The following is a 56354-nucleotide window of genomic DNA, read 5'->3' as shown; positions in this document are numbered from 1 at the left end:
AGCGGCGCGGCGTGGTTTCTCCACCGCGACGGATCTGGCCGACTACCTGGTACGCAAAGGCGTGGCCTTCCGTGATGCCCATGAAATCGTTGGTCAGTCGGTGGCCTATGGCCTCAAGACTGAAAAAGATCTCTCCGAGATGAGCCTTGATGAGCTTAAGCAGTTCTCCGCTACCATCGAGCAGGATGTGTTCGAGGTGTTAACCCTGGAAGGCTCAGTGGCCGCCCGTAACCATATTGGCGGCACGGCGCCAAATCAGGTGCGGGCTGCTGCCCAGCGAGCGCGTGAGGCGATGGCTGCGCTCAAGGCGGGCGCATGAAAGCGCTGGCAATCTTGACCCTTGCCGCCCTGCTATTAACCGGATTGGCAGGCTGTGGACAGAAAGGGCCGCTTTATCTGCCGGAAGATGCACCCGCCGATGAGCAGCCGTCTGAATAGACAGGCGTAGGAGAAGGGGAGAGCCATATGGATCATTTTAATTACCGCGATGGCGTGCTTTACGCCGAGGATGTGCCGCTGTCGCGGATTGCCGACGAGCACGGCACACCTTGCTACGTTTACTCAAAAGCCACTTTTGAGCGTCACTTTCGTGCCTATACCGAAGCGCTGGGCGGCCACCCGCATCTGATTTGTTACGCGGTGAAGGCCAACTCCAATCTGGCGGTGCTAGGCCTTCTGGCCAAGCTGGGCGCGGGATTTGATATTGTCTCGATCGGTGAGCTTGAGCGGGTGCTTAAAGCAGGCGGCGACCCGGCTAAAGTGGTGTTTTCAGGCGTTGCCAAGCAGGCTCACGAAATGGCTCGTGCGCTAGAAGTGGGCATTAAGTGCTTTAACGTTGAGTCGCGCCCAGAGCTCGAGCGCTTGAATCGCGTCGCCGGTAAGCTAGGCAAAATCGCGCCGGTATCGCTGCGGGTTAACCCGGATGTGGACGCAGGAACCCACCCGTATATCTCCACCGGTTTAAAGGATAACAAGTTCGGTATTCCGGTGGATGAAGCGCTGGATGTCTATGAACTAGCGGCTAGCCTGCCCAATCTGCAGGTTAAAGGCTTGGACTGCCACATTGGTTCACAGCTCACCGAAACAGCGCCCTTCCTGGACGCGCTTGATCGCTTGCTAATGCTGATGGAGCGCCTGCGTGAACGGGGCATCGAAATTGAACATCTAGATTTAGGCGGCGGTTTGGGCGTGCCTTACCGGGATGAGAAGCCGCCTCAGCCGTTTGACTACGCCAGCCAACTGCTGGCGCGTCTTTCCCGCTGGGAAGGCGGCGAGGCGCTTACGCTACTGTTTGAGCCAGGCCGTTCGATTGCCGCCAATGCTGGCGTTATGCTCACTCGGGTGGAGTTTCTCAAACCGGGAGAGACCAAGAATTTTGCGATTGTCGATGCGGCCATGAATGACCTGATTCGCCCGGCGCTGTACCAAGCCTGGCAGGCGATTGTGCCCGTCGATACACGCGAAGTGCGTGAAAGCGCCCTCTACGATGTGGTCGGCCCGGTGTGTGAAACCGGTGATTTTCTGGGCAAAGAGCGTGAGCTGGCAATTGCCGAAGGCGATCTGCTGGCAGTGCGTTCAGCGGGGGCTTACGGCTTTGTCATGGCGTCGAACTACAACAGCCGCCCGCGTGCCGCCGAGTTAATGGTCGATGGTGATAGCTGCCACGTGGTGCGCGCGCGCGAAACCGTTGCCAGTCTCTGGGCGGGTGAAGCGCTGCTGCCCGAAGGGGGGCACTGATGCTGTTACACTTCACCAAAATGCATGGCCTGGGCAATGACTTTGTCATGGTGGATCTGGTCACTCAGCGCGCCCGGTTGGACGAGGCCCAGATCCGCGCGCTGGCAGACCGGCGTTTCGGCATTGGCTTTGACCAACTGTTGGTTGTCGAGCCTCCTCGGGATCCCGAGATGGATTTTCGCTACCGCATTTATAACGCCGACGGCAGCGAAGTGGAAAACTGCGGTAACGGCGCACGCTGTTTTGCCCGCTTCGTGCGTGATCAACGTTTGACCCATAAACATGAAATCCATGTGGAGACCGCTGGCGGCCCGTTGGTATTGACCGTGCAGCACGATGGTATGGTGCGGGTGGATATGGGGCGCCCGCGGTTTAGTCCCTTAGCACTGCCGTTTGAAGCGCCTGGCGATCAACCGCTGCATCAGCTTGAAGTGGGCGATGAAACGCTGCAGATCGGTGTGGTCTCCATGGGTAATCCTCACGCGGTGATTCAGGTCGACAGTGTGGACTCAGCGCCGGTGGAACGGTTGGGGCCGTTGGTAGAGGCGCATCCCCGCTTTCCCAAGCGTGTTAACGTGGGCTTTATGCAGGTACTCTCACCCAGCGAAATACGCTTGCGCGTGTATGAACGCGGCAGCGGCGAAACGCTTGCTTGCGGCACGGGTGCCTGTGCGGCGGTAGCCAGCGGTATTCGCCAGGGGCTGTTAAAAAGCCCCGTGAAAGTTCATTTGCCCGGTGGAGAACTCAGCATTGAGTGGCCTGACCCAGAAGGGGCGCTGACGATGGTGGGACCGGCTACGCGTGTCTTTGATGGCCGCGTAGCACTTAATTAATTCGAGGAGAACGGCGATGTCACAAGCCCCCGAACCCCGCAAAACGCTCGATCCTGATCAAGTGGCGTTCTGGCTGGCGCGTCATCCCGATTTTTTCGTCGGTCGCGAAGGACTGCTGCAACAGCTGCAGGTGCCGCACCCCAACATCGACGGGGCGGTATCGCTGTTGGAGCGCTTGGTCTTTGACCTGCGTAAGCGTGCTGAAACCGCTGAAGGTCGATTAGAGCATCTGCTGGAAACCGCTCGCCATAACGAGTCTCAATACCGTCGGCTACGCGAAACGTTGATTGCGCTGGTCGAGGCGCAAGATCGTGATGCGCTGGCGCAAGCGTTGGCAACCCAACTGAGCGAGCGCTTTGAAACCCCCGCCATGGCGCTGTGGTGCCCGGCTACGCTAAGCGATAGTGAGCCAACGCCGCCCCAGCCACCGCGCCATGTGCTGGATCAACACGCCAGCGCACGCCTAGCCGCGCTGTTGGATGGCCGTACCAGCCGCTGCGTGAAACTTAGTGTCAGCGACTGGAAGTGCCTGCTGCCCCATGTCAAAGCGCCGCGTAAAGCGGGCTCCTGCGCTATTTCGCGACTCTCGGCGGGTGATCCGTTGGGTTATCTAGTGCTAGCCAGCCCCAGCCCCGACGCCTACCGGGCCAGCATGGACACGTTATTCACCGAGTATCTTGGGGATATCGTCGCCCGGCTGCTGGTACGTCTGGGCGATCATGGCTAAATCTCTTCTGGATAAGCCACCGATAGACCAGCATGTCGAGGCGTTTCTGGCCGCACTGGCGAGTCATGCAAGCCCTGCCACCGTGGAGGCCTATCGGCATGATCTGGCCGCGCTGTGTAAATTTACCCAGCGCCGCGATGTGACAGACCCTGCAGCGTTAGATACCGCCTTGCTGCGGGCGTTTTTGGGCTCGGAACGCAGCCGAGGCTTGGCGCCTAGAAGCCTTGCCCGGCGCCGGGCAGCGCTTTCCCAGTTTGCTGACTATCTGGTTAAGCAGGGCGTGCTGGTCGATAACCCAGTGGGTTTATTGCGTACGCCTAAACAACCCAGCCACCTTCCACGCCCGGTGGATGTCGACGCTTTAGCACGTTTTCTTGATACGCCTCACGACGGCTCGCCCTTAGGGGTTCGCGATCAAGCCATTCTTGAGCTGTTTTACTCCAGCGGCCTGCGTTTGGCCGAGCTGGCAGCGCTGGATCTTGGTGACCTGCAAAACAGTCGGGTAAGAGTCATTGGTAAAGGCGGCAAGCCGCGTCAGGTGCCGGTTGGACGCCGCGCTCAGCAGGCGCTGGCCGAGTGGCTGGGTTGCCGTTCAGCGCTTGCCCCCGTTGAGGAGGCGGCGCTGTTTGTAGGGCAGCGCGGTACCCGCTTGGGCCACCGGGCCATTCAGAAGCGCTTAGCGCAGCTGTCGCTCGCCCGAGGCTTGCCCGAACATCTGCACCCCCACCGTTTGCGCCACTCCTTTGCCAGCCACCTGTTGGAGTCGAGCCAGGATCTACGCGCGGTGCAGGAGCTGCTGGGCCACGCCAATCTCTCGACCACGCAAATTTATACCCGGCTAGATTGGCAGCATCTGGCGACTAGCTACGATGCCGCGCACCCCCGTGCCAGACGTGGACCCAGTCCCAAAAGCGATCCTAAAAGCGATTTTAAAAATAGACCTTCTGAGAGCAAGCCATGACGATGCTGAAGGCGATTACCTTCGATCTTGACGATACGTTGTGGGATAACCATGGCGTGATGGCGCGCACCGAAGAGGGGCACTACCGCTGGCTGCTGGAAGCGCTTGAAGCATGGCGCGCGGCACGCCAGGAGCCTGACTTGGCGCTAACCCAAGAAGCGGGTGGGCTGGATTACCTTCAGCGTCGCCAACAGTTAGCCAAACAGGTGCCTGAGCGGCGTGGTGATTTTACTTGGCTGCGCTTGCGTGCCCTTGAAGCCCAGTTAGAAGCCGCGGGGTTGCCCCGCAGTGCAGCGCTGCTTTGGGCGGCAGCGGCGATGAATGAGTTTCATCGCTTGCGCGTCCAGGTAACGCCACACCCTGAAGCGGCAGGTCTGCTGGCTGCTCTGACTGAGCGCTATCAGTTGGCCGCTATCACCAACGGCAATATTCACTTGGCGCGACAGCCGCTGGCCGCCTACTTTCCGGTCGCCATTGCCGCAGGGGAATTGTTAGCGCCTAAGCCTGACCCCACGCCGTTTCTTACCGCGCTTTCGCGTTTAAACGTGACCCCCGAATGCGCGATGCACGTGGGAGATTCGTGGCAGGAGGATGTGTTGCCCGCGCAGCAGTTAGGCATGCACGCTGTATGGATTTCTCAAACAGGGGATCAAGCGCTACCCCCACGTGTACATCGTATCGCCCATATTAAAGAGCTGCCCAGCGTGCTTGAAATGCTAGAAAGCCAGGGCTTAGAGAGGCATCATTCAGGGGGCGTATAAAGCCACTGATTGAGCTTCTGGGACAGCGTATCGACGCCATCGCGCTTGAGCGAAGAGAACAACTGGACAGAGACCAGGTCTTCCCACTCCTTCAAGCGCGAGCGCACTTTTTGCAAAGAAGCGCTGGCGGGCCCTTTTTTAAGCTTGTCAGCTTTGGTCAGCAGAATATGCACCGGCATCCCGCGCTGGTCGGCATAATCGAGCATCATTTGGTCGAACTCGGTGAGCGGGTGGCGAACGTCCATTAGCAGTACTAAACCGCGCAGACTAAAGCGGTTGCGAAGATACTCTGCTAAGTGCCTCTGCCACTCTAATTTGACCGATTCCGGTACCTTGGCGTAGCCGTAGCCGGGTAAGTCAACCAAGCGTCGTGTATCGTCATTCATAACGCTAAAAAAGTTGATCAACTGGGTGCGGCCCGGTGTGCGCGAGGTGCGTGCCAACCCATTTTGTTGCGTCAAGGCATTGATAGCGCTGGATTTTCCCGCGTTAGAGCGCCCGGCAAAAGCGACTTCAGCGCCGGTATCGTCCGGGCACAGGGCCAGGGTAGGGGCGCTGATAATAAAACTTGCCGTCGGGTAGTTCAGCCGAGGGACTGGGCTATCATGGGGGGTAGACATGGACTTAATCCTGAAAAACGAACATAAAAGCGGCCTGCTCAGCGCACTAACACACCATTAATACTTCATCATCGCGTAAAGTGAACCGCATGATAGCGACGTATAATAGAGAATTGAGAGCAGTACCGCGACGAATTACCCCTAAAGCAGACCAGGACTTGCATTCCCGCCGCTGGGGTGATTCGTTATAATGCAAGCGGTTTATATCTGCGACCTGGGGCGCTAGTGTACCATCGCCCTTAAGCTGACAGCGACCAACGCGATACGTTGTTCGTATCGGCGGAGCTAACCCTGGTAATTTGTGGAGCCTGGGAAGCGCCCAGGGTGCGTACCAGTCAAACATAAAACGGCATAGTGGAATAGCAATGAGAAAGTTACTGGCAAGCCTGGCAATTACCATGGGCGCCGTTGGCACCGCCCACGCTCAAACGGATCTTCAAGCCGATGCTGATGCATCTGCGGGACAAGAATTGTCGCAACCCTGTGCCGCCTGCCATGGCCAGCAGGGTATTAGCCCATCGGGTGCTTTCCCTAATCTGGCAGGGCAGCAAATGTCCTATCTGGCCAAGCAGATTATGGATATTCGCGATGGAAACCGCGTGGTTCCTCAAATGGCCGGTCAGGTAGATGATTTCTCTGACCAAGACGCCTGGGATGCCGCGGCACACTTTGCGCGCCAAGACGCCAATTTAGGGCAGACCAATGACGAAGACGCTGAATTACTGGCGCGTGGTGAAGAGATTTACCGTGCGGGCGATATGTCGAAAGGTATTCCCGCCTGCTCCGCCTGCCACACGCCAACTGGTGTCGGTATCGGCAGCGCCGTCTATCCTGGTCTTTCTGGTCAGCACGCTGAATATACGGTGTCTACGCTGCAGGCATTTGCGTCAGGTGACCGGGCCAACAGTCCTAACAACGTGATGGGCGATATCGCTTCAAAAATGAGCGATAGCGATATGGAAGCAGTGGCTAACTATTTGTTAGGCCTGAACTAGGTTTGTAAGAATTAGGTTTGTAAGAACTAGTCTTTCAGGAACTAGGCTTTTAAGAACTAGGTTTGCAAGAACTGAGCTTGCGAACGCACTGGGTTGAGAGTGCCTAAGCGCTCCTTGAGCTGAATGCGGGGTCTCATTTGGCGATGTTCGCTGTCTGAGGGAACCCGCTCATTCATACACGGTCTTAGTCCTCGCTTACCCATGGAGAATTGATACAATGTTTAAAACGCTAATGGTCGCGATGGCCGGTCTAGGATTTTCTGCGCTCGTGAGTGCCCAGGACGTGGTTGAAGGCCAGCACTATGAGCTACTTGAATCGCCGGTAGAGACACACGTCGAAGACGGTCAAATTGGCGTCACTGAAGTATTTTGGTTTGGCTGCCCACACTGTTACCGGCTGCAAACACCGGTCAATGAGTGGTATGAAACGTTGGAAGACGACGTAAGCATTGAGCATATGCCTGCCACTATGGGTGGTGATTGGAATACCCATGCAACTGCATTTTATGCCGCTGAATCGCTGGGTATCGAAGACGAGTTACACGCTGATTTCTTTAATGCTATTCACCAGGAAAAGCAATCTCTGACCGAGCCTGATGAGATCGCTGCATTCTTCGCCAATTACGGTGTTAGTGAAGAAGAAGCCAAGCAAGCGTTGACGGCTTTTAATGTACGTAGCGAAGTAAACGAAGCCAACAACCGCATGCGTGAAATGAAGCTAATGGGCGTGCCAGCGCTAGTTATCGATGGACGCTATGTTGTTACCCCTAGCTCTGCCGGCAGCCTGGAAAACATGCCGAAAATTGCTGAAGCGCTGGTCGAACAGGTGCGTGCAGAGCGCGCAGAATAACCGTGTTGCGTGAAGCGAGAGAGCATGATGAGGCAGCCGCCAGCGGAAAGCGTCCGCTGCTGTTGGAAGATGGCCATCTGCGGCTGCTGACGTTTAATCTGCAGGTAGGTATTCAGACGTCAGCGTACCATCACTATCTCACGCGGAGTTGGCAGCACCTATTGCCGCATCCGCGCCGCCAGCATCGGCTCGATATCATGGGTGAAGTGCTGAGCCGGTTCGATGTAGTAGGGCTGCAAGAAGTGGATGGCGGCAGTTTTCGCTCAAGCCGCGTCAACCAGGTGGAGTATCTCGCTACTAAAGCGGGGTTTCCCCACCATGTTCAGCAGCTAAACCGCAACCTGGGCCGTTTGGCTCAGCACAGCAATGGTTTGCTGTCGCGCCTAGTCCCTAGCCAAATAGAAGAGCACCGTTTGCCGGGCGCAATGCCTGGCCGCGGTGCGATTCACGCCCGCTTTGGTGACGGCCCGGATGCACTGCACGTGTTTGTTGCCCACTTGGCGCTAAGCCATCGTGGCCGTGTGCGCCAGCTCAACTATTTAAGCGAGATTATTCAGCCACTGCGCCATGTCGTGGTAATGGGCGACCTCAACTGCACGCCGGATCAACTGCATGCTCACGAGCGTTTCAGCACGTCGCTTCCGCTGCACCCTGTTAAACCCCTCTTCAGCTATCCCTCTTGGCAGCCACGCCGCGCGCTGGACCATATCCTGTTGTCGCAATCGCTAGAGGCGGCGGAAGTGCGCGTGCTGGATCACCTTTTCTCTGATCACCTGCCAATCGCGGTCGATCTCCCCCTGCCAGAGGCTTGTTTAGCGGCTATTCGTTCGAGCGTTTAAGAATTAACCTTTCTTGCCGGGTAAGGGCGCTGCATTGTCCGCGTATATGCGCTATTGTCTGGGGCGCTGACCCCCCTTAGTCGTTTTACGCGAGACACTTCCATGTCGGACACAACACAACTACCTGCGTTTATTGGTGCGCTGGACCGCGCTTCTGAGTGGTTCGGGCGTACCCTTGCGTGGCTGATCATCATTATGATGTTGATTCAGTTCGCGATTGTACTGCTTCGTTATGCTTTCAGTGTGAACAGCATTTTCATGCAAGAGCTCGTCATGTATATGCACGCGAGTGTCTTTATGCTTGCGGCTGCCTATACCTTCCGCCACGACGGTCACGTGCGGGTCGACATCTTCTATCGGGGGATGACACCGCGCCGCCAGGCTTTAATCAATGTGGTGGGTATTATTACCCTGTTGATTCCCGTCATGGTCTTCATCATTGCTTCCAGCTTGGGCTATGTTTACAACTCCTGGCGTATCTTGGAAACCTCCTCCGATTACGGTGGTATTCCGGCTGTTTATGCACTGAAAACCTTAATACCGCTGTTTGCCGTGCTGATGATTGTGCAAGGCGTGATTGAGATTGTGCGCAATGGCTACGTGATGGCAGGGCGAATAGTGCCTTCTGCCACGGGTGGAAACCATCTTGAGGAGCGTGTTTGATGCTGGAATTTATGCCGCTTATTCTGTTTGCCGCCATCTGTGGTGTTTTGATGTTCGGTTTTCCTGTGGCGCTTTCGCTGGCGGGAACGGCGCTGCTGTTTGCCGGTATGGGGCTAGGCCTGGAAGCCATGGGTATCGACGCCAACTTTGATAGTGGCTATCTCGCTGCCTTGCCTAACCGGCTTTACGGCATTATGACCAACCAGACGCTGTTGGCGGTGCCGCTGTTTGTATTAATGGGCGTCTTGCTGGAAAAATCCAAAGTGGCGGAAACGCTATTGGATGCCATGGCGCTGCTATTTGGTTCAATGCGCGGTGGTTTGGGCATTTCGGTGACGTTAGTCGGTATGTTGATGGCGGCCTCAACCGGTATTGTTGGGGCCACAGTGGTCACCATGGGGTTGATGTCACTGCCCACCATGCTAAAGCGTGGCTACAGCACGTCGCTGGCGACCGGCACTATCTGTGCCACCGGTACGTTAGGTCAGATTATTCCGCCTTCCATCGCGTTGGTATTGCTGGGTGACGTGCTGTCATCGGCGTATCAACAAGCGCAGCTGGATATGGGAATTTTTAGCCCTAAAACGGTCTCCGTGGGCGATCTGTTTATGGGCGCTCTGGTGCCGGGGCTGCTGTTGGTCGTGATGTATATGGTTTACGTGGGCGTGGTGGCGTGGTTGCGCCCGCATATGGCACCTGCTGCTGACCGCGAAGAGTTAATGGCTGAACTGGGCCACACCTCCGGAATTGGCATGCTGTTGCTCAAAGGTCTGGTGCCGCCCGTTGTGCTGATTGTGGCGGTACTGGGTTCGATTCTAAGCGGCTTTGCAACGCCGACCGAAGCTTCCGCGGTCGGTGCCTTCGGTGCATTGGTGTTGGCGCTGGCTTATCGTCAGCTCGATTGGGCGACGTTGAAAGATGTGCTGCGCTCGACGACTCACGTCACCACCATGGTGTTTATGATCCTGATTGGTGCGGCGCTGTTTTCGCTGGTGTTTCGTGCTTACGGTGGCGAACACATGGTGACCGATCTATTTGAAAGTATGCCCGGCGGCGTAGTAGGCGCGACGATCATCGTTATGCTGGTTATCTTCCTGCTTGGCTTTATTCTCGATTTTATCGAGATTACCTTCGTAGTGGTGCCGATTGTCGGCCCGATTCTACTCGCCATGGGTTTAGACCCTATTTGGCTGGGTATTATGATCGCCATTAACCTACAAACGTCTTTCTTAACGCCACCATTTGGTTTTGCGCTGTTTTATCTGCGCGGTGTCGCGCCGCCTTCAGTGTCCACGTCGGCCATCTATCGCGGTGTCATTCCGTTCATCCTCATGCAGCTAAGCATGCTGCTATTGCTGACCTTTTTCCCCCAGTTGGCAACGTGGCTGCCAGAGCAGTTTTAACGCAGGAGTGATCTGTTGAATAACATCGCTGTTATCAACGCAAAGAAGTGGCAACCTAACTAAAAGCAATTAAGCTGCTTATCTATGGCTTGTAACAAACCGTCTAGCGCACTGCGCTAGACGGCGTTTTCCCTACCCATAATAGTAATAATAGAAAGTAAGAGGGTTATCGTATGAAAGCCAAAGCACTCCCTGTCGCCATCGCCATGACGACCGTTCTTTCAGCTAGCTTGCTGGTGGTATCAAGCTTTGAGAATCACGCCCAGGCTCAAGAGGACGAGTTCCGCTGGAAAATGGTGACGTCCTGGCCGAAAAACTTCCCCGGTGTTGGCCAAGGGCCTGAACGTCTTTCCCAGTTAGTGGATGAAATGTCGGATGGTCGCCTGACCATCGAAGTCTTCGGTGCCGGACAGCTGGTGCCGGGATTCGAGGTGTTTGACGCCGTTTCCGACGGTACCGCTGAACTTGGCCACTCCGCTTCCTACTACTGGAAAGGCAAAGCCCCCGCTGCCCAGTTCTTTGCCGCTGTGCCTTTTGGCATGAACGCTCAGGAGATGAACGCGTGGTTAAGCTTCGGCGGCGGTATGGAGCTTTGGAACGAGCTTTACGATGATTTCGGCGTAGACGTGCTGGTCGCGGGCGCCTCCGGCGTACAGATGGCCGGCTGGTATAACAAAGAGATCAATTCGGTTGCGGATCTTGAAGGCTTGAAAATGCGCATGCCAGGCCTGGGTGGCGAAGTGATGAGCCGCATGGGCGTTGCCATTGTTAACATGCCTGGCGGAGAAATCTTTACCTCGCTACAGTCGGGGGCGATTGACGCGACGGAGTGGATTGGTCCTTACAACGACCTAGCATTTGGCCTGCATCAAGCTGCCGATTATTACTACTACCCAGGCTGGCACGAGCCGACGGTCATGTTCGAAGCGATTGTTAACGAAGAGGCTTGGGCCGAGCTGCCAGCGGATCTACAGGCGATTCTGCGGACGGCTATTAGTGACGTTAACCAAAGCGTATTGGACGAATACACGGCGCGTAATAACGATGCGCTGGAAACCTTGGTGAACGAGCACGATGTTGAGCTGCGCCGAATCCCTGACGACGTACTTGCCCAAGCCCGCGAGTATTCGGCTGAGGTTGTGGGTGAGCTGGCGGCGTCAAGCGAATTGGCAACGCGAATCTATGACTCTTATAGCGCTTTCCAGGATAAGGTCGAGGATTACCACGCGATCTCTGAGCAGGCGTACTATAACGCCCGAAACCCAGAAGGCGACACGGCCGAGTAGTCTGTCGTATTGGATGCAGTAAGCCGCCTTCGGGCGGCTTTTTTGTATCAGACCAGGCATGTTTTAAGCAGCACAAGGCGCACAGCTTGGGTATCCTAGGGGGATGTGATGTTTTTGCCTTAAAGGAGCCCCATGTCTACCGATTCTCGCCTTCGCAATGTGCTTACCATCGCTGGCTCCGACCCATCCGGCGGTGCCGGTCTGCAGGGTGATTTGAAAACCTTTTCGGCGCTGGGTGTGTATGGCACCAATGTGATTACCGCCGTGATCGCCCAGAACACCTGTGGTGTGGCGTCGGTGTATCCGGTACCAGCCCAAGCGATTCGTGGGCAGTTAGAGCATCTACTCGATGACGTCACGCTGGACGCAGTCAAAATTGGCATGGTGGCCAGCCGCGAGGTGGCTGAGGTGATTGCCGACGTATTGGGTCAGCGTCGTCCACGTTGGATTGTGCTCGACCCGGTGATGGTCGCTAAGAGCGGCGATATATTGGTTGATGATGCTGGTATCCGCGCCGTGCGGGATATTTTGGTGCCGCTCGCCGATGTGATTACCCCCAACCTGCCGGAGGCCGCGGTACTGCTGGATTCGCCATCGCCCACTAGCCTGGACGAGATGGAAGCGATGCTTCCAGGGCTGACGCAGTTGGGCGCCCCCTATGTGGTATTGAAAGGCGGACATCTACGCGGAGCAACCTGTCCGGATCTGCTGGCGACTCCCAGCGGCCACGAATGGCTGCCCGCTTCGCGCATCGCGACCGACAATTTGCATGGCACAGGCTGTGCGCTCTCTTCAGCCATTGCCGCTTGCCTAGCGAAACTACCACAGGATATCAGCACGGACGCACCGGTAACGGCTATTAGTGAGGCCAAACAATGGCTTCACCAAGCCTTAGAGGCGAGCGTGCGTTTAAATGTCGGTAAAGGGCGCGGTCCAGTGCACCATTTTCATGCCTGGTGGTAAGCCCAAACACTATTGGGCTATAGCAGAGCATCTAGTTGCTTGCGAGAAGTCGCATTGCACACCATGCTGAAGAGTGTTTGCTTAATGGCTTGTAAGGCTGAGCTGCTCAGCCGAGGAGCTTTTTGCTATGCCTCGTACACTTCTGTTTGCCACTGATCTCTCAGCCGACAATCGTGCCGCCTTTGCACGTGCGCTGCGTTTAGCCTACACCCAAGGCGTTCAGTTAGACGTACTCCATGTGTTGGACCCATATCTTCCACGGCGTGTCCTGCTGGATGTAGAGAGCGCGGTAGTAGAAGACATCACCACCACGTTGACCGATCTGCGCGAAGACTACGCGCTAGAGGCGCCGAAAACACTGATCCAAACAGTGACCGGTTCGCCCCATGTCGAGATCGTTCGCGAAGCTCACGAACGCAACGCCGAGCTGATAGTGCTGGGTATGCACCGCAAGCGTGGGCAAAAAGACCTGCTGGCGGGCACGACGGTGATGCGAGTACTCCGAAGCGCCCCTTGCCCGGTGGTAGTAGCTTCCTACCAGCCTACGCAACCGTGGGAGCATATTTTGGTGCCGATCGACTTTTCGCTCACTGCGCGACACACCTTAAAAGAGGCGCTGATTCGCTTTCCTGAAGCGACACTCACTCTGCTACACGCCTGGACGCTACCCGGCGAGCGTGAGTTAGGGTCGCAGGCAAATTATGCCCATTGGCGTGATCATGAAGTTCAGCGCCTGCGCGAACAACTGACCAGCGAAGTCGATAACCTAATGCGCGAGCTAGACGGCGTGCCCGATGTTGAGCTAGTGGTCGAGCAGGGCGCCCCCTGCGATGTATTGCGGGCGTATATGAAGCGCCACTCGCCGGATCTCGTGATGATTGGCAGTCGCGGGCAGCCCCATCACACCAGCCAGCTAACCGAGATGCTGCTGTGTGAGCCGCACTGCGATTTAATGCTCTGCCGCGCCTGGTAGGCACTCAATCATTAAAGCGCTTTGCGAAGACGCTATATATTGTACGAAACCTTTATTGGGTGTATTGCTATGTATAGTAATGCTGCCCGGAGGAGGTTTTATGTCCATGCCAATCAACGTCTACATGCCGCGTGTTCAGCGCGTCGTTCCAACGGCTTTACTGTTGGTGGGGTTACTGCTGTCCCCTTGGGTGATAGCTAGTAGCGTGTCAGAAAAGGGCGAGTCGTTTAGACAGGTTGTAGAAGAAGACGGTCAGCGCTATGTATTGATGGGCAGTGGCGTGTTCCGCTATATGATCTGGACGGCCTACGCAGGCGCGTATTATCAGTTGGAAGGTGAAACGCAGCCACAGCCCTTGAGCAATGTTTCACGACGCTTGGAGCTTGCCTATTTTCATGCTATTGAAGCCAGCGACTTTGCTGAAGCCACTGAGAAAACGCTCAAAGATACCCTTACGCTGTATGAATTCAATCAGATTGAAGAACCGCTTGCGCGCCTGAATCAGCGCTATCGCGATGTCGTACCTGGCGACCGTTACCTGCTTAGCTGGAACGGCGAGCAGCTGCGCCTAGCCCTCAATGGTGAGGTGTTGTTTGAAGAGGAGAGTGCCGAGTTTGCCAGCGCAATGTTTAGTATTTGGCTCGGCGAGCGCCCGTTGGGTGAAGATTTCCGCGATGCACTATTAGGAAGAAATTAACCCAGTAAGAAAAATTAACTCACGATGGTTACAATAACCGTTGGTTAGTTAAGGAGACGTGGTGTGAAGGCACTCATTCAGCGCGTAAAGCGTGCCAGCGTAGAAGTGGAAGGTGATGTTATAGGAAGTATCGATCACGGGCTGCTGGCGCTGGTAGGGGTAGAGAAACACGATGATGAGGCAGCGGTGGAAAAACTGCTGCATAAGCTGCTTCACTACCGGGTATTCAGCGATGCTGAAGGCAAAATGAATCACAACCTGCAGCAGGTGAACGGCGGCTTGCTGCTCGTCTCCCAGTTCACTCTGGCGGCAGATACCCGCAAGGGGCTGCGGCCGAGTTTCTCCAGCGCCGCTCCACCAGCCCAGGGCGAAGAACTGTTTAACGTGCTGGTGGCGCGGGCTCGCACGGCTTGGCCAAACGTGGCCACCGGGGAATTTGGCGCCGATATGCAGGTGGCGCTGATCAACGATGGCCCGGTAACGTTTTTGCTGGAAAGCTAGCTCGGTTTTGAAGACTAACTTTCCACGCCTTCGCTGGCGAGCAGCTCGGCTTCCATTGTCTCCAATGCCTCTTCAGCGCTGAGCCACTGCCGTTCTGACTCATCCAGGCGCGCTTTAATTTCAGCCTGCTGGCTCAGCGTCTTGGTGAGTTCGGCTTTACGAGCGCTGTCGGTATAGAGTTCTGGGTCTGCCAGCACTTGTTCTACCTGATCAAGTTCCTGCTGGGCCTTTTCCATGGCTTTTTCTGCCTGGTCACGCTGCTTTTTCAGCGGGCGCAGCTTCTCGCGCAGTTCGGCGGCCGCTTTGCGCGATGCTTTACGCGCTTCGCGGCTATCGCCGCTGGGTTGTTGGTTCTGGCGCTCGGCTTTTTCGCCGCGGGAGTCCCGGCGGCTCTCTTCCAAACGCGCTTTGAGCCAAACCCGGTAGTCTTCCAAATCGCCATCGAAGGGCTCGACGCGGTTATCCGCCACTTTCCAGAATTCATCAACTGTGGCGCGTAGCAAGTGACGGTCGTGTGAGACCAGGATAACCGTGCCCTCGAAACTGGCCAGCGCCTGGGTCAGCGCCTCGCGCATCTCTAAGTCCAGGTGGTTAGTGGGCTCATCAAGCAGTAGCAGGTTGGGTTTTTGCCAAGCCACCAGCGCCAGTGCCAGGCGGGCTTTTTCGCCACCAGAGTAGTTGGCCACTGTGCCGAAGGCGTCATCGCCCTTAAAACCAAAGCCGCCCAGAAAGTTACGGATATCCTGATCGCTGGCGGTGGGAGAAAGGCGTTGCACGTGCACAAAGGGCGTCGAAGAAACGTCCAAGCCTTCTAACTGATGCTGAGCGAAGTAACCAATCGCCAAATGTTCGCCGGGTACGCGCTTACCATTCAGTAGCTCAAGCTCACCGGTCAGCGATTTGATCAGCGTCGATTTACCCGCGCCGTTGGGGCCCAACAGGCCAATGCGGCTGCCAGGCAGCAGAGTCACGTTGACCTTGTCTAACTGGACGTTGTCGTCACTTCCATCGCCCGTTTTACCGCGATAGCCTAACTGCGCCTGGTCCAGCACTAGTAGCGGACGCGAGGTCTTATCGGCGGCGGGCAGGGTGAAGTGGAAGGGGGAGTCCACGTGAGCAACGGCAATATCTTCCATACGCTCGAGCATTTTTACCCGGCTTTGCGCCTGCTTCGCTTTGGTTGCCTGAGCCTTGAAGCGGGCGATAAAACGCTCTATCTCTTCCCGGCGCGCTTGCTGCTTGGCGGCTTCAGCCTGCTGCAGGGCGAGCTTTTCGGCCCGGGTGCGCTCAAACTGGGAGTAATTGCCGCGGTAAAGCTCCAGTGTCTGGTGATGCATATGCACAATGTGGTCGCATACCGCATCCAAAAAGTCACGGTCGTGGGAAATCAGCAGCAGCGTGCCGGGGTAGCGGGTCAGCCACTGCTCCAGCCACAGCAGGGCGTCCAAATCCAAGTGGTTGGTCGGCTCATCCAGCAGCAGCAGGTCGGAAGGCATAAACAGCGTACGGGCGAGGTTGACCCGCATCCGCCAGCCGCCGGAAAACGCCGAGAGTGGGCGGCTGAGGTCGGTCTGCACAAAGCCCAGCCCAACCAGCAGTTGCGCTGCCCGTGACTCGGCGCGGTAGCCATCCAGCGTTTCGATTAACCCATGCAGCTCGGCTTCACGATGGGCTTCACCCGCTTCGCGGGCAGCCAGTAAGTCGGCTTCTGCCTGGCGTAGCGCTACATCGCCATCAAGTACATACTCAATAATAGGACGATCAAGGGCGTCGACTTCCTGGGCCATATGCGCGATGCGCTGGCCGCCGCTCATCTCGACATCCCCCTGATCGGGACCAAGCTCACCCAGCAGTAGTTTGAACAAACTCGATTTACCGGCGCCGTTTGCCCCGATAATGCCGGCCTTGACCCCGTTGTTAAGGGTCACATCCGCATTGTCGAGTAGCGTTTGCGTGCCGCGTTGCAGGGCGACTTGGCGCAGTGCGATCATGCTTTCTCCCGGAAAAAGTGGGTCATACGATGCTAAAGACGATTGCGCTTGATTCTACCCGATTGCAGCGCTTACAGCAGACACCGTTATGGGATTTTGCCATAGCGCTCTATGCCAAGCCCGGCGTTGAAGAGGCTTGCCTGTCGCTTCAGGAGGAGGCCGGGCTGGACGTTTGCGAGGTGCTGTTTCATTGCTGGCTTTATGCCAGCGGCCTGGAAGCTACTCCCTCAGCACTCGCTCACCAGCGTGAACAACGCCGCCTTTGGCAGTGCCAAGTGACGGAGGTATTGCGCGGGTTGCGCCGCGATTTGAAAGCCACAGCTACCTCTAACGACTCCGTGAAGGCGTTGCGCGAGACGATAAAGCAGGCGGAGCTAATGGCCGAGCGTGAGAATCTTCAACGTTGGCAAACGTGGGCTTGCGAAGCGCAAAACCATGAGCAGCGTGTAGCTAACATCGCCGATATGCCGCAAGATGTGGCTAAATGGCTGCTAAATCAGCTGCTTTTTAGCCAAAGTGCTGATCCCGGTAGCGGCGGTTCAAATGAGCAAAATGGCTGCTTCCATTCGCTACAAACGCTTACTTACCAGCTTGACCCTCAACAAGGAGCGCGCTAGCCTGAATTTAAGCTGATTTTGAAATACCTAGCGTTATTCGACTGCTAGCAGACAATAAAAGCAGCGCCATTGTCGGTTAGCGAACAGCGATTAGCGAATAACAGTGTCGTGTTGAGATACGCGTGGATTATCTAGGTTCTTGCGCACTTCTATAGCGCGCTTACCACTGCAAGGGGAACACCGTATGAAGGCAAGCAAACCCGTATTTAATCGTTCTGTCACCACCAAATTAGTCACATCGGCAAGCGTGGGTGCACTGTTGATGGGCATGACAGCTGTCGCGCAAGCGGACAACTGGCGTTACGCTCATGAAGAGTATGAAGGCGACGTACAGGATGTCTTTGCCTATGCTTTTAAAGAGCATATCGAAGAGAACTCCGATCACACGGTTCAGGTCTACCGCTTTGGTGAGCTGGGCGAGTCTGACGATATTATGGAGCAGACGCAGAACGGTATTCTGCAGTTTGTGAACCAGTCGCCCGGCTTTACCGGTGCACTGATTCCTGAAGCACAAATTTTCTTCATTCCTTACCTGCTGCCGACCGACGAAGAGACCGTACTGACGTTCTTCGAAGAAAGCGAAGCCATCAACGAGATGTTCCCAGAGCTTTATGCCGAACAAGGCCTTGAGCTACTGAAGATGTACCCGGAAGGCGAAATGGTCATCACAACCGACGAGCCGATCAGCTCGCCGGAAGATATGGATAATAAGAAAATCCGTACCATGACCAACCCGCTTCTGTCAGAAACCTACGACGCCTTTGGTGCGACACCAACGCCGCTACCGTGGGGTGAAGTATATGGTGGTCTGCAGACCGGTATCATTGATGGTCAAGAGAACCCGATTTTCTGGATCGAGTCCGGTGGTTTGTATGAGGTGTCTCCGCACCTAACGTTTACTGGCCACGGCTGGTTCACTACCGCGATGATGGCCAACCAGGATTTCTATTCAGGCCTGTCTGAAGAAGATCAAACTCTGGTGCAAGAAGCTTCACAAGCGGCTTATGACCACACCATTGAACACATCCAAGGTTTGGCTGAAGAGTCGCTAGCTAAAATTCAGGAAGCGTCTGATGAAGTGACCGTTACACGTCTGGATGAAGAGCAAATCCAAGCGTTCCGTGATCGCGCGCCACAGGTTGAAGAAGCGTTCTTGGAAATGACTGGCGACAAGGGCCAAGAGCTGCTTGAACAGTTCAAAGCCGATCTTGAAGCTGTTAGCAACGAGTAATCAACCGCATACCGCATCGGTAAGATGGGCGATTAACCCGAAGGGGCAGCAAAGGCTGCCCCTTTTTTATGTTGTTGCGGTAAGGTGCAGGTTATCTAGCTGGGTTTTATCAACATTACCGTTGGTTACGTACATCTAGCGTTGAATCACCCACGGCGTCATGCCGTTACGCTAGTGATAATTCCTCGCTAAATAGGCAGAGTGGGACTGGAATAACGCTGTGTTAATTGTGCCAGCGGCACTGAACTGATGCCGTTAAAGCCGTTAGAAAGGAGTCCGGCCATGACCGACGAAGAGATGGAAAAGAATTACCACTCCGGTTTGCCGGGGATATTAGGTGTGATCGACACTGCAATTAGCAAAATGGAAGCCGTGATTCTTGCGATGGGCGTTTTGCTAATGGCGCTGAATACGGTCACCAACGTCGTTGCCCGCTTTGTGTTTGGCAACAGCATTATGTTTTCCGGTGAGTTAAACCGGATTTTGATTATTATGATCACCTTTGCGGGTATTGGTTACGCTGCCCGCCACGGTCGCCATATTCGCATGTCAGCTATCTACGATGCCCTGCCGGTAGGTGGGCGCAGAGTGCTAATGATCTGCATTGCACTGTTCACATCGCTCGTGATGTTTTTCCTGCTCTACTATTCGATTGTTTATATTCTGGATCTGTATAGCAAAGGTCGTGTACTGCCTTCCATGGGCTTGCCGATCTGGATTATCTACCTTTGGGTGCCGATGGGTTTTTTGATTACTGGTATTCAATACCTGCTGACCGCCGTTAAAAACTTCACCTCTCACGATGTCTATCTCTCGACGGGTGTGGTGGATGGTTACAAAGACACCGAAACTGAAGTTTGACGCACAGCACTGCACTCTAGGGGAATAGCTATGACGACAATAATGGTCTCCACTATGATTGCCCTGCTGTTGCTGGGCTTTCCTATGATGATCCCGCTGATTACCGCTGCGGTAATTGGCTTCTATATGATGTTTAACGGCTTCGGTCAGATGGATACGCTAATCCAGCAAATGATGGCAGGGATACGACCCGCTTCACTGATTGCCGTGCCGATGTTTATTCTTGCTGCCGACATCATGACCCGCGGGCAATCCGCGAACCGCTTAATTGATATGGTGATGTCGTTTATCGGTCATATCAAAGGTGGTTTGGCGGTGAGCACCGCAGCCTCATGCACGCTGTTTGGCGCCGTTTCGGGCTCAACTCAAGCAACGGTGGTGGCTGTAGGCTCACCACTGCGCCCGAAAATGCTGAAAGCGGGCTACTCTGACTCGTTTACGCTGGCGCTGATCATTAATGCCAGCGACATCGCGTTTTTAATTCCGCCCAGTATCGGCATGATTATTTACGGGGTTATCTCAGGCACATCCATCGGCGAGCTGTTTATTGCCGGGATTGGCCCAGGCTTGATGATTCTGATGATGTTTTCGGCTTACAGCATTATTTACGCCATCGTAAAAGACGTACCCACCGAACCAAAATCAAGCTGGAAGCAGCGTGCTGTGGCCGTGCAGCAAGCACTGTGGCCACTCGGTTTCCCGGTGATTATTGTTGGCGGTATTTATGGCGGTATTTTCAGCCCAACGGAAGCCGCTGCTGCCTGCGTGCTGTATGCCGTTTTGCTTGAGTTTGTGGTCTTCCGCTCGCTGAAAATGAACGATATTTATGCCATTGCAAAATCAACCGGCTTGATCACCGCGGTAGTGTTCATTCTGGTTGCCGTCGGCAATGGTTTCTCGTGGATTATTTCGTTTGCCCAGATCCCCCAGATGATCCTGGAAGCAGTGGGGGTCAATGACGCCGGGCCGACGGGCGTGCTGATTGCCATCTGTATCTCCTTCTTTGTGGCGTGCATGTTCGTTGACCCTATCGTGGTCATCCTGGTGCTAACACCGATTTTCGCACCGGCGATTGCCGCAACGGGCTTGGATCCCGTACTGGTGGGTATTTTGATAACGCTACAAGTGGCGATAGGTTCGGCAACGCCGCCCTTTGGGTGCGATATATTTACCGCCATTGCGATCTTTAAACGCCCCTATTGGGATGTGATCAAAGGCACTCCGCCGTTTATTTTCATGCTGATTTTAGCGGCCGCCCTGTTGATCATGTTCCCGCAAATTGCGCTGTTCCTGCGCGACGTTGCCTTCCGCTAAACAGCCACAAGGAGTACGCGAATGTTTAATCGCATTTTAGTCCCGGTGGATGGATCAAAAGGCGCCCTAAGGGCGCTGGAGAAAGCGGTGGGCTTGCATATGCTAACGGGTGCCGAGCTTTACCTGCTGTGCGTGTTTAAACATCACAGCCTGTTGGAAGCCTCGCTTTCCATGGTGAGGCCGAATCAGCTGGATATTCCAGACGATGCGTTGAAGGAGTACGCCACGGAGATCGCCGTGCACGCGAAATCGCATGCTATTGAATTGGGGGCTGATGGCTCCCGGGTGCGCGCCTTTGTTAAAGGCGGGCGCCCCTCGCGGATTATTGTACGTTTTGCTCGTAAGCGGGAGTGCGATCTAATCGTGATCGGTGCCCAGGGCACCAACGGCGAGAAGAACCCGCTGCTGGGTAGCGTCTCTCAGCGCGTTGCCGGCGCGGCGCACTGTCCTACGCTGGTTGTCTAAACGCGCTAAACCTCTCTCTCATTTTGTGGTCTTATTAACACCCACTCCCTGGAAGATGCAGCTCGGGGCAGTGGGTGTTAGTCTTTGCGTAACACTGATTTGGCGTTCAGCGCCGTTATATAAAAGATAAAAGGATCTTTCATGAAACTACTGCTCTCTACAACGGCTCTGACGGGTTTGCTTTTGGTTGCCCCTTTTGCAGCGGCAGCGCCAGAAACCGATGAACAGCGCTTGGCTTATAGCCTGGGTGTCACCCTGGGTGAAAGTATGCAGGCGGACATCGAAGACCTCGACTTAGAAGCGTTTAACGACGGCATGAGCGATGTTTTTGAAGGCAATGACTTGGCGTTGACAGAAGAAGAGATGACGCAGGCGCTAATGGACTTCCAAGAGCAGTCAATGCAAGCGCGCGAAGCGGAAGCCGAGGAAATGGCTCAGAACAATCTTGAAGAGGGTGAAGCTTTCCTCGCTGAGAACGCTGAACGCGAAGAAGTGACCGTAACGGATTCTGGCCTTCAGTATGAAGTGCTTGAGTCGGGCGATGGCGCGACACCTGGCCCGGAAGACACGGTTGAAGTGAACTACGAAGGCATGCTGCTTGACGGCACGGTGTTTGATAGCTCCTTTGAGCGCGGCGAATCTGTCAGCTTCCAAACCAACCAAGTGATCGAAGGCTGGCAGGAAGCGCTGCAGATGATGAGCGTTGGCGATAGCTGGATGCTATACATCCCTGCTGATATTGCCTACGGCGAAAATGGTCAAGGGCCTATCGGACCCAATGAAGTATTGACGTTCCGCGTTGAACTGTTAGGCGTCGAATAAGCGATGCTCTCAGCCCCCCACTTCACGACGCGCCCGATCGCTTACGCGCTACTTTGCATCGGCATAGGTGTACCACTGAGCGCCCAGGCTGAGACAGCCGATGAGCCGGACGAGTTGCCCGCCTTGGGAGCTGCTGTCGATCGAGCAAGCGTGGTGGGGGTATCATCGGGCGGCTATATGGCGACGCAGCTAGTGGTTGCTTGGCCGGAGCGGTTTAGCGGCGTGGGGGTGCTAGCGGCGGGGCCGTGGAGCTGTGCCCAAGGCTCGCTGAGCTTGGCGCTTAATCAATGCATGATGACCCGCCGCGGCGAGCCAGCCTTAGACGAGTTAGAGAGTCGTCACAATCGTTACTTAGCACTTGAACAGGTAGGTAGCGCAGAAGACCTTAGCCAGCTCAGAGCCTATTTATGGCATGGGGAAGAGGATGAGGTGGTAGAGCCCGTGCTGGGTGACCTGCTGGCTGAACAGTGGGAACGGTGGCTTGCCTCTCCTGATCAGTTGCGCGTTGCGCGTAGTGAAGATGCGGGGCACGGCTGGCCGGTGCGCCTACCTAACGATGCATCGCCTGGTCCGGAAGAGTGGGGCGATTGCGGCCAGGGCGGCGGGAGTTATGTGCTTGCCTGCGATGAAGATATCGCCGGTGACATGATGAATTGGCTCTACCCTGAGCGTGAGATACCCAGTGATGGCGAGCAGGGCGGTCAATTAATCGCCTTCGATCAATCTGAATTTGCGGTAAAAGGCTTAGCTGACACCGGCTACGTGTATATACCCGAAGGGTGTGAAGCGGGCGAGTGCCCAGTGACGCTAGCGCTGCACGGTTGCCAAATGAATGTAGAGGCCATTGGCGATACGTTTGTGCGTTACACAGGGTTAAATGCCTGGGCATCGGATCATCAGCAAATTGTGCTTTATCCCCAGGCCGAAAGCAGTATGGCGAACCCGCAAGGCTGCTGGGACTGGTGGGGGTTTGCTGAAAGTACGTGGCAACTAAGCCCTCAGCACGATACCCGTAACGGTACCCAGATGGGCGCGTTAATGGCGATGCTGGATCGTTTGCAAGCTGCTCCCGAAAGCGGATCAGAGTGAGCGGACTAACCGCCCAGTTCACTCTCCAATGCCGAGACTAAGCCATGGGGGGTGGGCGAGTAGAGTACCCGCTGAAGAATGTCACCCTCGCTGTTGACTAAAAAAAGCGAGGCGCTGTGATCAATGGTGTAAGCCATTGCTGAATCCGGTGCTTCGACTCTTCTCCAAATCACGCCATAGCGTGAAGCGACATCTTCAAGCTGTGCCTGACTGCCTACCGCACCAATAAACTCCTCACCGAAAAATCCCATGTACTCCTGCATGCGCTCAATCGTGTCGCGCTCAGGGTCAACGGTAATCATCACCGGCACCACACGCTCGCGCTGTGCATCAGTGAGCTGGGCCAGGGCTTGGCGTTTGACCGACTGCGTCATTGGGCAGATATCGGGGCAGTAGGTGTAACCAAACGACAGAATGGCGAGTTGGTCGTCATCCAACTGGGTCAACGAGAAATCTCCCTGAGTGGAGGGCATTTCTACGGGCCCACCCACGGGTTCGTCACTGTTGGGGGCGAAAGCGTATTGATAGAGGACGATGCCGCTGACCACGATTAATACAGCAGCCACTCCTGCGCCCATCCATAACGATTTACTTGCCATGTGCGTTAACTCCGAATCACGTCAAAATCGAACCAGCTGCCGACTTTACCCTCTGCGGTGTCCAGTATGACACGCGCTCGCCAGGGCATAACATTCTGGGTGCAAATCCCTACTTGGCCCTGGCCTTCAAAGTGGCCTGGGGTACTGGCGCTGAGGGCAAAACGGTGCAGGCCTAAGTCCATGTCCCTGCCCACAAAATCGACGTCAACCTGAGTGGCCGTCACACCATCGACCTCGACTTCCAGTGGTAATATCTCTAATGCGTCAATCCGCCCATCCGCTTGAACACGGAGAGTGATGCGGCCCTTATCGCCTAATGTGGCAGAACAAGGCGCTGCATGCAGGTTGCAGCTTGAAGCGGGTGGAAACCAGGTCACATCACTGTCTTGGTGCAGCCAATGGGCAAAGGCGTACCATGCACAGGCCGCCAGTGCTAAACCAGTGACCAGTATCAGTACCCTTAAAGCGGGGAAGCCCGCTGGGTATGCAGGTTTTGATATCATCTTCATGGCAGAATAATCGCTACGCAAGCCGTGAGGCGGGGAGTTGTCGCCATGGTAACAGTAATTGTGCCGATATCGCTGTGCTGGGATGTCGCAGGCAAAAGGGACGCAAATGGAGAGTATCACTGGCGCTTTAGGCCCACTGTTTCTATTGATCTTATTGGGCGCCGTTCTCGGCTATTGGCGTTGGCCTAGCGACACCTTTTGGCCACAGATGGAGCGGCTGATCTATTTTGTGCTGTTTCCCGCGATGCTGGTAGGAACGTTGGCGACTGCCGATGTGAGCCAAGTGCCGGTCGGCCGTTTAGCGCTGGTGCTGCTTGGCGCGATGGCGCTATTTGGCTTACTACTATGGCGTTTGCGCGGCTGGCTCCAGCTTACTCCCGCTGCGTTTACCTCGGTGTTTCAAGGTGCGGTACGCTTTAACACTTATGTAGGCGTTGCAGGCGCTGCTGCTCTCCATGGCAGTGTGGGTGCGACCACCGCTGCGGTGGCCGTGGCCTTGATGGTACCGGTGGTTAACGTGATGTGCGTGACAAGCTTTGTCGCCGCTGGCACACTCGGCGGAGCTAGCGTAGGTAAAAGTGCCATGGCGCTAATTAAAAACCCGCTGATTCTAGCCTGCCTGGCGGGCATTGGCCTGAACCTTTCGGGCGTTGGTTTGCCAGGCTGGAGTCAAGATACGGTGGAGCTACTGGGGCGTGCGGCTTTGCCGCTGGGGCTGGTGGCAGTGGGCGTGGCGCTGCGCCCGGCGGCGCTGTTACGCATTGACCGCGGTGTGCTGGCCACCAATAGCGTTAAGCTACTGCTCATGCCCGCGCTGGTATTGGGGTTAACGTGGGTGTTGCAACTGGATCCGGTCAGTCGCGACGTGGCGCTCCTGTTTGCAGCGCTGCCCACCGCTACGTCTGCCTATATTTTAGCCCGTCAGTTGGGTGGCGACGCTGAGTTGATGGCGGCCATTATCACCGGACAAACTCTCTTAGCCATGCTCACCCTCCCATTTTGGCTGCAATTAGTGGGGTAATCTTTGCGCCTCAAGAAAGTAAATAAAAAATATTCGTATTTGTATTGACGTGGTAAATGAGAACTATTACAGTGTGATTGTCAGCGTTTGATGAGACGCTGGCAGCCAAGACAGCTGGTGATTTAAGAATCAGCGCCAGTTTACGGTCATGGTTTCTCCCTCTCATTGCTAGTCACGGTCTTTTTGCCGCTCCTCTGGAGCGGCTTTCTTTTTTCTAGGCCCCGCACATTTACCCGTTTATTTCATGCTCCGCTGAATATAGGCTGCCTGCGTCTCTCCAGTCGCCTATGCTGTCTCTGTAGCTGCACTCTTACGTTTTTAACGGGAGAACCGCGCCATGCGCATTGCTGTGTTTAGTGCCAAAGCCTACGACCGCACGTTTCTCATGCGCGCTAACGCGGCAGAGCGCCACTCCTTAAGTTTTTTTGACGCACGCCTAACGGTCGATACGGCTCCCTTGGCCAACGGTTTTGACGCGGTTTGCGCCTTTGTTAATGATTGCCTTGATGCTGCCGTGTTAGAGCAGTTGCATAGCAGTGGCACACGGTTAGTGGCGCTGCGTTCAGCGGGTTTCAACCATGTCGATCTAGCGGCTGCAGAACGATTAGGCATAACGGTTGCGCGAGTGCCCGCCTACTCCCCTCACGCCGTTGCAGAGCACGCGGTCGCCTTAGTGTTAAGTCTAAATCGCATGACCTATCGCGCCTATAACCGTGTGCGAGAAGGCAACTTCGCCCTAGACGGGCTGTTGGGATTTGATCTGTATGAGAAAACGGTGGGCGTGATAGGCACTGGGCAAATTGGCTTGATCTTTGCCGATATCATGCATGGTTTTGGCTGCCGCATAGTGGCCAGTGATCCGTTACCTAATCCTGACGCTAAACCGTTTGTGGAATACGTACCGCTAGCCACACTGTATGAAAGCGCCGATATTATTTCACTGCACTGTCCCTTAACCACTGAGACTAACCATTTGATTGATGCCGAGGCCATCGCGCAAATGAAAGACGGCGTGATGATAATCAACACCGGCCGAGGAAGAGTGGTCGATACCCAAGCCGTAATTACAGGCTTGAAAAGCGGCAAAATCGGCCGCTTGGGCTTGGATGTTTATGAAGAGGAGGAACAGCTGTTCTTCGAAGACCTCTCCCATGGTGTGATCAACGATGATCAGTTTATGCGTCTAACGACCTTCCATAATGTGCTAATCACCGGCCATCAGGCTTTTTTCACAGCAGAAGCACTCACTAATATCGCCGAAACCACGCTTGCAAATATCGATGCTTTTGAAAGTGGAAGCGGAACCCTTCACCGAGTGAATGCCAAATAATCCACTTCCATTCATGGAGTGTTAGCGTTTCATCCACGCATTTAACTCATCGAAGAACGCTAAGCAGTGGCTGAGTTGATCAATTTCGATGAACTCATCGGGCTTATGGGCTTGGCGAATAGAGCCAGGGCCAAGAATTACTGAGGGAATGCCGCCCTCAATCTCGAACACACCACCTTCAGACCCATAAGAGACCTTGCCGCCACGCTCGGGAAGAATGGGTTCTAGCTGCTTGAACATCTCGCTATTGGTGGCGTCGCCCATGGCGGGGTAAGCAAACAGTTCTTGCCACTCAATGGCTGAATCTTCAGATTGGTGCTGCATTTCGGGGAGCAGGGCAGCCTCTACATCGCTGATCAGTGCTTGAATGTCTGTGGCGGCCGCGTCCTGATCAATGCTGCGTAGCTCAAAGGTGAAGCTGCAGGTATCCGGTGTCACATTTGTCGCCACGCCGCCTTCTATGATAGTGGTCAGGGTAGTAGCGTGAGGAACGGTAAAATCATTATCAAAGGGGCCATCTTGCTCATATCGTCGTGATCGCTCGGCGATCATGGTGATGATACGCGAGGCATACTCCACCGCGTTGACATGCTGGGGAGAAAACGATGAGTGTCCCCCTTCACCGCGCACCGTTACCCTCATTGCGATCTTACCTTTCTGGCCATTGATCAGTTTCATTTCGCTGGGTTCGCCGATAATCGCCAGGGCCGGTGGTACTTTGAGCTCGGCTAAGTGACGAGCAATGGCGGGGGCGCCCAAGCAGCCCACTTCTTCATCGTGGGAGAAGCAGAAATAGAACGGGCGCTGCAGTTCACCGTTGGCAAAAGCGGGTGCCGCTGCCATAACACAGGCTGCAAAGCCTTTCATATCGCAGGTGCCACGACCAAACAAGCGACTGCCGCGCTGCTCCATTTTAAAAGGGTCGCTGTTCCAGCTCTTTGGATTAGCGGGTACCACATCGGTATGGCCAGAGAGGGCGATGCCTGCCGCGTCGGCTGGGCCCAGGCGGGCGACCAAATTAGCTTTATTGCCGCTCTCATCTGGCAGCACTGTCACGACCGCACCAAGACTGGTAAAGAACTTCTCCATGTGATGAATAAGTTCAAGGTTGGAGTAAGCACTGGTTGTGTCGTAAGCGATCAGGTCAGCGAGGTGTGAAATCGCGGTTTCCAACTGCGGGTGAGCATTAGGCGTGGCGCTAACTTGCATAACGTTAAATCCTTGGCAATAAGGGAATCAATGGCTCAGGCGTTGGCCTTCTTAAGCTGCTGACGAATCGTTACCACCACGACGAATATTGCCAGTGAGGCGAATAGCCAGGTGATAGGCGATGACACCAGAATGCTTGGATCTCCACGAGAGAGCGCAAGGGCACGACGCAGGTTCTCCTCCAGCATCGGGCCAAGAATGAAGGCGATTAAAAAGGGGGCGGCGGGAATGGCGAACAGGAACATGAAAAAGCCAAAGACACCCATTGCCAGCAGTACGATCACGTCATACATACTGTTGGAGATCGAAAAAATACCGAAGACGCATAGCGCAAGCACGATAGGCGCCATCAAACCTGGGGGAATCCGCGAAATATGCGAGAAAAAGCGCATCGTTGCTTTGCCTGCACCAAATAGCAAAACAGATGAGAACAGCATGCCAATAAATAGCATGTAAACCTCATGTAGGTTGTTCTCAAACAGCATCGGTCCTGGGGTCATGCCGTGAATCATAAAAGCGCCCAGCATCACGCCAGTTATCACATCGCCCGGCACGCCCAGCGCTAACAGGGGAATCATGGTGGAACCACAGCAACCATTATTGGCGGACTCTGAAGCTGCGATTCCTTCCAGTTCGCCTTTGCCAAAGTTCTCGCGATTCTTTGAGCTGCGCTGTGCTTCCCCGTAGGAAGAGAACGCCGCTGCCGAGGGGCCAATGCCGGGAATGGCCCCCATCACAACACCAATCATGCTGCCTTTGAGCATTGCCTTTAAGGATCCGCGCAGCTCATCTCTTGTTACGTGGTTATCGCCCAGCTGCATGGGCTTATGGTTTTGGTTGTTACGAAACACAATAATCTTAAGCAGCTCAGGGATCGCAAACAGGCCAATCAGCACGGGCGCGACCGCAAGGCCGCTCTGCATGTCAACGGTGAGATCAAAGCGAAACGAGCCATACATGTCTTCGCCTACGGTGGCTAACAGAAGCCCTAAACAAGCCGATACAAGACCAAGCAGTAGCGAACGCCCCGATACACCCGCAACGGTAGTGAGCGCGAATATCATCAGCATAAAGTATTCGGGTGGCCCTATCCGTAGCGCGAGGAGTGCCAGCGGTGCGGCAATGAAAATCAGCGAGAGGTTGGAGATAAAATCCCCGGTACAGGACGAATAGAGCGCCATGTTAAGGGCTTTGCCCGCCTTTCCTTGTTGGGCTAATGGGTAGCCGTCGAGGGTGGTACAGGCGGCCGACGCGGTGCCTGGTGTCTTGATCAATATCGCGGATACCGAGCCGCCGTAGGTTGAGCCTTTGTAGAGCGCAACAAGCAGTAAAATACTCGGGATCGGCTGCATATAAAACGTAAAGGGCAACGCCAGCGTAACCGCCATGGTGCCGGTCATGCCTGGAATGGCGCCGATAATCACGCCACCCCAAATACCAGCGGCCATGATCAAAAAATTCTCAAGGGTGGCAACCGCCTGGAAGGCAACCAGCAGGTCATTGAGCATAGTAGTCAGTCCTATACGCGGTAAGTTAAATACCGATAGCCTTGAAAAGGCTGCCGACAGGGAAACGCGTATTGAGTGCGCTGGAGAAAAACAGGTAGAGAACCAGAGGGAGTGCAACGGCAACGATGGCGGCCACTACTTTGTGGCGCCAATAACCCGTCAGTATCAACATCGCCACTAACAGCAGGATGCTCGATAGCAAAAACCCAAGCAGCATCACTGAGCCAATGAAGAGCACGAAGGCGAGTACCGTCCAACCGAAGCGCATGAGTAGTGTGGCAAGCGGCGTATCGCCGCGTATTGAGCGGGCGTCTTCAGGATCGGCGATGGCTTCGGTTTTACGTGAAAACGTCAGCCCAACGAGCAGTATCCCTAGCACCATACCTAATATGGAAACCGTTCGTGGCCACATGTCAGGCGGTGGCGCAAACCCAGGAATAAAGCGCGGGCGGGGAACATAGGCTGGAATCAGTAAAAATAGAACGATACCGAACAGCGCTGTAATCACTAAACCGCGTGTTATACCCATGACCCCTCCAGTGAGTAAATGATATTTGTAGTGACAGCAAAGTGTTTAGCGCAGACTCACTCCAAGTAGCCAAACTGTTCTGCTAAGGTGCGATAAAACTCATATTGCTCCTTTGCATAAGTCTCCATATCGACACTACCGATAGTGGAAATTGAGCCGCGATCATCGGCACGGCTGAGCCACATTTCATCTTCAGTAACCTGCTCCATTACCTCGGCCCAGGTGTTCAGCACTTCTTCCGGTAGGTCTGGCGGGCCATACAGCGCGCTCCAGCCAATCACTTGCCCAGCCAGTTCATACCCCTTCTCTTCAGCAGTAGGTACGTCCGGTAGTGCTTCCATACGCTCTGGTGAAAACACCATTAATGGACGCATATCGCCACTCTCGATATGGGGCATTAGCGAAGCAGCAGCAATGGCGAGAAAATCAACATGCCCACCCAGTAATGCTGTCGCGAGTTCACCGCCACCCCGGTAAGGAATCAATGTTGCCGCCGTCAGCGGATCCATTTCCGCATCAGCCAGTAGTGACTGCACGGTAAAGCCATCTATGGCAGTGGCGCCGGAGGCGGCATAGCTCATCGCGCCAGGGTCGTTTTCGATGCCTTCCAGCAAATCCTCAACGCTTTCATAAGGTGAGTCTTCGGCCACCGCAAGAATCATTGGTGTGGCTTCAAGCGGGCTGATGAAGGTGTACTCATCCCAATCAACGCTGCTGTTTTCGTTTACCGCCGGTGACAGCGCCATGCCTACGCGAGCTAAAAGTAGGGTGTATCCATCGGGGTCTGCCTGTGTCACATCGCGAGCTCCGGTCATTCCACCTGCGCCAGCTTGATTAACGACAGTGACAGGCTGTCCTAAATATTCGCGAGCAGACTCCGCAAGAGCTCGACCAGCTAGATCAGAGGCGCCGCCTGGGCCATAAGGGACTACCAGCGTGACGGGTTCGGAGGGGTAGCTCTGAGCGTAGGCCGTGGAGGCAGCGAGTACCGTTGCTGCCGCTAAGCTTAAGGTGAGTTTCATACTTGTCTCCGCAATGGTTGTTGCATAGCTGTTATTGAAAGAGTTGCTACCAACGTTAATTGAATTCAGCGCTTTTAACATAGACAAGTATGAAATTTGTTGCAACAATTCAGTTTAGTATTCGTTTTTGTTCTAGTGGTGGCCCAAAGTTGCAAGCTTACTGTTTATAAAGGTTATTTTTATCTGCCATTAGGTAAGCTAATAGTTATTAAAGAGAATTTAAGATTATGAAAATAAAAGAGATTGAAGCGTTTGACGCCTTTATGAAACACGGCACTACGAAGGCTGCCGCAGAAACGTTAGGCATTAGTCAATCAATGGTGAGTCGTTTGCTGATCGGTTTAGAGGATGAACTAGGCTTCGCGTTATTCAAACGTAGCCGTAATCAGTTGTCGCCAACGTCAGAAGCATTTTTATACCACGCATCCGTTTTACGGCTTATGTCGAGTATTCGAGACACTCAAAAAGATGCGGATGCTATTGCCAATAACCAATTAGGCAGTGTCGTTGTAGCCGCGCAACCAATATTTTGCGATACCTTTTTACTCGATGTGATTAAGCGCTTTAAACAAAATCATCCTAATGTGGGTGTTCGAGTCATCGACGCTGGGTTGCAAGAGTTACTAAAGATGATCGACAACAATACCTGTGATGTAGCGCTCGGGATAACACTTGAAGCAGACACTTATGGGGCGACGGTTAGTAGTCTTGCGCGCTGTTCTGCTAGGTGCATCATGCATCGTACGCACCCACTCGCTAAACAAGAGGTGGTGGCTCTTACTAGCTTACAAAATCAGACATTCGTGGAGCTGATGGCGGATAGCCCATTGCGTGCCCGAGTGGACTACATTATGCAGACAGTGGATATTAAAAGGCATATTGCCGCTGAAATGCGCCATATGCGCGGGGTTTGCGCACTAGTTGATCGCGGGTTAGGCGTTGCAGTGATTGACCCCATTGCTGAGTTACTACTTCAGGGAACAGCCGTCGTATCAAAGCCTATGGAGCCAACCATTGAGTGGGAAATAGCCTTACTTAAATCTAAACACAAGCCATTAAGTAATGTGGCTGAATCCTTCTGCGAAGAGATATACGCTGAAATCGACAGTTTGCATCAAATGGGCATATTAACGTCGCTCAATGTAAGTTAGCAGCCAGAACAGACGACTTACCCACAAAGTAGAATGCTTAAAGGCTAAGCTAAGCTAGGCTAGCGGTAGGTAGATACAGCCCGCATAGGGCTGCTCAACTTAGCTATTGCTCGGTTTACCCTTCCCGACGATAAATCAAATCCCAAACCCCGTGACCGAGTTTTTCACCGCGGGCTTCAAACTTGGTCAGTGGTCGAAATGCCGGGCGCGGCACGTAAGGCGCGGTTTCGGCACTGGCGGTATTGGTATAGCCGGGGGCTGCTTCCATTACTTCTGCCATCCACTCTGCATAGGCTTCCCAATCAGTGGCCATATGGAAGGTGCCACCGGGCATCAAGCGGGTGCGAATCAGCTCTATAAACGCAGGCTGCACGATGCGACGTTTGTGGTGTTTCTTCTTTGGCCAGGGGTCGGGGAAGAACAGTTGCAGGGTGGTCAGCGAGCCTTCTGGCAGGCACTGCTCCAGCACTGCCAGAGCGTCTTCGCGGTAGACGCGAAGGTTGCTCAGGCCGCGTTTATCGACTTCATCAAGCAGTTTGCCTACGCCAGGGGCGTGCACTTCAATGCCGATAAAGTCGGTATCAGGGTGTGTCTCAGCCTGCTCAATTAGCGAGTTGCCCATGCCAAAGCCAATCTCGGCCACGCGGGGTGCCTGACGGCCAAATAGGGCGTCCAGGTCTTGGCGGCCATCGGCGATGGTTAGGCCAAAGCGCGGCCAAACGTCTTCTAGCCCACGGTTTTGTGCCTGGGTCATGCGACCCGCGCGGATCACATAGCTTTTAATGCCGCGACGATGCAGCGGTGCGTCCTGGCCTTCTGGGCCGGTGGTGGCGTCGCTGTCGGCTTCGGCGTTGCTTGTGTGCGCAGGGTTATTAGGTTCAGTCATGGGGTCTCGAATCAATTAACCGTTAATACGGCCAGCAAAAGGTGAAGAAGGATCAGCGGATTGACGGCGGGGCATACGGCCCGCTAAAAACGCATCGCGACCGGCTTCAACGGCCAGTTTCATGGCGTTGGCCATGCGTAGCGGATCGCGAGCGTGGGCAATGGCGCTGTTTAAAAGCACGCCATCGCAGCCAAGCTCCATGGCCATGGCGGCGTCTGATGCCGTGCCAATGCCCGCGTCTACCAGCACTGGCACGCTGCTTTGCTCAACAATCAGGCGCACGTTGTGCGGGTTCTGAATGCCGTGGCCCGAGCCAATGAGCGAACCCAGCGGCATGATGGCGCAGCAGCCCATAGCTTCCAATTCGCGTGCCACAATAGGGTCGTCGCTGGTGTACACCATCACATCAAAACCGTCGGCGAGCAGCGTTTCGGCGGCTTTCAGGGTTTCTACCACGTTGGGGTAGAGTGTGTGATCATCGCCGAGCACTTCCAGCTTGACCAGGTTATGACCGTCGAGCAGCTCACGAGCCAAGCGGCAGGTGCGCACGGCATCTTTAGCGTTGTAACACCCTGCGGTATTGGGCAGTAGGGTGTAGCGTGCGGGTGAAATAACGTCTAATAGGTTGGGCGCATCGGCGTCCTGGCCTAAGTTAGTACGGCGCACTGCAAAGGTAACGATATCAGCGCCGCTTTGGGCAATGGCAGCACCGGTTTCGGTAAAATCTTTGTATTTGCCAGTGCCAACCAGCAAACGCGAGTTAAAATCGCGTCCGGCAATGGTTAGCGGCGTATTGAGTAGTTGCGTCATAGTGTTTCCTTTAGCCGCCGCCAATCGCATGCACCACTTCTACGTGGTCACCATCGGCCAGAGGGGTGTCGGCGTGTTGGCTGCGAGGGACGATCTCTTCGTTAATTTCAACGGCAATGCGACGACCACTAAGACCCAGCTGTTCAACGAGGTCGGCAGCGGTTAGGCCGGTCGCCAGTGTATGGGGTTCACCGTTTAGACATATCTGTATAGACATAAAGGGGTGCGTCTCATTCGTCGTGGCAGTTCGTTCTCTATTGTAGCGGTTTAGCGCCGCGCAAGGTACGCCGTGGGTGCAATCAACGCGCTGTGCGCAAATGAATATGGGAGCAGGAAAGTGGAACAGAAGTGTAACGCGCAGCGAGTAGATAAAGTGTGGTGGTGTGTGGCAGCACTTTCGGGTGCCATGATGGTGATACTCGGGGCTTACGCAGCGCATGGGCTGGCGGCGCGTACTACGCAAGCTATGGTGAGTGCCGTCGAAACCGGCGTGCGCTATCAAGCGTGGCACACGCTGGCCATTATGATCGTGCTGGTGTGGCGCCAAGTGCAGCCGCTGGCCGGTCAGCGCTGGGTAGTGGCGCTTTGGGCGCTGGGTGTTGCGTGTTTTTCAGGTTCGCTCTATTTGATGGCGTTAGCAGGGTTGAGTCTTGGCATTGTGACGCCCATCGGCGGCGTTTTGCTAATGGCCGGGTGGCTTGCGCTTGCTGTCGTCGCGCTGATGGCCAAGCAGTAGGCACCTTTGTAGGCCAAATATTCGCGTGGCTGTGCACCGCGCTTCTTCCCTTTCATGAGCATCTCTATGTTTCATTTCGTTGTCGCCATTCCCTGTCTGATTGTTATTTTCCGTTACTTAATACCCCTTAAGTGGCCGCTCTGGTTTAAGGGCCTGCTCAGCGTTGTGCTGCTATTGGTGGCTCAGCACCACTGGCTGACGTTGATAGCCTTTGGTTCGATGTTTTCTCCTGAGGTACCAAGAATCATCGTACTCGCCGTCAATTGGATTTTCGGCACGATGCTATTTCTAGCGGTGCTCCAGATAGTGGTTGATGTGATGGCACTCGTGCTGATGGCCATAAAAAGAAAGCGTAACGCGATTCCATCGTTACTGCGCTACAGCATGGGAGCGTTGGCATTAGGCGTGGCTGCTTTTGCTGTTAGCCAAGCAGCGCGGGTGCCTGCGGTGAAGGATGTTGAGGTGACCATTCAAGGGCTTCCAGCGGCGTTCGAAGGCTATGAGATCGTGCAGTTAACCGATCTGCACATTAGCCGGTTGTTTGAAGCCCCTTGGGTTGAAGCGGTGGTGGCGCAGGCCAATGCGCTTGAGCCAAATTTAATTGTCATCACCGGCGACCTGATCGATGGCGACCTTGATGTGCGTCGCGCTGATGTGGCGCCGCTGCAGGCACTCTCAGCGCCAGACGGTGTTTATACCATTCCAGGTAATCATGAGTACTATTTTGGTTATCCCCAGTGGATGGCGTATTACCAGACGCTCGGCATGCAGGTATTGGCGAATCAACATGTTGTGATCGAAAACGAGGGCGCCAATTTAGTGCTGGCGGGTGTTACAGACTTTACGGCAGGAGGACATGCTTTTCCTGCACCGAATGTAGATGAGGCGATAGCAGGGGCACCAGAAGACTCGCCGATTATTATGCTGGATCATCAGCCCCGAAACGCCGCTGCGGCGGCCGCTGCCGGGGTGGATCTACAGCTTTCCGGGCATACCCATGGGGGAATGATCGTTGGCTTTGACCGGCTGGTGGCCAACGCCAACAATGGCTTCGTTTCAGGCGTCTATGATGTTCAAGATATGACCCTTTACGTTAATAATGGCACCGGGTTGTGGCCTGGGTTTGCTCTGCGTCTCGGCAAGCCCGCCGAGCTAACCCGCATCACGCTTCGTCAGGGGTAGTGTGCTCTGGTACCACTAAGCCCGCTGGCGTGTCGATATCGATCAAGGTGCCAGCATCCTGCACAGCATACGTGCGGTAATGGGCAGCGTTGTCGCGAATAATGTCTTTAGCACCGGTGCGGCCAGTTAGCGTTTCAAGCGCGGGCCAAAGAGTACGCCCGAAAATAACCGGATGCCCTGGCTTGCCTTCATGGCAAGGCCGCAGGATGGTGTCGCGCGTAGCTAATCGCTGTAACGAAAGCAGCGTCTCCTGCTTAATCCAGGGCATATCGCCCAATAAAATCGCCACCGCTTCGCCGCTATTCAGTTGGGCGTCGTGGCTAAGCGCCCTCACTGCTTCGGCGAGGCTTGCGCCTAACCCTAAATGCGCCTGATGAAGTCGAATCAAGGGCGTGTGTTCTGCCAGCCCTAGCAGCTTGGCGTCATCTTCTGCGCGCACTGCCACGCGCAGCAAAGGGAAAGCTTGTTCGGCCTTCGCGACAGAGGCTGCCAACAGCGAGCGGCCATCGGCAAGCTTCGCGCAGCGCTTATCATCCTTGCCATATCGGCGCGAATAACCCGCCGCCATCACTAAGGCAACGACATTGCTAGCGAGCATTGAAGAATCTCATTGATGGCCTTGTCAGTTTGGGGTGGGCGTATGTCTAGCGTAGCGCAGCAACTCAGCAAGAGTCAGGTTGCTTCCGCCAATTATGTCTATGCTTAAGACGTTAGAACATTCACTAAGCGACCGTAATGAGCAGGGAAGGCACCTATTTATGAATTCACAGAGTAGCGCGGAGCGCTCTAACGTCTCTTTAGTCGTCAATGGCGAAAGGCACCAGCTTGAACTGGATAATCGGACAACGCTGCTGGATGCTTTACGCGAACATTTAACATTAACCGGCACCAAGAAAGGCTGCGACCATGGCCAGTGCGGCGCCTGTACGGTGTCGGTGAACGGCGAGCGAATCAACGCCTGCCTGACGCTGGCGGTGATGCATGAAGGTGATGATATTTCGACGATCGAAGGAGTAGGGGGGGTCGAACATCTTGATCCCATGCAGCAAGCCTTTGTCGATCATGATGCTTTCCAGTGCGGCTACTGCACGCCGGGGCAGATCTGCTCGGCCAAGGCAGTGCTTGATGAGATTCAGGCAGGGCTGCCAAGCCACGTTACCAAAGATTTGAATGCGCCGATTGAAATCAGCGATGCGGAAATTCGCGAGCGGATGTCAGGCAATCTTTGCCGCTGCGGCGCCTATGCCAACATTCTCAAGGCCATTAACCAAGTTGCGGAGGCGCGCTCATGAAAGCTTTTTCCTATGAACGCGTAAGCGACCCGGCCCAGGCGGCAGCGCGTGCGGCAGAAGTGCCGGGCGCCAAGTTTATTGCGGGCGGCACTAACCTGCTGGACCTGATGAAGCATGAGATCGAAATCCCCCAGCACCTGATCGACGTAGGAGGCACGGGGCTTGACGATATTGCCCCGACCGATGAAGGCGGCCTACGTATAGGCGCGCTGGTCAGCAACGCCGCGCTCTCGGCGGATGCCCGGGTCCGCAAGGACTACGCGGTGTTGAGCCGGGCGCTGGTGTCGGGCGCATCGGGCCAGCTGCGCAATAAAGCCACGACCGGCGGCAATCTTTTACAGCGCACGCGCTGCCCCTATTTTTATGACACCGGTATGCCCTGCAACAAGCGTTCGCCAGGGGCGGGCTGTGCAGCTCTGGGTGAGGGCGCTACCACGCGGCAGTTGGGCATTATCGGCACGTCCGATGCGTGTATCGCCACCCACCCTTCTGATATGGCCGTTGCCCTGCGCGTGCTGGATGCTGAAGTGGAAACCGTGACGCCCACCGGGGAAACACGGCGATTGACACTGGAAGAGTTCTATCAACTGCCCGGCGATACCCCTGAGGTGGAAAACGCATTGGAGCAGGGCGAGATGATCACCGCTGTTGTACTGCCCGCGCCGGTTGAAGGCCGCCACGTCTATTACAAAGTGCGCGACCGGGCCTCCTATGCGTTTGCGCTGGTGTCCGTTGCGCTGATTCAAACCCCCGATGGAACGGGACGCGTAGCGCTCGGCGGTGTAGCTCCCAAGCCCTGGCGCCGTGATGAAGCCGATGCGTTATTGCCGCAGGGTGCATCCGCTGTCATGGAGCGCTTACTGGACGGCGCCCGCCCAACGCAAGAGAACGCCTACAAGCTTACCCTGGCAGAGCGAACGCTCGCCGCGCTGCTAGCTCAGGAGTGACCCATGGATTTTAATCAATCAACGGAAGATAATCTTTTCGACCATGCTCGCATAATCGGCAAACCGCATGCGCGAATCGACGGACTGCTCAAGGTAACCGGGCGAGCCCCTTACGCTTACGAGCGGCACGATGTGGTGGCCAACCAACTGGTGGGTTACCCGGTGTGCGCAACGATTGCCCGGGGAAAAATCACCCATATGGACGCCTCGGCCGCCCGTGCTGCGCCCGGTGTGGCCGCTGTTATCACCACTCTGGAGCTTGAGCCGCTGGCGCGGGCTGATAGCAATGTGGCCCACCTGTTTGGCGGCGCCACCGTTGAGCACTATCACCAGGCTATTGCTGTGGTGGTCGCCGGCACCTTGGAGCAGGCTCGAGGTGCGGCCTCCCTCATTGATGTGCGCTATGAAGAGGCGCCGGGCGTGTTCGATCTTGAAGATGCCTGGTCACGCCTACAGAACACCAGCGAACCGATCGCCCACATAGGCGATGTGGATGCGGCGTTTGACGCCGCGCCGATGACGCTAGATGAAACCTACCGCACCGCATCGCAAAGCCACGCCATGATGGAGCCCCACGCGTCTATCGTGGACTGGTCAGACGGCGGGCAGATGACGGTATGGACCTCGAACCAAATGATCGAGTGGACGCGCCAGGCGCTCGCCACCACCTTTGATATTGATGCCGACAGAATCCGCCTGGAAAGCCCTTACGTGGGCGGTGGCTTTGGCGGCAAGCTGTGGCTACGCGCTGATGCGGTGCTGGCCGCGCTTGGCTCCCGCGAGACCGGGCGGCCCGTCAAAGTGGCTCTGCCGCGCCCGATGATCTTCAACAACGCTACGCACCGCTCCGGCACCATACAGCGTCTGCGTATCGCGGCCGGGTCAGATGGCAAGATTACCGCTTTCGACCACAGCGCCATTTCCCATACGCTGCCCGGCGGCAGCGGTGAAGATGCCGTTAATCAGACCCGTTGCTTCTACGCGGGCGAAAACCGCCGCGTGGCACACCATCCTATCGATATGGGCCTGCCCGAATCGGCGGATATGCGTGCGCCTGGCGAAGCCTCGGGGCTGGCTGTGCTGGAGATCGCCATGGACGAGATGGCGGAGAAGCTCGGCATGGACCCCGTGGCGTTCAGGATTCTCAACGATACCCAGGTCAATCCCGAGGAGCCCTCTAAGCCGTTCACCGAACGCCACTTTGTGGAGTGCCTGCGTAAGGGCGCCGACACCTTCGGCTGGGCTAAGCGTAACCTTAAGCCGGGCGGGCAGCGCGAAGGCCAGTGGCTGATTGGTCACGGTATGGCCGGTGCCTACCGCGGCGCGCCCACCATGACATCGGGCGCGCGAGTGCGCTTGCAGAACGGGCGCTTGATTGTGGAAACCGATATGACCGATATAGGTACCGGCTCCTACACCATCCTGTCCCAAACCGCGGCAGAAACCATGGGCATGGAGATGGGGGACGTAGAGGTGCGCCTTGGCAATAGCGCCTACCCAACCTCTTCCGGCTCAGGCGGGCAGTTTGGTGCGACTAGCGCCACCGCTGGCGTTTACGCGGCCTGTGTCGCGCTTCAGGCGCAGATCGCCAAGCGCCTAAACGTTGACGAGGCGCGCTTTGAGAATGGACGTGTTGTCGCCGGGCAGCTAGATCTAGCGCTGGCCGACGTCGCCGATGGCGAAGAGATAGTGGCTGAGGATACGATCAATTTCGGCGACTTCAAGGACGAGCTGGAGATAGGCACTTTCGGTGCGCACTTTGTCGAGGTGGCCGTGAATGCCTATACCGGGGAAACCCGCGTGCGGCGTATGCTGGCCGTGTGCGATGCAGGGCGCATCCTCAACCCCATCACGGCGCGCAGCCAGGTGATTGGCGGCATGACCATGGGCGTAGGCGCTGCCTTGACCGAGGGCATGAGCGTGGATACCGAGCGCGGCTTCTTCGTCAACCACGACCTGGCAGGCTACGAAGTGGCGGTACATGCGGATATTCCCGAACAGGAGGTCATCTTTTTAGATACCACCGATGCTGCTTCATCGCCCCTAAAAGCAAAAGGGGTGGGTGAGCTGGGTATTTGCGGCGTAGCGGCTGCGATTGGCAACGCGATCTACAATGCCACTGGTGTTCGGATTCGTGAGTACCCGATGACGCTGGATCGAATAATTGAGCAGTTACCCGCAGCGTAAAGCCTCGGGTAGTGGCTGCTAGTCTGAACTCTATGCCGAAAGGCGAAAGCATTTTTAATCTTTTTTAAAACGCTTAGAGGCTTAGGGATCGTTTGAACGACCCTAAGCCTTTTTTATGCCTCTCGTTGCTCTATCATTTTGCTATTTATGACAACAACATCCGCAGCGGCATCCACAGCCCCATGGCAATCATTACCAGATTTTCGGTTAGCGACACAAAACCCAGCGGCACGTTGCTGTTCCCCCCGACGCAGGCGCATTTAAGCTCACGCTTATCGATATACACGGCTTTAAACACGGAGACCGCCCCCACCGTACCGACAAATAGCGCCAATGGTGCTGCAAGCCAAATTAACGCACCAGCAAGCATTAAAATACCTGCCAGCGTCTCGGCGTAGGGATAAAAATAGCTGTAGGGGACATAGCGCTGGGCCAACAGGTCATAGTTTAAAAACATACTGCTGAAACTTTCGACATCCTGTAGTTTTTGCAGGCCGAGCAGTACCATGGCCGTTGCAACGGCATACTCCGGCATGCGTGCCGTGAATAGCGTGCCCTGAGTTGCCCAGCTAATCGCCAATCCGATTAGCAGCGCAGTGACGAAGATAGCAATCACCGGCCGGTAAGTGGTTGCTTTTGCATTGGGGACGCTCATTCCCAGATGCTCACGCAACTCTTCATAGCCGCCGATGCGTTGGTCATCGATGTACACCTGGGGCGTCGTGTCGACATTTTCCTGTTGCTTGAACGCGTCGATCTCATTGCGAGAAGTTAAGGTGTGATCGTCAACCTTAAAGCCTTTGCGTTTGAGTAGATCAACCGTCTTCAAACCGAACGGGCATATATGCTCGGCGGTTTTCATCCGGAAAACCTGTGCGCTTTGCGATGTTGATGATGTCATGGCAACCTCCCTATTTATGCCTTGATCGAATCTATAAGCATAGTGCCTGGGGTCGCCCATAGGTCAAGCTCAGGGTGGCAAGGCTTGACCTTAAGGTAGCCCATGGGTTGTAAACTCAAAGCATAAAATTTTTACTGTTGAACGCGAAAGGTACCGCCTCGTTGGCTAAATATTTTTGTTGTCACTCACCTCATGGAGAGCGCTCATGAAACGTTTTACCGCTACGGTTTTAACTAGTGCTTTGGCCCTAGGAGCAGCCTCGGCTCAGGCTGCGTTGCCGGATGAAGCCACGCTGTACAAAAATCCGCAGTGTGGCTGTTGTGATGAGTACGCGCGCCACCTTGAAGAGCAGGGGGTTGAGGTGACAATCGTCGATGACGTCGAGCTAGGTGATATCAAACAGCAGGCAGGCGTTCCCTATGGTTTGGGATCGTGCCATACCATAGAGATGGGTGAGTATTGGATTGAAGGCCATGTGCCGATGGAAGCGGTTACCAAGCTGTTTGAAGAGCAGCCTGACGTTGATGGCATTGGTCTGGCGGGAATGCCCATTGGCACACCGGGTATGCCGGGGCCTCAGAGTGAGCCCTATAACGTTTACGCGTTTAGCGACCAGCAAGATGAGCCGTTTATGACGCTGGCGCCGTAATTGATCGCCGCTTAACGCTTCTCTGGCAGCGCATAGCTGGCGGAGACATGCACCACGGGTCGTGTTTCGTCGCTGGCTGAGAATATTTGTACCTCACCCACGGCTAGGCGACGGCCGAGTTTGATCAGCTTGGCGTGGGCAATAATGTCGTGGTCGCCGGATGCCGCACGTAGGAAGTGGCAGTTTAAGTCGCTGGTAACGGCCATTGCTTCAGGGCCGATCTGGGCCAAAATCGCGACGTACAAAGCGACGTCTGCAAACCCCATCATGGTAGGGCCAGAAACGCGGGGGCCGGGGCGCAGGTGCTCGTTACCAATGGTCAGGCGCATGGTGGCGCACATCTCCCCCACGTTTTCCACCTTGCCCATCCGTTGGGGAAAGACCTCATCCAAAAAGTGCTCAATCTGCTCGGCAGTCATAACGGTCATTGTTGTTATTCCTCGCTGTTTTTCTTCTAGGCATAGGGCCTGATGCTGCGGGCAGGTCGTAGAGAGGGTCTTATGCCATGGCCGGGAAATGTTCCTTACATTTCCGGCATTTCCTCCATCCTTGGAGGTCAGATGGCATAAGTAGCGCCCAGGGAGGGGTTCACAGCGCCCTCTCCTAGACCTGCCTGCAGCGCCACCTTGCCTTAACGTTAACGTAAACTAGCATAAATAAAAAAGCCCCAAGGCGCGAGCCTTGGGGCTGGGACCCGTCTGCAGGTGAGCTTACTTAGCCTTGTGAACCTGACGCCACTCGTGCAGTAGCGGCTCGGTGTAGCCAGAAGGCTGTACGCGACCTTTGAACACCAGGTCTGAGGCGGCTTTAAAGGCGGTAGAGCCTTCAAAATCGGCACTCATGGCCGTATAGGTCGGGTCGCCTGCGTTCTGCTCATCGACCACTTTGGCCATGCGCTTTAGTGTCTCTTCCACCTGCGGTGCATCGACAATGCCGTGGAGCAGCCAGTTGGCAATGTGCTGGCTGGAGATACGCAGAGTTGCGCGATCTTCCATTAGGCCAACGTTGTGGATGTCAGGTACTTTCGAACAGCCCACGCCATGCTCTACCCAGCGTACAACGTAACCCAGAATACCCTGGCAGTTGTTGTCCAGCTCCTGCTGCTTCTCTTCATCCGACCAGTTAGCATTTTCAGCGACCGGCACGGTGAGTAGATCATCCAGGTAATCGGGTTCACCTAACCCTTCCAGCTCGCGCTGAACGTCGGTAACGTTAACTTGGTGGTAATGCAGAGCATGAAGCGCGGCAGCGGTGGGAGAGGGAACCCAAGCGGTGTTGGCGCCGGCTTTCGGATGGCCGATTTTCTGCTCCAGCATGTTGTGCATCAGGTCAGGCATGGCCCACATGCCTTTACCGATCTGAGCGCGTCCACGTAGGCCGCAGGCAAGGCCGACTTGTACGTTGCTCTTCTCATACGCCTGAATCCACGCTGCGCCCTTCATGTCGCCTTTGCGTACCATCGGGCCTGCTTCCATCGCGGTATGCATTTCGTCACCGGTACGGTCTAAGAAGCCGGTGTTGATAAACGCCACGCGAGAAGCGGCTTCGGCAATACACGCCTTGAGGTTGACGGTGGTGCGGCGCTCTTCGTCCATGATGCCCATTTTTAGGGTATCGCGGCTCATGCCCAGAATGTCTTCGACGCGGCCAAACAGTTCATTGGCGAAGGCGACTTCTTTAGGGCCGTGCATCTTCGGCTTGACGATATACACAGAGCCGGTGCGCGAGTTACGCGGCTGGCTGTCATCTTTTTTCAGGTCATGCAGCGCGAGCAGCGAGGTGACTACCGCATCCAGGATGCCTTCCGGCAGCTCGTTGCCGTTCTCATCCAGAATCGCCGGTGTGGTCATCAAGTGACCCACATTGCGCACGAACATCAGCGAGCGACCGGGCAGTGTGACGCTACCGCCATCGGTGGTTTGCCAGGTGCGATCAGCGTTCAGTTTACGGGTAAAGGTCTTGTCGCCTTTCTCGATCTTCTCTTTCAGGTCGCCCTTCATCAAGCCGAGCCAATTGCTGTAAACGCCGACTTTGTCTTCTGAATCCACCGCGGCAACGGAGTCTTCACAATCCATGATGGCTGTTAAGGCGGCTTCCACCACCACATCTTTAACGCCCGCCGGATCGGTTTTGCCGATTGAGTCGCTAGGGTCGATCTGGATTTCCAGGTGCAGGCCGTTATTACCCAGCAGAATCGCTTCTGGCTTGGCGGCTTCGCCGGTAAAGCCAATCAGCTTGCCTGAATCCTTAAGCCCCGTCTCACGACCACCTTCCAGCGAGACTACCAAGTGCTCATCGCGAATAGCGTATTTCACCGCATCGCGATGTGAACCAGTGGCCAGTGGGGCCGCGCGGTCAAGCACGCCACGGGCGTAAGCAATTACTTTGGCGCCGCGTTTCGGGTTGAAGCTGGTGCCTTTTTCAGCGCCGTCGTCTTCTGAAATAGCGTCAGTGCCATAAAGAGCATCGTAAAGACTGCCCCAGCGCGCATTAGCCGCGTTTAGCGCGTATCGGGCATTGCTCACCGGCACCACCAACTGCGGGCCTGCTTGCACAGCTACTTCACGGTCAACGTTGGCCGTGGTCGCTTTTACGTTTGCCGGTGCTTCCGCTAGGTAGCCAACTTCTTTCAGGAAGCGGCGGTAGCCAGGCATATCCGTAACCGGGCCGGGGTTCTCCCGGTGCCATACGTCAAGCTGCTCTTGCAGCGTGTCGCGCTCTTCCAGCAATTGACGGTTTTTAGGCGTCAAGTCGTGAAACAGAGCATCCACACCGACCCAAAAGGCGTTTTCGTCAACGCCTGTTCCCGGTAGCGCCTGCTCATTGATAAAACGATCTAAATCGCCTGCCACCTGTAAACGGTGGCGCGTGATACGCTCACTCATGGGGTATCTCCTGTGAGGGTGCCCGTGGGAAATGTGTTTGCCACAGGCAGAGTAAAATGTATTTATGGAAAATAATTCCACACCTGCTCGGGCATGTAAACAGCGTAGACCCTAAAGCAGTAAAATGCTCGACCAAATGACTAGCAATTGGGTTTTGGGAACGCGACGCATCTGCCGCGTCTAGGCCAACGGAAAATGGCGATATGGAGAAACAATGATGCGTGATTTCCAACATCTGGAAGGCTTGTTTCGCCATGCCTCGGGTGAGATGGTCCTTAGCCGTCTCCTGCCGGGTGAAATACTGACAGACGCCATGCAGGACTACTTTCAGCATTATGGTCTTGAAGCGCTGCTACTTGATACCAGTGAGGTACATGCAGGGTTTATTGATACTGGGCGCTTTGCGCTCTGGTGCCAAGTGTGGAGTCCTCCCCAGCCGGTGGGCACTGCTTTTGTAGTGCACGGTTATTTTGATCATATGGGGCTTTACCGCCACTTATTAAAGCGTCTGCTGGCTAAAGGCTGGCGAGTCGTGCTGTGGGATCTTCCTGGCCACGGTCTTTCAAGCGGGGCGCGGGCAGAAATAGAAGACTTCGATGATTATCAGCACTGCTTGACGTATTTGCAGACCATACTGAAGAGCCAAGGCATGGCGCCTGCTCCGTGGTTAGGGGTGGGACAAAGCACCGGCGGGGCAATTCTCGCAACCGATGCGCTCACCCGCCGTGAAGATGCTGGTTGGGCAGGCTTAGTGCTGCTGGCACCACTGGTCCGCCCTTGGCGCTGGAGCCAAGCCAGTTGGCTTCACTTAATCGCCAGCCCCTTCGTAAAAGCGCTGCCGCGAAAGTATCGACCCAACTCCACCGATGAGCAGTTCACCGAATTTCTACGTGAAAGCGACCCACTCCAACCCGAGCGTTTAAGCGTGGCCTGGATTACCGCCATGCGCCGCTGGATGCCTCGATTGCTGGCGCAGCAGCCAAGCCAGTTGCCAACGCTGATTTTGCAAGGCGAACAGGATTTAACCGTCGACTGGGAGTGGAATTTAGCGATTCTGGCTGAGAAGTTTCCTAACGCCGAGATACACCGCCATCCAGAGGCGCGCCATCATTTAGTGAATGAGGCAGATCCCATCCGGGAGGTGCTGTTTGAAGCGCTGGATGGATTCATCGATAAAATCGGTAATCCATCATGAGCTAGGACGCTGTTTAAGGTATCAAGCCTAATTGACGAGTGCCACTAGCCCTTACATCAACATATTGCCACTGCGTTTTACCCACGCGCCATCATTAGGTGGCTAATGATTAAGTTGAGCAAAAAATAAGGAAATTTGATCCGTTTACGATTATGTAACTAAACGTTGCTGATAAGTAGGATGCAGCATGCGGTGGCGGTATATGAATGCGCTTGGGTTAGGTAACAATTATTTTATATTTTTTAACATATTGATTTTAATATATTAATTCCATTTTTTCGATGCGGGCTTTTTCATTTTAATGGTCATTCAAAATGAGATAGGTTAATTTTTACTAAGCCAAAAAGGCACCGATTGTTGCGAAGTGTGAAAGAAACGTGTAGAAAAGTAAACGTAAATATAGGTAATCGAAATTAGAAGCTTGTATACTTATGTCGTAGAGAAGTGAAGCCTTATAGCTGCTGACGCTAAATTGCTGTTTTTATTTGTATTGTCTTAAAAGCCAAATCATAATTAATTTTGTGCGGGCTGGCGTTTAGCCAAGGAAGGAAAAAGTGGCGGTATTGTTAAAGTTTTGTTTTTTTTTAATTTTTAAATATTGGCATTTTTGTGAGTAAGGTCAACCGAGGGGTAACAACCATGCTTTTTGCGATTAAAATGCTTTTTGGATTAACAAGACGCCGGAAGCAGTTGATCCAGCTCTTCGTTGATACTTGCTTAATTATGGCTAGCTTTTTTCTAGCTATGCTTCTGCGTCTGGATTCACTTGAATTCTTGGCGAACGATTCTGTGTGGCTTGCTCTTCCCGTCATGATTCCTGTCAGTCTGTTTATATTTATGCGACTGGGGTTTTATCGTTCAATTGTACGTTTTATGGGAATTAAGGCGCTTCAGGCCCTTTGTGCAGGGGTTTTGGGGTCTGCTTTGACTCTCTATATCGTCAGTATGGTGCTTAATTTACCCGTGCCCAGGTCGGTGCCCTTCATTTATACAATGTTGGCATTTATCACCATTGGCGGTATTCGACTTGCGCTTCGCTTGATGTATCAGCGGGGGCAGCAGTTACAAAAAACCCGAGTGCTCATCTATGGTGCGGGTGCTGCAGGGCGCCAGCTAGTGGTTTCTTTACGCCACGGACGAGACTACGAGCCTGTTGGTTATGTTGATTACGCTCCTCTTCTTCAAGGCACGCATGTACAGGGGCTTAGAGTTTACAGTCCCGATATGACGCCAAAGCTTATTGAAGATTTTGGGGTGGAAAAATTTCTGTTGGCTATTCCAGAAGCAACCCGAGCCCGCCGCCAAGAAATTATTGAATCGATTGAGCCGTTATCTATACCTGTGCAAACAATACCTGATATGGCGGATATTGTTTCGGGTAAAGCTAAATTCAATGAACTCCGCGATGTGCGCGTTGAGGACTTGTTGGGTCGTGATCCTGTTCCACCAGATCCAAAATTGATGGGGGCAAACATTACCCATAAAACGGTTATGGTAACGGGGGCCGGAGGATCAATTGGCAGCGAGTTATGTAGGCAGATCGTACGCCTGCTTCCCGAGCGGCTGATCATTGTAGATTCGTCTGAGTATTCGCTATACAAAATAGATCAAGATCTTGCTCAGTTGATTGAAAAAGATAATCTCAAAGTGGATGTTAAGCCTGCGCTTGCTTCTGTGCGTAACGGTGACGTTATTTCTCGCCTGATACGCACCTTTGATATCGACACTATCTATCACGCCGCTGCTTATAAGCATGTGCCATTAGTCGAGTTTAATCCGGCAGAAGGAGTGCTGAATAACGTTTTTGGCACCATGGAAGTTGCAAAAGCCGCTATAAAAGAAGGCGTTAAGGATTTTGTGCTTGTCTCTACCGATAAAGCGGTTAGGCCAACCAATGTGATGGGAGCCAGCAAGCGTATGGCTGAGTTGGTATGTCAGGCATACGCACACGAGCAGTCTGATACACGTTTTTCGATGGTACGTTTTGGCAACGTGTTGGGGTCTTCCGGCTCGGTCGTTCCTCTGTTTCGTAAGCAAATCGAGAAAGGCGGACCGATTACCGTTACCCACCCAGATATTACTCGCTACTTCATGACTATTCCCGAAGCTTCTCAGCTAGTGATTCAGGCCGGGGGCATGGCGACCGGTGGTGATGTGTTTGTTTTGGATATGGGTAAACCCGTTAAGATCGTAGAGTTAGCGATTCGGATGGTAAAGCTATCTGGGCTGAGCTATCGCTTTGTATCCGTGCCTGAAGATGCCAAAACGGTTAATGCTGACCTATCTGAAGTCCTAGTCGAGAAAAAAGGCGCCATTCCCATTCGGTTTACCGGGTTACGCCCAGGTGAAAAGCTGTATGAGGAGTTGCTCGCAACTGATAGCGCACAGAAAACGCGCCACCCCAGGATAATGACGGCTTCAGAAGATTTTTTGCCCTGGACAGCGCTTGAGCCTTTGCTAACGCAACTTGAAACGGCGTGCAAAAGTCAGGACGCAGCAAAGATACGTGAACTATTGATCGCTGCGCCTACGGCTTATCAACCGAAATCAGATATTGTTGACCACTTCTGGCTCTCGGCGGCAGTTAAACAAGGTACCGCTCCCAAGGCGCCAGTTGCGTCCTCTATCTCAGAGAGTGCCAAAGTTCCTGCTGCAGAAAGTAAACAAGCCTATTCTATGGCGGGTAGCGTAGCATCGCTAGAAGGCGGCGGGGCTCTACCCAACGTAAATCTGATGAGTGATGCCACGGGTGCTGGTCGAAAGTAGCCCTTTAAAAGCTTGGTTCTCCAAAGCTCTTATAAGTACTGGTATTAAGTGCTCAGCCAGTAATTTTTTAGCAGTGACGCTTTTTCTTGAAGCAGGTGTTAAAAGCCGTTGTGACGTTTAATCCTCTTGACGGGTTAAATCCAATCTGAATATTAGCAGTTCGTTTTGCCGGCCTCGAGGATGCGCCAATAACACCTCGGGGCGGTAGCGTGTCTAAAATTTATTAGCATGTTATGAACGTAGCAAACGAATCTAACAACACAGGCTGAGCACTGACTCTACGAGTGAGAGCAGGCAAGGCCTTCCGTTCAATTCACGCCCAGGTAGACCGTGTCATGAGAAAACAAACTATTTTTCGCTTGCTGACTGTGGCTTCGATTTCCTTGCTAATAACAGGTTGTGCTTTATCGCCGGGCGGTGATATTGACTATGATGCACCTGAGCCGCCAGATCTATCGCGAATCGTCGATATCATGCCGATTACACCAGAGCTGGTTTGGTCGCAGGAAACTCAAGAACGCAAAGTGCACCCAGTGACTGAAGCGATGCGTGAAGAGCTTGCAGACTACGAGTACACGATAGGGGCTGGCGATGTGCTGAGCATCGTGGTCTATGATCATCCTGAGCTGACTATTCCCACTGGCGGTGAGCGTAGCGCCGTTGAAGCAGGCAATATAGTACGTTCAGATGGCACTATTTTTTATCCCTTTATAGGTCGTGTGCACGTTGAGGGAAAGACCACTGAAGAAATTCGCGTTCAGTTAACCCGTGGTTTATCCGACTTCCTGACAGAACCTCAAATAGATGTCTTTATTGCAGCGTTTAACGCTAAGCGGTTTCATGTCACTGGTGCGGTTGGGACGCCGGGATCGGTTCCTGTCACTAACGTGCCAATGACCATACTCGATGCTATTAATGAAGTAGGCGGGCCGACAGCAGATGCTTTTTGGCATGAAATGTTTTTATTCCGCAATGGGACAGAAGAGCAACTATCACTTTACTCTCTATTAAGTGAGGGGGATCAGCGCCAAAACCGTGTGTTACGTGACGGCGATCTTTTACATGTGCCAAGTGCCGATAATCAGGGTGTTGCCATGTTGGGTCTTGTGCGCTCACCGGGTAATTTGCGCATGAACCGCGAACCTCTCTCACTCACTGATGCATTGTCGCGCGCGGGGGGTATCGATGAATCCAGGGCTGAGGCTTCAGGAATATTTGTCTTACGCCGTAACGATGTTAATGCTGCAAAACTGGCAACTGTCTATCAGTTAGATGTTAGCAACGCTATCGCTTTTGCCATGGCCAGTAGTTTTAAATTAGAACCCCAAGACGTCGTTTATGTCACGACAGCGCCTATAGCTCGCTGGAACCGTGTAGTTAGCCTGCTGCTGCCTTCTATTAACTTGCCGAATGACTTGGGCAATAGTAGCGATGGTCTAAACGACCTTCTTTGATATGACAAAACGTATCCTAATTGTCTGTACCGGCAATATTTGTAGAAGCCCGGTTGCCGCCGCCATGCTGCAAAAAGACAATGCCGACATCAGCGTGGTGTCGGCAGGTATAGCTGCTGGGCAAGGTGGTGCAGAGCCACGTCTAGCGGCACTGGCCCAAGCGGATGGCTATGACCTTAGCCAGCATCAAGCGCGGCAGGTAGACCGTAACTTACTTGCTGACGCTGATTTGGTGCTCGTCATGAGTGCCAAGCAAAGGCAGGTGATTGCCCGTTCGTGGCCTGAGATGCTGGGTAAAACGTTACTGTTTGGCATGTGGCGCACTGATAAACCTGTGAGCGAGCGAGATATTCCAGACCCATATCAACGCAGCGATGAGGTCTGTGAGCTTGTGTATGAGGAGATCAAAATAGCAAGTGTCGCTTGGCGAGAAAAGCTTAAAAATACCGGCAGCAAAAGTCTTTGGTAAATGCTTTAAAGCTTTTTTAATTATCCATTTTCGTGCATCCACCGATGCACGACCGAGAGTGTAGCGATCGAACCAATGTCAGACTCACCCCAGAAGACTATACCCGAAGAAACGATAGACCTGAGCCGTCTGTTTGGTGCGCTTTTTCGTAGAAAGTGGCTAATTATTGGCGTCACTCTGCTGTTCGCATTTATAGGCATTCTGCACGGTATGCTATCTACCCCTATTTATCGGGCTGATGCGTTAGTGCAGGTAGAACGGCGTAATACTGTCAGCCCTTTTGGTAATGTGGATAACGTTACCGGGACCGGCGCAGGGGAGCTAAATACCTCGGCTGAACTGCAGATTTTGCAGTCGCGTATGGTACTCGGCCAAGTAGTTGAACGGGTGAACAGTGATTTAATTATTTCTCCCGTCCAAGTGCCTTTTATTGGTGGCTTTATATTACGCCGGGGCATCCCCCGTCCTGCGTTTATGCAGGGTTATCCGCATATCTGGGGTGATGAAAGCATCAATGTGGCACGCTTTACTACCGCTGATAACAGTCGTAGCCGCAGCTTTATTGTAGAGCGTGGCCCTGACGATACCTACTACATCACGCAAGGCGATAACCGCGTGGCAACGGGGACACTAGGGCAGCCGGAAGTGTTCCTAGACGGTGAGCTTGAGTTGACTGTTGAAAGCTTCAATGCGGCCGAAGGTGCCCAGTATGTGCTAACACGCCTGCAGGAAACATCAGCCATCCGTGGTATTGGAAGCCGACTGGAAGTAGCCGAAGTAGGTGGCGCGGGTACGACAACCGGCATGATTCGTTTAATGATGTATGGCGAAGATCCCAGCGAGATTACGCGTAGTCTGGACGCCGTCACGCAAACTTTTTTGACCCAAAATATTGAGCGTCAATCCGAGCAGGCGCAGCAGAGTCTGGAGTTTCTTCAGGAGCAAGCCCCTGAACTTCGTGAGCAATTAAATTTAGCCGAGCAAAACCTCAACGATTATCGCGCTAATCTGGATAGTGTGGATCTTAGTAGCGAAGCGCAAGCCGCTATCCAGCGCTATATTGAACTGGATACACGTCTTGATGAGCTGGAGTTTCAAGAGGCCGAACTAGCGCAGCGTTTCACGCCGAGCCACCCCAATTATCAAGCGCTACTGCGTCAGCGTCGCCAAATTCAGCAGGATTTAGAAGAACTCAATGCCAGGGTAAATGAGCTGCCCGCTGCCCAGCAAGAGGTTTTGAGACGCACTCGGGATGTAGAAGTAACCCAAGCGATTTACGTTAATATTTTAAATAAAGTGCAAGAACTAGAAGTGGCCCGTGCAGGAACGATCGGTAATATACGTATTATTGATAGTGCTGTGGTTAATGGTCAGGTTGCCCCGAATGTCCCGCGTATTTTCATTCTTTATACGATTTTAGGCCTGCTGCTCATTACAGGCTATGTACTATTAAAAGAGCTGTTTAAGCGGGGGATTGAATCGCCAGACCAAATTGAACGACTTGGTTTACCCGTGTATGCCAACGTTCCGCAATCTTCCGCGCAGCGTAAGCTTAACCGCGCCTTGAAGCGTCGGGGAGAGAAATCATCGAAAAGCGTGGTGGGGGGTGTATTGGCCCAACGAGATCCTATGGATCTATCGCTGGAGTCACTGCGCGGGCTACGAACCAGTTTGCACTTCACCATGATGGATGGTCGTAATAATCGGGTGATGTTGACGGGGCCAAGCCCAGGTGTAGGAAAGAGCTTTGTAAGCGTTAATTTAGGTGCCATCTCTGCCATGGCAGGCAAAAAAGTCCTGATCATTGATGCCGATCTTCGCAAAGGCAATTTGCATCATGCCTTTGGTCAGGCAAGCACCGGCGGCCTGGTTGAATATCTGAGCGGTGAGGTATCGCTGGAAGACATCATCAAGCCAACGGGTATCCCGCAATATGATGTGATTACCCGTGGTGTTTCCGCCAGTAATCCTTCTGAACTGCTAATGCGTCCAGGTTTTGAGCAAGCACTGGAAGACCTTAGCGAACTATACGATATGGTCATCGTCGATACTCCGCCCGTACTGGCTGTCACGGATGCCTGTGTAGCTGGCAAGCATTGCGGTACTACCCTGCTCGTTACAAGATTCGACAAGAATTCAGTTCGTGAAATACAAATGGCTAAGAAACGCCTGGAAAGTAGCGGGCTTGAAATTCAAGGCGCCATTTTGAATGGCGTAAAAATCTCGTCTAGGGGTGCGTCAGGTTATTACGGATACGGCACCTACAAATACCAGTAGGTAAAGTCTGTTGTTTTAAAGGAAGTGAAATATGAAAATTCTTGTAACTGGTGCAGCGGGCTTTATCGGTTTTCACACGGCCACTCGTTTATTAGAAAGAGGCGACGAAGTCGTCGGCTTTGATAGTGTTAATGATTACTACGATGTTGAGCTTAAAGAGCGTCGAATTGAACAGCTACATAGCCTATCGCAAAAAACAGGAACACCTTTTCATTTCATTCGCGCCAATTTAGCGGACCAAGCTGCGGTAACTGAATGCTTTCAGAAGCATAACTTTGACCGTGTTATCCATTTAGCAGCGCAAGCCGGTGTTCGCTACTCCATTGAGAACCCGCATAGCTATGTTGAAAGCAATATTGTTGCGTTTACCAACGTGCTAGAAGCCTGCCGTTATGCGAAAACACCGCATTTAACGTATGCGAGCACAAGCTCTGTGTACGGCGCGAATACGCGCATGCCATTCTCTGAGCATCATGGCGCTGACCACCCGCTGCAGTTTTATGCAGCGACTAAGAAAGCTAATGAAATGATGGCGCATAGCTATAGCCATCTCTTTAAATTACCCACCACCGGTCTACGTTTCTTTACCGTATACGGCCCATGGGGTCGCCCGGACATGGCGCTGTTCAAGTTCACCAAAAGTATCTTGGCAGATGAGCTAATTCCGGTTTTCAATCATGGCAATCACAGCCGTGATTTCACCTACGTGGCGGATATCGTGGAAGGCGTGATTAGAGCCAGCGACCAAATAGCAGAAGCGAATGCTGATTGGAACAGCGATGAGCCTGATCCCGCCACCAGTAATGCACCTTACCGCCTGTTTAATATCGGTAATAATAATCCAGTTAAATTGAGTGCTTATATCGAAGCGCTCGAAAAAGCATTAGGTAAAAAAGCTAAACAGGATTTATTGCCATTACAACCAGGCGATGTGCCAGACACCTATGCAGATAGCAATGAGCTCAAAAAGGCAGTCGATTACCAGCCAACAACATCTGTAGAAGAAGGCGTTGCGGACTTCGTGGCTTGGTATCGTAATTACTATCAAGTGTGATGCTGCAAGTCTGATAACGAACGTTATTGTTTATTGACGTCAGGGGTAAATACATTACCTACCCCTGCTTATCATTGAAAAGTTAGGGGCTATTATGAAGGTTACCGTATTTGGCACAGGCTACGTTGGTTTAGTACAAGGGGCAATCCTGGCAGATGTAGGCCATCAAGTGATCTGTGTAGATGTCGATGCTGATAAAATTGAGCGCCTAAAACAAGGACATATTCCTATTTTTGAGCCAGGCCTAGACTCATTGGTAAAAGAGAAATTTGCGGCGGGTCGGCTGAGTTTTACCACCGACGCTGCCGAGGCCATTAAGCACGGGGATATGCACTTCATCGCGGTGGGAACCCCGCCGGATGAAGATGGTTCTGCCGATCTACGCTATGTACTTGCCGTTGCCTCTACCATCGCTGAGCACATGGAAAGCGATAAAATTATCATCAATAAATCAACGGTGCCCGTCGGTACTGCTGACAAAGTTCGCGCTTGTGTCGCCGAAAAGCTCGCCGAACGTGGCCGAAACGATTTGAAATTCGATGTGGTTTCAAATCCAGAATTCCTTAAAGAGGGCAGCGCCGTTGCCGACTGCCAAAAGCCTGACCGCATCATTATTGGTACGGAATCAGCTGATACCGTTGAGCTGATGCGGGAGCTTTATGCGCCGTTTAACCGTAACCATGACAAAATAATTGTGATGGATGTGCGCAGCGCTGAACTTACCAAGTACGCAGCGAACTGCATGCTAGCGACCAAAATTAGCTTTATGAACGAAATCGCCAACTTGTCTGAACGCCTTGGTGCCGATATTGAAATGGTACGTCAAGGTATCGGTTCTGACCCGCGCATTGGTTACCACTTTATTTACCCGGGCGTAGGTTACGGCGGCTCATGCTTCCCTAAAGACGTGCAGGCCTTGATTCGCACCTCGGACTCGATTGGTTTTGATGCCAAGGTACTTAAAGCGGTTGAGGCACGCAATTATGAACAGAAAACCACACTGTTCGAGAAAATTGCCGAGCACTACGAAAACGACCTAGCCGGGAAAACGTTTGCCGTGTGGGGGCTTTCGTTTAAACCCAACACCGACGATATGCGTGAAGCACCCAGCCGTGTACTGATGGAAGCCCTGTGGGCAGCCGGTGCCAGCGTTAAGGCATACGATCCGGAAGCAATGGAAGAGACCCAGCGGATCTACGGCACACGTGACGACCTCACCCTGTGCGGTACTAAGGAATCAGCGCTTAAAGAGGCTGATGCCCTGGTTATTGTGACGGAGTGGCAAAGCTTCCGTGCACCTGATTTTGAGCTGTTAAAGCAACAGCTAACACACCCTGTGGTATTTGATGGCCGTAACCTTTACGAACCAGAGCGTATGGAGCGCAAAGGGTTTAGTTATTACTCAGTCGGTAGGCGCGCTATTTAAACCATCAGATGTGTTAAACATTTAAGTGGGGTGGGGGCCATGTGGGAAAGCGCTAAACGGCTTACTCATAGCCGTGTTGTGCGCAATGTGGCGATAGTTGCAGGGGGCACCGCGGGAGCACAGGCAATAACGCTGGCTTTCTCCCCACTTCTCACCCGACTCTACAGTCCCGAGACATTCGGAATACTAGGCACTTTCTTAGCAATTTTTGCCGTCATGGCACCATTGGCCGCGTTCAACTTACCCATGGCCATTGTATTGCCAAGTCGAGATGAAGAAGCAATCTGTCTCGCAAAGTTGTCTATTGCTGTAGGGATGCTGAATGCCTGCCTCATCGCCGGACTGATGTGGGGCTGGGGCGATGGTTTTCTTGCCTTCATTGGTTTAAAGACAATAGCACCCTATATCTTTGCTTTGCCCATAGCGATGGGGCTCTCCGCGCTCTTAGCGGTAGCGATGCAGTGGGTTATCCGCAAAAAGCGATTTGCTTTCAAAGCTAAAATTTCAGTTATTCAATCATTTATAGTCAATAGTGCGAAGGTTGGCATAGGTGCGGTTTTGCCACTCCCGAGCGTATTGATTCTAGTCACGACGCTGGGCAGTGGCTTGCATGCGTTAATGTTGTTTAAACGTGAGTCATCCTTCACTACTGACTCGAAGCCTTCGTCTGTTCAGCCTCGTGTAACGCTGCGGACATATCGAAAGTTAGCGCTTCAGTACAAAGACTTTGTTTTGTTTCGTACTCCCCAAGCGACACTCAATGCAGCATCGCAAGGCCTACCAGTGATAGTGCTGGCCGCCACATTCGGGGCAGCGACGGCAGGCTTCTATTCACTTGGCAGAATGGTACTGGAAGCTCCCGCAAAGCTTCTGGGTCACTCTGTTGCCACAGTGCTTTACCCACGCATCAATGAAGCTGCCATAGAGGGGGAAAACATCTCTCTATTGGTATTCAAAGCCACCATGGCACTGCTAGGAGTGGGCAGCTTGTTATTTGGCAGCTTAATGCTGTTGGGCCCTGAACTCTTCGGATGGCTATTTGGAGCTGAGTGGCGTCAAGCGGGAAGCTTTGTGCAGTGGTTGGCACTTTGGACGCTGGTGAGCTTTGTGGCAAGACCCTGTGTTGCGGCTATTCCAGTACTGGGGTTAGAGCGATTTTTT

Annotated in this window: 56 protein-coding genes (2 of these 56 cut by a window edge); 41 read left to right on the top strand and 15 right to left on the bottom strand. The window is 53.9% G+C overall.

The genetic code is table 11. The features are described from left to right. The 7 genes in view from argH to MLE19_RS11825 are tightly spaced (at most 27 nt apart) and all read left to right on the top strand, a layout consistent with a single transcriptional unit that may run on beyond the window. Nucleotides 1-319 carry the final stretch of an argininosuccinate lyase gene (gene argH, locus MLE19_RS11855; protein ID WP_240718391.1) on the top strand. It extends 1085 nt beyond the left edge of the window, so 319 of the gene's 1404 nt are visible here — the last part of the coding sequence; its start codon lies off the left edge, out of view; its stop codon occupies nt 317-319. Beyond that, nucleotides 316-438: an LPS translocon maturation chaperone LptM gene (lptM, locus tag MLE19_RS11850; protein ID WP_240718390.1), complete on the top strand. Its 123-nt coding sequence runs from the start codon at nt 316-318 to the stop codon at nt 436-438. The genes argH and lptM overlap by 4 nt, the downstream gene beginning before the upstream one ends. A gap of 27 nt (nt 439-465) precedes the next feature. Next, nucleotides 466-1737 (top strand): diaminopimelate decarboxylase, encoded by a 1272-nt coding sequence (gene lysA / locus MLE19_RS11845; RefSeq protein WP_240718389.1) that lies wholly within the window; start codon nt 466-468, stop codon nt 1735-1737. After that, a complete protein-coding gene (gene dapF / locus MLE19_RS11840; protein ID WP_240718388.1) occupies nt 1737-2570 on the top strand; it encodes a diaminopimelate epimerase in 834 nt (277 codons plus the stop codon). Before lysA ends, dapF begins: the two co-directional genes overlap by 1 nt. A gap of 16 nt (nt 2571-2586) precedes the next feature. Next, nucleotides 2587-3297, top strand: a complete 711-nt coding sequence (locus MLE19_RS11835) for a DUF484 family protein (RefSeq protein WP_240718387.1) — start codon at nt 2587-2589, stop codon at nt 3295-3297. Continuing rightward, entirely contained in the window at nt 3290-4258 is a 969-nt protein-coding gene (locus MLE19_RS11830) for a tyrosine recombinase XerC (protein ID WP_240718386.1), read from the top strand. Before MLE19_RS11835 ends, MLE19_RS11830 begins: the two co-directional genes overlap by 8 nt. Beyond that, complete coding sequence (locus MLE19_RS11825) at nt 4255-5019, top strand: HAD family hydrolase (protein ID WP_240718385.1); 765 nt, start codon at nt 4255-4257, stop codon at nt 5017-5019. The genes MLE19_RS11830 and MLE19_RS11825 overlap by 4 nt, the downstream gene beginning before the upstream one ends. On the opposite strand, the gene yihA is transcribed toward MLE19_RS11825, so the two are convergent. Continuing rightward, nucleotides 5001-5639, bottom strand: a complete 639-nt coding sequence (yihA, locus tag MLE19_RS11820) for a ribosome biogenesis GTP-binding protein YihA/YsxC (protein WP_240718384.1) — start codon at nt 5637-5639, stop codon at nt 5001-5003. The two genes, MLE19_RS11825 and yihA, sit on opposite strands and share 19 nt — an antisense overlap. Before the next feature lie 365 nt (nt 5640-6004). Between yihA and MLE19_RS11815 the strand changes: the two genes are divergently transcribed. The 10 genes from MLE19_RS11815 (at nt 6005) to dtd (ending at nt 14809) form a co-directional block, all read left to right on the top strand. Further along, nucleotides 6005-6634: a c-type cytochrome gene (locus MLE19_RS11815; protein ID WP_240718383.1), complete on the top strand. Its 630-nt coding sequence runs from the start codon at nt 6005-6007 to the stop codon at nt 6632-6634. Between the two features lie 217 nt (nt 6635-6851). Then, nucleotides 6852-7484 carry a thiol:disulfide interchange protein DsbA/DsbL gene (locus MLE19_RS11810; protein ID WP_240718382.1) on the top strand — a complete coding sequence of 211 codons (633 nt, stop codon included), beginning with the start codon at nt 6852-6854 and terminating at the stop codon, nt 7482-7484. A gap of 2 nt (nt 7485-7486) precedes the next feature. Next, the gene (locus tag MLE19_RS11805) at nt 7487-8323 is read left to right on the top strand and encodes an endonuclease/exonuclease/phosphatase family protein (protein ID WP_240718381.1); all 837 of its coding nucleotides are present in this window, start codon (nt 7487-7489) and stop codon (nt 8321-8323) included. A 102-nt stretch (nt 8324-8425) separates the two neighbouring features. Further along, nucleotides 8426-8986, top strand: a complete 561-nt coding sequence (locus MLE19_RS11800; RefSeq protein ID WP_240718380.1) for a TRAP transporter small permease subunit — start codon at nt 8426-8428, stop codon at nt 8984-8986. Further along, nucleotides 8986-10389 (top strand): TRAP transporter large permease, encoded by a 1404-nt coding sequence (locus MLE19_RS11795; RefSeq protein ID WP_240718379.1) that lies wholly within the window; start codon nt 8986-8988, stop codon nt 10387-10389. The genes MLE19_RS11800 and MLE19_RS11795 overlap by 1 nt, the downstream gene beginning before the upstream one ends. A gap of 173 nt (nt 10390-10562) precedes the next feature. Continuing rightward, nucleotides 10563-11675 (top strand): TRAP transporter substrate-binding protein, encoded by a 1113-nt coding sequence (locus tag MLE19_RS11790; protein WP_240718378.1) that lies wholly within the window; start codon nt 10563-10565, stop codon nt 11673-11675. Nucleotides 11676-11807: 132 nt separating this feature from the next. Further along, nucleotides 11808-12638: a bifunctional hydroxymethylpyrimidine kinase/phosphomethylpyrimidine kinase gene (thiD, locus tag MLE19_RS11785; RefSeq protein WP_240718377.1), complete on the top strand. Its 831-nt coding sequence runs from the start codon at nt 11808-11810 to the stop codon at nt 12636-12638. Nucleotides 12639-12765: 127 nt separating this feature from the next. Further along, nucleotides 12766-13611 (top strand): universal stress protein, encoded by an 846-nt coding sequence (locus MLE19_RS11780; protein WP_240718376.1) that lies wholly within the window; start codon nt 12766-12768, stop codon nt 13609-13611. A 100-nt stretch (nt 13612-13711) separates the two neighbouring features. Beyond that, the gene (locus tag MLE19_RS11775) at nt 13712-14308 is read left to right on the top strand and encodes a chalcone isomerase family protein (protein WP_240718375.1); all 597 of its coding nucleotides are present in this window, start codon (nt 13712-13714) and stop codon (nt 14306-14308) included. Between the two features lie 63 nt (nt 14309-14371). Continuing rightward, on the top strand, nt 14372-14809 hold the full coding sequence (gene dtd, locus MLE19_RS11770; RefSeq protein WP_240718374.1) for a D-aminoacyl-tRNA deacylase: 438 nt from the start codon (nt 14372-14374) through the stop codon (nt 14807-14809). Between the two features lie 14 nt (nt 14810-14823). Here the strand turns inward: dtd and MLE19_RS11765 are convergent, their stop codons facing one another. Further along, the gene (locus MLE19_RS11765) at nt 14824-16800 is read right to left on the bottom strand and encodes an ATP-binding cassette domain-containing protein (RefSeq protein ID WP_240718373.1); all 1977 of its coding nucleotides are present in this window, start codon (nt 16798-16800) and stop codon (nt 14824-14826) included. Between the two features lie 29 nt (nt 16801-16829). Here MLE19_RS11765 and MLE19_RS11760 point away from each other — a divergent pair, with 29 nt between their 5' ends. From MLE19_RS11760 to MLE19_RS11730, 7 genes are all read left to right on the top strand, one after another. Continuing rightward, nucleotides 16830-17417 (top strand): TIGR02444 family protein, encoded by a 588-nt coding sequence (locus tag MLE19_RS11760; RefSeq protein WP_240718372.1) that lies wholly within the window; start codon nt 16830-16832, stop codon nt 17415-17417. 184 nt (nt 17418-17601) lie between these two features. Continuing rightward, nucleotides 17602-18648: a TRAP transporter substrate-binding protein DctP gene (dctP, locus tag MLE19_RS11755; protein ID WP_240718371.1), complete on the top strand. Its 1047-nt coding sequence runs from the start codon at nt 17602-17604 to the stop codon at nt 18646-18648. Between the two features lie 282 nt (nt 18649-18930). Then, nucleotides 18931-19509: a TRAP transporter small permease gene (locus MLE19_RS11750; RefSeq protein WP_240718370.1), complete on the top strand. Its 579-nt coding sequence runs from the start codon at nt 18931-18933 to the stop codon at nt 19507-19509. 30 nt (nt 19510-19539) lie between these two features. Further along, the gene (locus MLE19_RS11745) at nt 19540-20823 is read left to right on the top strand and encodes a TRAP transporter large permease (RefSeq protein ID WP_240718369.1); all 1284 of its coding nucleotides are present in this window, start codon (nt 19540-19542) and stop codon (nt 20821-20823) included. A 21-nt stretch (nt 20824-20844) separates the two neighbouring features. Further along, entirely contained in the window at nt 20845-21288 is a 444-nt protein-coding gene (locus tag MLE19_RS11740; RefSeq protein WP_240718368.1) for a universal stress protein, read from the top strand. A gap of 141 nt (nt 21289-21429) precedes the next feature. Continuing rightward, the gene (locus MLE19_RS11735; protein ID WP_240718367.1) at nt 21430-22110 is read left to right on the top strand and encodes an FKBP-type peptidyl-prolyl cis-trans isomerase; all 681 of its coding nucleotides are present in this window, start codon (nt 21430-21432) and stop codon (nt 22108-22110) included. A gap of 3 nt (nt 22111-22113) precedes the next feature. After that, nucleotides 22114-23199 carry a PHB depolymerase family esterase gene (locus tag MLE19_RS11730; RefSeq protein WP_240718366.1) on the top strand — a complete coding sequence of 362 codons (1086 nt, stop codon included), beginning with the start codon at nt 22114-22116 and terminating at the stop codon, nt 23197-23199. 5 nt (nt 23200-23204) lie between these two features. Here MLE19_RS11730 and MLE19_RS11725 read toward each other — a convergent pair whose 3' ends face one another. After that, nucleotides 23205-23798: an SCO family protein gene (locus MLE19_RS11725; RefSeq protein ID WP_240718365.1), complete on the bottom strand. Its 594-nt coding sequence runs from the start codon at nt 23796-23798 to the stop codon at nt 23205-23207. Between the two features lie 5 nt (nt 23799-23803). Continuing rightward, a complete protein-coding gene (locus MLE19_RS11720) occupies nt 23804-24307 on the bottom strand; it encodes a hypothetical protein (protein ID WP_240718364.1) in 504 nt (167 codons plus the stop codon). A 106-nt stretch (nt 24308-24413) separates the two neighbouring features. Between MLE19_RS11720 and MLE19_RS11715 the strand changes: the two genes are divergently transcribed. Next, entirely contained in the window at nt 24414-25328 is a 915-nt protein-coding gene (locus MLE19_RS11715) for an AEC family transporter (protein WP_240718363.1), read from the top strand. Nucleotides 25329-25665: 337 nt separating this feature from the next. Further along, nucleotides 25666-26658: a 2-hydroxyacid dehydrogenase gene (locus MLE19_RS11710; RefSeq protein ID WP_240718362.1), complete on the top strand. Its 993-nt coding sequence runs from the start codon at nt 25666-25668 to the stop codon at nt 26656-26658. Nucleotides 26659-26679: 21 nt separating this feature from the next. Here the strand turns inward: MLE19_RS11710 and argE are convergent, their stop codons facing one another. Genes argE through MLE19_RS11690 form a run of 4 tightly spaced genes read right to left on the bottom strand, consistent with a single transcriptional unit; the run spans nt 26680 to nt 30926 of the window. Further along, entirely contained in the window at nt 26680-27867 is a 1188-nt protein-coding gene (gene argE / locus MLE19_RS11705) for an acetylornithine deacetylase (RefSeq protein WP_240718361.1), read from the bottom strand. Nucleotides 27868-27902: 35 nt separating this feature from the next. After that, nucleotides 27903-29375, bottom strand: coding sequence for a tripartite tricarboxylate transporter permease (locus tag MLE19_RS11700; RefSeq protein ID WP_240718360.1), 1473 nt, complete (start codon nt 29373-29375; stop codon nt 27903-27905). Nucleotides 29376-29400: 25 nt separating this feature from the next. Next, entirely contained in the window at nt 29401-29904 is a 504-nt protein-coding gene (locus MLE19_RS11695; protein ID WP_240718359.1) for a tripartite tricarboxylate transporter TctB family protein, read from the bottom strand. 56 nt (nt 29905-29960) lie between these two features. Beyond that, nucleotides 29961-30926: a Bug family tripartite tricarboxylate transporter substrate binding protein gene (locus tag MLE19_RS11690; protein ID WP_240718358.1), complete on the bottom strand. Its 966-nt coding sequence runs from the start codon at nt 30924-30926 to the stop codon at nt 29961-29963. 227 nt (nt 30927-31153) lie between these two features. Here MLE19_RS11690 and MLE19_RS11685 point away from each other — a divergent pair, with 227 nt between their 5' ends. Then, nucleotides 31154-32077, top strand: a complete 924-nt coding sequence (locus tag MLE19_RS11685) for a LysR family transcriptional regulator (RefSeq protein ID WP_240718357.1) — start codon at nt 31154-31156, stop codon at nt 32075-32077. A gap of 115 nt (nt 32078-32192) precedes the next feature. Here the strand turns inward: MLE19_RS11685 and trmB are convergent, their stop codons facing one another. Genes trmB through thiS form a run of 3 tightly spaced genes read right to left on the bottom strand, consistent with a single transcriptional unit; the run spans nt 32193 to nt 33990 of the window. Then, nucleotides 32193-32963 carry a tRNA (guanosine(46)-N7)-methyltransferase TrmB gene (trmB, locus tag MLE19_RS11680; RefSeq protein ID WP_240718356.1) on the bottom strand — a complete coding sequence of 257 codons (771 nt, stop codon included), beginning with the start codon at nt 32961-32963 and terminating at the stop codon, nt 32193-32195. A 15-nt stretch (nt 32964-32978) separates the two neighbouring features. Further along, nucleotides 32979-33773 (bottom strand): thiazole synthase, encoded by a 795-nt coding sequence (locus MLE19_RS11675; RefSeq protein WP_240718355.1) that lies wholly within the window; start codon nt 33771-33773, stop codon nt 32979-32981. Between the two features lie 10 nt (nt 33774-33783). Beyond that, complete coding sequence (gene thiS / locus MLE19_RS11670; protein ID WP_240718354.1) at nt 33784-33990, bottom strand: sulfur carrier protein ThiS; 207 nt, start codon at nt 33988-33990, stop codon at nt 33784-33786. Between the two features lie 189 nt (nt 33991-34179). On the opposite strand from thiS, the gene MLE19_RS11665 reads away from it, so the two are divergent. After that, nucleotides 34180-34509 carry a DUF423 domain-containing protein gene (locus MLE19_RS11665; protein WP_240718413.1) on the top strand — a complete coding sequence of 110 codons (330 nt, stop codon included), beginning with the start codon at nt 34180-34182 and terminating at the stop codon, nt 34507-34509. Between the two features lie 66 nt (nt 34510-34575). Further along, nucleotides 34576-35691 carry a metallophosphoesterase gene (locus tag MLE19_RS11660; protein ID WP_240718353.1) on the top strand — a complete coding sequence of 372 codons (1116 nt, stop codon included), beginning with the start codon at nt 34576-34578 and terminating at the stop codon, nt 35689-35691. Here the strand turns inward: MLE19_RS11660 and MLE19_RS11655 are convergent. Next, a complete protein-coding gene (locus MLE19_RS11655) occupies nt 35672-36289 on the bottom strand; it encodes a nucleotidyltransferase family protein (RefSeq protein WP_240718352.1) in 618 nt (205 codons plus the stop codon). The two genes, MLE19_RS11660 and MLE19_RS11655, sit on opposite strands and share 20 nt — an antisense overlap. Before the next feature lie 160 nt (nt 36290-36449). On the opposite strand from MLE19_RS11655, the gene MLE19_RS11650 reads away from it, so the two are divergent. From MLE19_RS11650 to paoC, 3 genes are read left to right on the top strand one after another with little or no spacing between them, the layout of a single operon-like run. Next, nucleotides 36450-36983, top strand: a complete 534-nt coding sequence (locus tag MLE19_RS11650; protein ID WP_240718351.1) for a 2Fe-2S iron-sulfur cluster-binding protein — start codon at nt 36450-36452, stop codon at nt 36981-36983. Continuing rightward, on the top strand, nt 36980-37930 hold the full coding sequence (locus MLE19_RS11645) for an FAD binding domain-containing protein (protein ID WP_240718350.1): 951 nt from the start codon (nt 36980-36982) through the stop codon (nt 37928-37930). Before MLE19_RS11650 ends, MLE19_RS11645 begins: the two co-directional genes overlap by 4 nt. Nucleotides 37931-37933: 3 nt before the next feature. Next, nucleotides 37934-40117 carry an aldehyde oxidoreductase molybdenum-binding subunit PaoC gene (paoC, locus tag MLE19_RS11640; RefSeq protein ID WP_240718349.1) on the top strand — a complete coding sequence of 728 codons (2184 nt, stop codon included), beginning with the start codon at nt 37934-37936 and terminating at the stop codon, nt 40115-40117. Nucleotides 40118-40262: 145 nt separating this feature from the next. On the opposite strand, the gene MLE19_RS11635 is transcribed toward paoC, so the two are convergent. Further along, nucleotides 40263-41018 carry a glutaredoxin gene (locus MLE19_RS11635; protein WP_240718348.1) on the bottom strand — a complete coding sequence of 252 codons (756 nt, stop codon included), beginning with the start codon at nt 41016-41018 and terminating at the stop codon, nt 40263-40265. 205 nt (nt 41019-41223) lie between these two features. Between MLE19_RS11635 and MLE19_RS11630 the strand changes: the two genes are divergently transcribed. Further along, a complete protein-coding gene (locus tag MLE19_RS11630) occupies nt 41224-41667 on the top strand; it encodes a DUF411 domain-containing protein (RefSeq protein ID WP_240718347.1) in 444 nt (147 codons plus the stop codon). 11 nt (nt 41668-41678) lie between these two features. Here the strand turns inward: MLE19_RS11630 and MLE19_RS11625 are convergent, their stop codons facing one another. Both MLE19_RS11625 and MLE19_RS11620 read right to left on the bottom strand, forming a co-directional pair. Beyond that, nucleotides 41679-42095: a PaaI family thioesterase gene (locus tag MLE19_RS11625; protein WP_240718346.1), complete on the bottom strand. Its 417-nt coding sequence runs from the start codon at nt 42093-42095 to the stop codon at nt 41679-41681. 282 nt (nt 42096-42377) lie between these two features. Then, nucleotides 42378-44552 carry a malate synthase G gene (locus tag MLE19_RS11620; RefSeq protein ID WP_240718345.1) on the bottom strand — a complete coding sequence of 725 codons (2175 nt, stop codon included), beginning with the start codon at nt 44550-44552 and terminating at the stop codon, nt 42378-42380. A 217-nt stretch (nt 44553-44769) separates the two neighbouring features. On the opposite strand from MLE19_RS11620, the gene MLE19_RS11615 reads away from it, so the two are divergent. From MLE19_RS11615 to MLE19_RS11580, 8 genes are all read left to right on the top strand, one after another. Beyond that, nucleotides 44770-45747, top strand: a complete 978-nt coding sequence (locus MLE19_RS11615) for an alpha/beta hydrolase (protein WP_240718412.1) — start codon at nt 44770-44772, stop codon at nt 45745-45747. Nucleotides 45748-46386: 639 nt separating this feature from the next. After that, the gene (locus MLE19_RS11610; RefSeq protein ID WP_240718344.1) at nt 46387-48513 is read left to right on the top strand and encodes a polysaccharide biosynthesis protein; all 2127 of its coding nucleotides are present in this window, start codon (nt 46387-46389) and stop codon (nt 48511-48513) included. A 335-nt stretch (nt 48514-48848) separates the two neighbouring features. Further along, on the top strand, nt 48849-49967 hold the full coding sequence (locus tag MLE19_RS11605; protein ID WP_240718343.1) for a polysaccharide export protein: 1119 nt from the start codon (nt 48849-48851) through the stop codon (nt 49965-49967). Between the two features lies 1 nt (nt 49968). Continuing rightward, entirely contained in the window at nt 49969-50436 is a 468-nt protein-coding gene (locus MLE19_RS11600; protein ID WP_240718342.1) for a low molecular weight phosphotyrosine protein phosphatase, read from the top strand. A 75-nt stretch (nt 50437-50511) separates the two neighbouring features. Further along, the gene (locus MLE19_RS11595) at nt 50512-52713 is read left to right on the top strand and encodes a polysaccharide biosynthesis tyrosine autokinase (RefSeq protein ID WP_240718341.1); all 2202 of its coding nucleotides are present in this window, start codon (nt 50512-50514) and stop codon (nt 52711-52713) included. Between the two features lie 31 nt (nt 52714-52744). Beyond that, a complete protein-coding gene (locus MLE19_RS11590; RefSeq protein ID WP_240718340.1) occupies nt 52745-53767 on the top strand; it encodes an NAD-dependent epimerase in 1023 nt (340 codons plus the stop codon). Between the two features lie 94 nt (nt 53768-53861). Continuing rightward, nucleotides 53862-55193, top strand: a complete 1332-nt coding sequence (locus MLE19_RS11585; RefSeq protein ID WP_240718339.1) for a UDP-glucose dehydrogenase family protein — start codon at nt 53862-53864, stop codon at nt 55191-55193. Nucleotides 55194-55280: 87 nt separating this feature from the next. Further along, nucleotides 55281-56354 carry the 5' portion of a lipopolysaccharide biosynthesis protein gene (locus MLE19_RS11580; RefSeq protein WP_240718338.1) on the top strand. Its footprint extends 195 nt past the window's final position, so the window shows 1074 of its 1269 coding nt (coding positions 1-1074); the start codon lies at nt 55281-55283; its stop codon lies off the right edge, out of view.

The sequence above is a fragment of the Vreelandella neptunia genome, from assembly GCF_022489065.1.
GTDB classification, from domain to species: domain Bacteria; phylum Pseudomonadota; class Gammaproteobacteria; order Pseudomonadales; family Halomonadaceae; genus Vreelandella; species Vreelandella neptunia_A.
Note: the sequence above shows the minus strand (reverse complement) of the source record. Positions and strands in the feature narration are given on the sequence as shown.

Excerpts from the sequence above, each read along its gene's own strand:
- lptM (WP_240718390.1), top strand. The coding sequence starts at position 316 with ATGAAAGCGCTGGCAATCTTGACCCTTGCCGCCCTGCTATTAACCGGA.
- lysA (WP_240718389.1), top strand. The coding sequence starts at position 466 with ATGGATCATTTTAATTACCGCGATGGCGTGCTTTACGCCGAGGATGTG.
- dapF (WP_240718388.1), top strand. The coding sequence starts at position 1,737 with ATGCTGTTACACTTCACCAAAATGCATGGCCTGGGCAATGACTTTGTC.
- MLE19_RS11835 (WP_240718387.1), top strand. The coding sequence starts at position 2,587 with ATGTCACAAGCCCCCGAACCCCGCAAAACGCTCGATCCTGATCAAGTG.
- MLE19_RS11830 (WP_240718386.1), top strand. The coding sequence starts at position 3,290 with ATGGCTAAATCTCTTCTGGATAAGCCACCGATAGACCAGCATGTCGAG.
- MLE19_RS11825 (WP_240718385.1), top strand. The coding sequence starts at position 4,255 with ATGACGATGCTGAAGGCGATTACCTTCGATCTTGACGATACGTTGTGG.
- yihA (WP_240718384.1), bottom strand. The coding sequence starts at position 5,639 with ATGTCTACCCCCCATGATAGCCCAGTCCCTCGGCTGAACTACCCGACG.
- MLE19_RS11815 (WP_240718383.1), top strand. The coding sequence starts at position 6,005 with ATGAGAAAGTTACTGGCAAGCCTGGCAATTACCATGGGCGCCGTTGGC.
- MLE19_RS11810 (WP_240718382.1), top strand. The coding sequence starts at position 6,852 with ATGTTTAAAACGCTAATGGTCGCGATGGCCGGTCTAGGATTTTCTGCG.
- MLE19_RS11800 (WP_240718380.1), top strand. The coding sequence starts at position 8,426 with ATGTCGGACACAACACAACTACCTGCGTTTATTGGTGCGCTGGACCGC.
- MLE19_RS11795 (WP_240718379.1), top strand. The coding sequence starts at position 8,986 with ATGCTGGAATTTATGCCGCTTATTCTGTTTGCCGCCATCTGTGGTGTT.
- MLE19_RS11790 (WP_240718378.1), top strand. The coding sequence starts at position 10,563 with ATGAAAGCCAAAGCACTCCCTGTCGCCATCGCCATGACGACCGTTCTT.
- thiD (WP_240718377.1), top strand. The coding sequence starts at position 11,808 with ATGTCTACCGATTCTCGCCTTCGCAATGTGCTTACCATCGCTGGCTCC.
- MLE19_RS11780 (WP_240718376.1), top strand. The coding sequence starts at position 12,766 with ATGCCTCGTACACTTCTGTTTGCCACTGATCTCTCAGCCGACAATCGT.
- MLE19_RS11775 (WP_240718375.1), top strand. The coding sequence starts at position 13,712 with ATGTCCATGCCAATCAACGTCTACATGCCGCGTGTTCAGCGCGTCGTT.
- MLE19_RS11765 (WP_240718373.1), bottom strand. The coding sequence starts at position 16,800 with ATGATCGCACTGCGCCAAGTCGCCCTGCAACGCGGCACGCAAACGCTA.
- MLE19_RS11760 (WP_240718372.1), top strand. The coding sequence starts at position 16,830 with ATGCTAAAGACGATTGCGCTTGATTCTACCCGATTGCAGCGCTTACAG.
- dctP (WP_240718371.1), top strand. The coding sequence starts at position 17,602 with ATGAAGGCAAGCAAACCCGTATTTAATCGTTCTGTCACCACCAAATTA.
- MLE19_RS11750 (WP_240718370.1), top strand. The coding sequence starts at position 18,931 with ATGACCGACGAAGAGATGGAAAAGAATTACCACTCCGGTTTGCCGGGG.
- MLE19_RS11745 (WP_240718369.1), top strand. The coding sequence starts at position 19,540 with ATGACGACAATAATGGTCTCCACTATGATTGCCCTGCTGTTGCTGGGC.
- MLE19_RS11740 (WP_240718368.1), top strand. The coding sequence starts at position 20,845 with ATGTTTAATCGCATTTTAGTCCCGGTGGATGGATCAAAAGGCGCCCTA.
- MLE19_RS11735 (WP_240718367.1), top strand. The coding sequence starts at position 21,430 with ATGAAACTACTGCTCTCTACAACGGCTCTGACGGGTTTGCTTTTGGTT.
- MLE19_RS11730 (WP_240718366.1), top strand. The coding sequence starts at position 22,114 with ATGCTCTCAGCCCCCCACTTCACGACGCGCCCGATCGCTTACGCGCTA.
- MLE19_RS11725 (WP_240718365.1), bottom strand. The coding sequence starts at position 23,798 with ATGGCAAGTAAATCGTTATGGATGGGCGCAGGAGTGGCTGCTGTATTA.
- MLE19_RS11720 (WP_240718364.1), bottom strand. The coding sequence starts at position 24,307 with ATGAAGATGATATCAAAACCTGCATACCCAGCGGGCTTCCCCGCTTTA.
- MLE19_RS11715 (WP_240718363.1), top strand. The coding sequence starts at position 24,414 with ATGGAGAGTATCACTGGCGCTTTAGGCCCACTGTTTCTATTGATCTTA.
- MLE19_RS11710 (WP_240718362.1), top strand. The coding sequence starts at position 25,666 with ATGCGCATTGCTGTGTTTAGTGCCAAAGCCTACGACCGCACGTTTCTC.
- argE (WP_240718361.1), bottom strand. The coding sequence starts at position 27,867 with ATGCAAGTTAGCGCCACGCCTAATGCTCACCCGCAGTTGGAAACCGCG.
- MLE19_RS11700 (WP_240718360.1), bottom strand. The coding sequence starts at position 29,375 with ATGCTCAATGACCTGCTGGTTGCCTTCCAGGCGGTTGCCACCCTTGAG.
- MLE19_RS11695 (WP_240718359.1), bottom strand. The coding sequence starts at position 29,904 with ATGGGTATAACACGCGGTTTAGTGATTACAGCGCTGTTCGGTATCGTT.
- MLE19_RS11690 (WP_240718358.1), bottom strand. The coding sequence starts at position 30,926 with ATGAAACTCACCTTAAGCTTAGCGGCAGCAACGGTACTCGCTGCCTCC.
- MLE19_RS11685 (WP_240718357.1), top strand. The coding sequence starts at position 31,154 with ATGAAAATAAAAGAGATTGAAGCGTTTGACGCCTTTATGAAACACGGC.
- trmB (WP_240718356.1), bottom strand. The coding sequence starts at position 32,963 with ATGACTGAACCTAATAACCCTGCGCACACAAGCAACGCCGAAGCCGAC.
- MLE19_RS11675 (WP_240718355.1), bottom strand. The coding sequence starts at position 33,773 with ATGACGCAACTACTCAATACGCCGCTAACCATTGCCGGACGCGATTTT.
- thiS (WP_240718354.1), bottom strand. The coding sequence starts at position 33,990 with ATGTCTATACAGATATGTCTAAACGGTGAACCCCATACACTGGCGACC.
- MLE19_RS11665 (WP_240718413.1), top strand. The coding sequence starts at position 34,180 with ATGATGGTGATACTCGGGGCTTACGCAGCGCATGGGCTGGCGGCGCGT.
- MLE19_RS11660 (WP_240718353.1), top strand. The coding sequence starts at position 34,576 with ATGTTTCATTTCGTTGTCGCCATTCCCTGTCTGATTGTTATTTTCCGT.
- MLE19_RS11655 (WP_240718352.1), bottom strand. The coding sequence starts at position 36,289 with ATGCTCGCTAGCAATGTCGTTGCCTTAGTGATGGCGGCGGGTTATTCG.
- MLE19_RS11650 (WP_240718351.1), top strand. The coding sequence starts at position 36,450 with ATGAATTCACAGAGTAGCGCGGAGCGCTCTAACGTCTCTTTAGTCGTC.
- MLE19_RS11645 (WP_240718350.1), top strand. The coding sequence starts at position 36,980 with ATGAAAGCTTTTTCCTATGAACGCGTAAGCGACCCGGCCCAGGCGGCA.
- paoC (WP_240718349.1), top strand. The coding sequence starts at position 37,934 with ATGGATTTTAATCAATCAACGGAAGATAATCTTTTCGACCATGCTCGC.
- MLE19_RS11635 (WP_240718348.1), bottom strand. The coding sequence starts at position 41,018 with ATGACATCATCAACATCGCAAAGCGCACAGGTTTTCCGGATGAAAACC.
- MLE19_RS11630 (WP_240718347.1), top strand. The coding sequence starts at position 41,224 with ATGAAACGTTTTACCGCTACGGTTTTAACTAGTGCTTTGGCCCTAGGA.
- MLE19_RS11625 (WP_240718346.1), bottom strand. The coding sequence starts at position 42,095 with ATGACCGTTATGACTGCCGAGCAGATTGAGCACTTTTTGGATGAGGTC.
- MLE19_RS11620 (WP_240718345.1), bottom strand. The coding sequence starts at position 44,552 with ATGAGTGAGCGTATCACGCGCCACCGTTTACAGGTGGCAGGCGATTTA.
- MLE19_RS11615 (WP_240718412.1), top strand. The coding sequence starts at position 44,770 with ATGCGTGATTTCCAACATCTGGAAGGCTTGTTTCGCCATGCCTCGGGT.
- MLE19_RS11610 (WP_240718344.1), top strand. The coding sequence starts at position 46,387 with ATGCTTTTTGCGATTAAAATGCTTTTTGGATTAACAAGACGCCGGAAG.
- MLE19_RS11605 (WP_240718343.1), top strand. The coding sequence starts at position 48,849 with ATGAGAAAACAAACTATTTTTCGCTTGCTGACTGTGGCTTCGATTTCC.
- MLE19_RS11600 (WP_240718342.1), top strand. The coding sequence starts at position 49,969 with ATGACAAAACGTATCCTAATTGTCTGTACCGGCAATATTTGTAGAAGC.
- MLE19_RS11595 (WP_240718341.1), top strand. The coding sequence starts at position 50,512 with ATGTCAGACTCACCCCAGAAGACTATACCCGAAGAAACGATAGACCTG.
- MLE19_RS11590 (WP_240718340.1), top strand. The coding sequence starts at position 52,745 with ATGAAAATTCTTGTAACTGGTGCAGCGGGCTTTATCGGTTTTCACACG.
- MLE19_RS11585 (WP_240718339.1), top strand. The coding sequence starts at position 53,862 with ATGAAGGTTACCGTATTTGGCACAGGCTACGTTGGTTTAGTACAAGGG.